Annotated in this window: 45 protein-coding genes and 3 pseudogenes; 34 read left to right on the top strand and 14 right to left on the bottom strand. The window is 60.7% G+C overall.

From position 1 onward, the window contains the following. Window positions 1–309: 309 nt before the first annotated feature. The 3 genes from AC2TC0_RS14120 to AC2TC0_RS14110 all read right to left on the bottom strand — a co-directional run bounded on the left by AC2TC0_RS14120 (window position 310) and on the right by AC2TC0_RS14110 (window position 7,766). A complete protein-coding gene (locus tag AC2TC0_RS14120) occupies window positions 310–1,254 on the bottom strand; it encodes an ArdC family protein (RefSeq protein ID WP_484718156.1) in 945 nt (314 codons plus the stop codon). A 76-nt stretch (window positions 1,255–1,330) separates the two neighbouring features. Continuing rightward, window positions 1,331–3,409 carry a ParB/RepB/Spo0J family partition protein gene (locus AC2TC0_RS14115; RefSeq protein WP_484718172.1) on the bottom strand — a complete coding sequence of 693 codons (2,079 nt, stop codon included), beginning with the start codon at window positions 3,407–3,409 and terminating at the stop codon, window positions 1,331–1,333. 142 nt (window positions 3,410–3,551) lie between these two features. After that, window positions 3,552–7,766, bottom strand: a complete 4,215-nt coding sequence (locus AC2TC0_RS14110) for a strawberry notch-like NTP hydrolase domain-containing protein (protein ID WP_484718155.1) — start codon at window positions 7,764–7,766, stop codon at window positions 3,552–3,554. Between the two features lie 205 nt (window positions 7,767–7,971). On the opposite strand from AC2TC0_RS14110, the gene AC2TC0_RS14105 reads away from it, so the two are divergent. Together AC2TC0_RS14105 and AC2TC0_RS14100 are read left to right on the top strand one after the other, a co-directional pair. Further along, window positions 7,972–8,295 (top strand): helix-turn-helix domain-containing protein, encoded by a 324-nt coding sequence (locus tag AC2TC0_RS14105; protein WP_217373633.1) that lies wholly within the window; start codon window positions 7,972–7,974, stop codon window positions 8,293–8,295. Next, window positions 8,292–9,554 carry a type II toxin-antitoxin system HipA family toxin gene (locus tag AC2TC0_RS14100; protein WP_217373634.1) on the top strand — a complete coding sequence of 421 codons (1,263 nt, stop codon included), beginning with the start codon at window positions 8,292–8,294 and terminating at the stop codon, window positions 9,552–9,554. Before AC2TC0_RS14105 ends, AC2TC0_RS14100 begins: the two co-directional genes overlap by 4 nt. Window positions 9,555–9,728: 174 nt before the next feature. Here AC2TC0_RS14100 and AC2TC0_RS14095 read toward each other — a convergent pair whose 3' ends face one another. The 5 genes and pseudogenes from AC2TC0_RS14095 to AC2TC0_RS14075 all read right to left on the bottom strand — a co-directional run bounded on the left by AC2TC0_RS14095 (window position 9,729) and on the right by AC2TC0_RS14075 (window position 15,660). Next, window positions 9,729–13,358 carry a DEAD/DEAH box helicase gene (locus AC2TC0_RS14095; RefSeq protein ID WP_484718154.1) on the bottom strand — a complete coding sequence of 1,210 codons (3,630 nt, stop codon included), beginning with the start codon at window positions 13,356–13,358 and terminating at the stop codon, window positions 9,729–9,731. Next, window positions 13,351–14,289 (bottom strand): aminotransferase, encoded by a 939-nt coding sequence (locus AC2TC0_RS14090; protein WP_484718153.1) that lies wholly within the window; start codon window positions 14,287–14,289, stop codon window positions 13,351–13,353. Before AC2TC0_RS14090 ends, AC2TC0_RS14095 begins: the two co-directional genes overlap by 8 nt. Window positions 14,290–14,477: 188 nt before the next feature. Next, on the bottom strand, window positions 14,478–14,786 hold the full coding sequence (locus AC2TC0_RS14085) for a toprim domain-containing protein (protein ID WP_482758520.1): 309 nt from the start codon (window positions 14,784–14,786) through the stop codon (window positions 14,478–14,480). A 21-nt stretch (window positions 14,787–14,807) separates the two neighbouring features. Then, window positions 14,808–15,146, bottom strand: a pseudogene (locus AC2TC0_RS14080) (DUF7146 domain-containing protein); the annotation flags it as partial. Window positions 15,147–15,393: 247 nt separating this feature from the next. Continuing rightward, complete coding sequence (locus AC2TC0_RS14075) at window positions 15,394–15,660, bottom strand: WGR domain-containing protein (protein WP_217373636.1); 267 nt, start codon at window positions 15,658–15,660, stop codon at window positions 15,394–15,396. 645 nt (window positions 15,661–16,305) lie between these two features. On the opposite strand from AC2TC0_RS14075, the gene AC2TC0_RS14070 reads away from it, so the two are divergent. From AC2TC0_RS14070 to AC2TC0_RS14060, 3 genes are all read left to right on the top strand, one after another. Beyond that, complete coding sequence (locus AC2TC0_RS14070; protein WP_482758519.1) at window positions 16,306–17,391, top strand: RepB family plasmid replication initiator protein; 1,086 nt, start codon at window positions 16,306–16,308, stop codon at window positions 17,389–17,391. 165 nt (window positions 17,392–17,556) lie between these two features. After that, a complete protein-coding gene (locus AC2TC0_RS14065) occupies window positions 17,557–18,759 on the top strand; it encodes an AAA family ATPase (RefSeq protein ID WP_039330676.1) in 1,203 nt (400 codons plus the stop codon). Window positions 18,760–18,807: 48 nt separating this feature from the next. Further along, window positions 18,808–19,827, top strand: a complete 1,020-nt coding sequence (locus tag AC2TC0_RS14060; protein WP_484718152.1) for a ParB/RepB/Spo0J family partition protein — start codon at window positions 18,808–18,810, stop codon at window positions 19,825–19,827. Here the strand turns inward: AC2TC0_RS14060 and AC2TC0_RS14055 are convergent. Then, window positions 19,787–20,734 carry a MarR family transcriptional regulator gene (locus AC2TC0_RS14055; protein ID WP_484718151.1) on the bottom strand — a complete coding sequence of 316 codons (948 nt, stop codon included), beginning with the start codon at window positions 20,732–20,734 and terminating at the stop codon, window positions 19,787–19,789. The genes AC2TC0_RS14060 and AC2TC0_RS14055 overlap by 41 nt on opposite strands. A 193-nt stretch (window positions 20,735–20,927) precedes the next feature. On the opposite strand from AC2TC0_RS14055, the gene AC2TC0_RS14050 reads away from it, so the two are divergent. Next, entirely contained in the window at window positions 20,928–21,938 is a 1,011-nt protein-coding gene (locus AC2TC0_RS14050) for a site-specific integrase (RefSeq protein WP_484718150.1), read from the top strand. Window positions 21,939–22,997: 1,059 nt separating this feature from the next. Here the strand turns inward: AC2TC0_RS14050 and AC2TC0_RS14045 are convergent. Beyond that, window positions 22,998–23,387, bottom strand: a complete 390-nt coding sequence (locus AC2TC0_RS14045) for a MerR family transcriptional regulator (RefSeq protein ID WP_484718149.1) — start codon at window positions 23,385–23,387, stop codon at window positions 22,998–23,000. Between the two features lie 70 nt (window positions 23,388–23,457). Between AC2TC0_RS14045 and AC2TC0_RS14040 the strand changes: the two genes are divergently transcribed. The 17 genes and pseudogenes from AC2TC0_RS14040 to AC2TC0_RS13960 all read left to right on the top strand — a co-directional run. Beyond that, complete coding sequence (locus AC2TC0_RS14040; RefSeq protein ID WP_484718148.1) at window positions 23,458–24,255, top strand: glutaredoxin family protein; 798 nt, start codon at window positions 23,458–23,460, stop codon at window positions 24,253–24,255. A gap of 270 nt (window positions 24,256–24,525) precedes the next feature. Then, the gene (locus tag AC2TC0_RS14035) at window positions 24,526–24,651 is read left to right on the top strand and encodes a hypothetical protein (protein WP_484718147.1); all 126 of its coding nucleotides are present in this window, start codon (window positions 24,526–24,528) and stop codon (window positions 24,649–24,651) included. A 136-nt stretch (window positions 24,652–24,787) separates the two neighbouring features. Then, complete coding sequence (locus tag AC2TC0_RS14030; protein WP_484718171.1) at window positions 24,788–25,090, top strand: periplasmic heavy metal sensor; 303 nt, start codon at window positions 24,788–24,790, stop codon at window positions 25,088–25,090. Then, entirely contained in the window at window positions 25,087–25,659 is a 573-nt protein-coding gene (locus AC2TC0_RS14025; protein ID WP_484718146.1) for an RNA polymerase sigma factor, read from the top strand. Before AC2TC0_RS14030 ends, AC2TC0_RS14025 begins: the two co-directional genes overlap by 4 nt. Window positions 25,660–25,673: 14 nt before the next feature. Beyond that, the gene (locus tag AC2TC0_RS14020; RefSeq protein ID WP_484718145.1) at window positions 25,674–26,177 is read left to right on the top strand and encodes a YybH family protein; all 504 of its coding nucleotides are present in this window, start codon (window positions 25,674–25,676) and stop codon (window positions 26,175–26,177) included. A gap of 69 nt (window positions 26,178–26,246) precedes the next feature. Beyond that, window positions 26,247–27,470 (top strand): TolC family protein, encoded by a 1,224-nt coding sequence (locus tag AC2TC0_RS14015; protein WP_484718144.1) that lies wholly within the window; start codon window positions 26,247–26,249, stop codon window positions 27,468–27,470. Further along, window positions 27,467–29,098, top strand: a complete 1,632-nt coding sequence (locus AC2TC0_RS14010) for an efflux RND transporter periplasmic adaptor subunit (protein ID WP_073977762.1) — start codon at window positions 27,467–27,469, stop codon at window positions 29,096–29,098. Before AC2TC0_RS14015 ends, AC2TC0_RS14010 begins: the two co-directional genes overlap by 4 nt. Window positions 29,099–29,100: 2 nt before the next feature. After that, window positions 29,101–32,217 (top strand): efflux RND transporter permease subunit, encoded by a 3,117-nt coding sequence (locus AC2TC0_RS14005; RefSeq protein WP_484718143.1) that lies wholly within the window; start codon window positions 29,101–29,103, stop codon window positions 32,215–32,217. 24 nt (window positions 32,218–32,241) lie between these two features. Beyond that, window positions 32,242–33,138 (top strand): hypothetical protein, encoded by an 897-nt coding sequence (locus AC2TC0_RS14000; RefSeq protein ID WP_073977764.1) that lies wholly within the window; start codon window positions 32,242–32,244, stop codon window positions 33,136–33,138. A 136-nt stretch (window positions 33,139–33,274) separates the two neighbouring features. Further along, on the top strand, window positions 33,275–33,646 hold the full coding sequence (locus AC2TC0_RS13995) for a hypothetical protein (protein ID WP_155646347.1): 372 nt from the start codon (window positions 33,275–33,277) through the stop codon (window positions 33,644–33,646). Between the two features lie 68 nt (window positions 33,647–33,714). Further along, window positions 33,715–33,972, top strand: a complete 258-nt coding sequence (locus AC2TC0_RS13990; RefSeq protein ID WP_081095376.1) for a hypothetical protein — start codon at window positions 33,715–33,717, stop codon at window positions 33,970–33,972. Between the two features lie 72 nt (window positions 33,973–34,044). Next, window positions 34,045–35,274 carry a TolC family protein gene (locus AC2TC0_RS13985; RefSeq protein WP_484718142.1) on the top strand — a complete coding sequence of 410 codons (1,230 nt, stop codon included), beginning with the start codon at window positions 34,045–34,047 and terminating at the stop codon, window positions 35,272–35,274. Next, window positions 35,271–36,512, top strand: a complete 1,242-nt coding sequence (locus AC2TC0_RS13980) for an efflux RND transporter periplasmic adaptor subunit (protein WP_484718141.1) — start codon at window positions 35,271–35,273, stop codon at window positions 36,510–36,512. The genes AC2TC0_RS13985 and AC2TC0_RS13980 overlap by 4 nt, the downstream gene beginning before the upstream one ends. Continuing rightward, window positions 36,509–39,631: an efflux RND transporter permease subunit gene (locus AC2TC0_RS13975; protein ID WP_484718140.1), complete on the top strand. Its 3,123-nt coding sequence runs from the start codon at window positions 36,509–36,511 to the stop codon at window positions 39,629–39,631. The genes AC2TC0_RS13980 and AC2TC0_RS13975 overlap by 4 nt, the downstream gene beginning before the upstream one ends. A 1-nt stretch (window position 39,632) precedes the next feature. Beyond that, window positions 39,633–39,989 carry a copper-binding protein gene (locus tag AC2TC0_RS13970; RefSeq protein ID WP_484718139.1) on the top strand — a complete coding sequence of 119 codons (357 nt, stop codon included), beginning with the start codon at window positions 39,633–39,635 and terminating at the stop codon, window positions 39,987–39,989. Between the two features lie 274 nt (window positions 39,990–40,263). After that, window positions 40,264–40,482 (top strand): hypothetical protein, encoded by a 219-nt coding sequence (locus tag AC2TC0_RS13965; RefSeq protein ID WP_484718138.1) that lies wholly within the window; start codon window positions 40,264–40,266, stop codon window positions 40,480–40,482. Window positions 40,483–40,559: 77 nt separating this feature from the next. Next, a pseudogene (locus tag AC2TC0_RS13960) lies at window positions 40,560–41,210 on the top strand (lytic transglycosylase domain-containing protein); the annotation flags it as partial. A gap of 39 nt (window positions 41,211–41,249) precedes the next feature. Here the strand turns inward: AC2TC0_RS13960 and AC2TC0_RS13955 are convergent. The 3 genes from AC2TC0_RS13955 to AC2TC0_RS13945 all read right to left on the bottom strand — a co-directional run bounded on the left by AC2TC0_RS13955 (window position 41,250) and on the right by AC2TC0_RS13945 (window position 45,427). Further along, the gene (locus tag AC2TC0_RS13955; protein WP_012449407.1) at window positions 41,250–44,228 is read right to left on the bottom strand and encodes a Tn3-like element ISMpo10 family transposase; all 2,979 of its coding nucleotides are present in this window, start codon (window positions 44,226–44,228) and stop codon (window positions 41,250–41,252) included. A 4-nt stretch (window positions 44,229–44,232) separates the two neighbouring features. Then, entirely contained in the window at window positions 44,233–44,817 is a 585-nt protein-coding gene (locus tag AC2TC0_RS13950) for a recombinase family protein (RefSeq protein ID WP_010339849.1), read from the bottom strand. A gap of 133 nt (window positions 44,818–44,950) precedes the next feature. Then, a complete protein-coding gene (locus AC2TC0_RS13945; protein WP_010339850.1) occupies window positions 44,951–45,427 on the bottom strand; it encodes a YkgB family protein in 477 nt (158 codons plus the stop codon). Window positions 45,428–45,531: 104 nt separating this feature from the next. On the opposite strand from AC2TC0_RS13945, the gene AC2TC0_RS13940 reads away from it, so the two are divergent. Beyond that, a complete protein-coding gene (locus AC2TC0_RS13940; RefSeq protein ID WP_010339851.1) occupies window positions 45,532–46,074 on the top strand; it encodes a MarR family winged helix-turn-helix transcriptional regulator in 543 nt (180 codons plus the stop codon). Between the two features lie 53 nt (window positions 46,075–46,127). Here AC2TC0_RS13940 and AC2TC0_RS13935 read toward each other — a convergent pair. Then, a pseudogene (locus AC2TC0_RS13935) lies at window positions 46,128–46,901 on the bottom strand (DUF4158 domain-containing protein); the annotation flags it as partial. A gap of 140 nt (window positions 46,902–47,041) precedes the next feature. On the opposite strand from AC2TC0_RS13935, the gene AC2TC0_RS13930 reads away from it, so the two are divergent. The 10 genes from AC2TC0_RS13930 to AC2TC0_RS13885 all read left to right on the top strand — a co-directional run bounded on the left by AC2TC0_RS13930 (window position 47,042) and on the right by AC2TC0_RS13885 (window position 57,667). Continuing rightward, a complete protein-coding gene (locus tag AC2TC0_RS13930; RefSeq protein WP_007015735.1) occupies window positions 47,042–47,611 on the top strand; it encodes a recombinase family protein in 570 nt (189 codons plus the stop codon). After that, window positions 47,612–48,985: a DUF7986 domain-containing protein gene (locus AC2TC0_RS13925; RefSeq protein ID WP_007015736.1), complete on the top strand. Its 1,374-nt coding sequence runs from the start codon at window positions 47,612–47,614 to the stop codon at window positions 48,983–48,985. A gap of 43 nt (window positions 48,986–49,028) precedes the next feature. Beyond that, entirely contained in the window at window positions 49,029–49,697 is a 669-nt protein-coding gene (locus AC2TC0_RS13920) for a hypothetical protein (RefSeq protein WP_007015737.1), read from the top strand. 60 nt (window positions 49,698–49,757) lie between these two features. Continuing rightward, window positions 49,758–50,387 carry a hypothetical protein gene (locus AC2TC0_RS13915; RefSeq protein ID WP_007015738.1) on the top strand — a complete coding sequence of 210 codons (630 nt, stop codon included), beginning with the start codon at window positions 49,758–49,760 and terminating at the stop codon, window positions 50,385–50,387. Between the two features lie 154 nt (window positions 50,388–50,541). Next, window positions 50,542–51,039, top strand: a complete 498-nt coding sequence (locus tag AC2TC0_RS13910) for a hypothetical protein (RefSeq protein ID WP_039330979.1) — start codon at window positions 50,542–50,544, stop codon at window positions 51,037–51,039. 177 nt (window positions 51,040–51,216) lie between these two features. Beyond that, window positions 51,217–52,482, top strand: a complete 1,266-nt coding sequence (locus AC2TC0_RS13905; protein WP_007015740.1) for a DUF3422 family protein — start codon at window positions 51,217–51,219, stop codon at window positions 52,480–52,482. A 149-nt stretch (window positions 52,483–52,631) separates the two neighbouring features. Continuing rightward, window positions 52,632–54,080 (top strand): sigma-54 dependent transcriptional regulator, encoded by a 1,449-nt coding sequence (locus AC2TC0_RS13900; protein WP_039330884.1) that lies wholly within the window; start codon window positions 52,632–52,634, stop codon window positions 54,078–54,080. A 497-nt stretch (window positions 54,081–54,577) separates the two neighbouring features. After that, window positions 54,578–55,540: an NADH-quinone oxidoreductase subunit B family protein gene (locus AC2TC0_RS13895; RefSeq protein ID WP_011536524.1), complete on the top strand. Its 963-nt coding sequence runs from the start codon at window positions 54,578–54,580 to the stop codon at window positions 55,538–55,540. A 13-nt stretch (window positions 55,541–55,553) separates the two neighbouring features. Then, window positions 55,554–57,197, top strand: a complete 1,644-nt coding sequence (locus AC2TC0_RS13890; protein WP_007015744.1) for a nickel-dependent hydrogenase large subunit — start codon at window positions 55,554–55,556, stop codon at window positions 57,195–57,197. Window positions 57,198–57,286: 89 nt separating this feature from the next. Further along, window positions 57,287–57,667, top strand: a complete 381-nt coding sequence (locus AC2TC0_RS13885) for a hypothetical protein (RefSeq protein ID WP_007015745.1) — start codon at window positions 57,287–57,289, stop codon at window positions 57,665–57,667. Window positions 57,668–57,671: the final 4 nt, after the last annotated feature.

Below are 57,671 nucleotides of genomic sequence, written 5' to 3'. Positions count from 1 at the left end.
TAGATCATCGGCCGTAAGAGAGCCCCGGGAGCGACCTGTTCGAGGATTCTCGCAATTGCCGAGACCGCAGCGCCAGCCTCGGTTGTCTGGATGACCAAGGAGCCGCCCTGCCCCGGATCGGACACCAGTGACCAACCGGGTTCTCCTTTGCCGAGGAGGCTCTCCAGGACCGCATGACGGTTCCGCCCGGGGAACAGCGCCCCAACATGGCCGCCGAGCGCTGCGCCAATGTCCGCAGAACCTCCGCTCGCAAGGTCGCTGGCATAGCGGCTCAGCTGCGCAAGCCGCACCGCGTCGTCTGCGGTTGGCTCAAGCGTAAGCCGGAACTGGCGCCTCTTCATGGGCTTCCTCCGCAGGTTCACTCTCATAGCCCGAATAGGCTGCAAGCAGGTTGAAAGCCTGATCGGCCTTGGCGGCAGCCGTGATGATCGCGGTCTTGTCGGATTTCAGGATATCGAGCCAATGGGCGATGTAGCTGGCGTGGCTTTCATGGAGGTCTGCGGGGAGGCCCAGCTCATAGCAGATCCGGGCACTGACCTGCTCCGCGACCAGTTCCTCGAAGGCGTAGGCCTTGTCGCCGAACCGCTTGCCGAATGTGCGCGCGAGCCGCGAGGGGTGCCCGCTCCAATGGCCGAGTGCGTGCGCTTTGGTGGCGACATATCCGTCCTCGGTGCGGAAGGCGCCGCGTTCTGGAAGCTGGATATAGTCTCCGCCCGGAGAGAAGAATGCACGGTCACCGCCATGGCGGATATCAGCAGGTATCGGAGCAAAGAAGGCCTGGATGGCCGCTGCCTTCACGGAGGGTTGCGGCGGTGCTTCGGGGACCGGGCTGGGATAGAAATGCGGCGGCAGGCCTTCGATCTGCGAGGCATTGAAAACGCTGTAGGATCGCATGAACCGGATGGTTTTCGACGTCTCCTCGCCAGTCGCCTGATCTACGTCGGTCTTGCTCGTGCTGTTGAAATAGATGCTCGGCTCGGCCGTCTCACCCTTGCGCACTTGCCCGCCCAGTTCCTGAGCCTGACGATAGGTCATCCAGTAGCGCGAGGCGTAGCCGAAGCAGTCGGCGACAGCCCAGAGATAGAGGCGATTGATCCCGGTGTAGGGCAGTCCGCCTGCACGCAAGGGCGCGCCCCCTGCCCGGGTCTTTTTCCAGGGCCGCCGCCAGGGCATTGTGCCGGCCTCGATCCGTGCAATGATGAGATTGGTAATTTCCTGCGCGACATCGCGCTTTGGTCCGCGGCGCATCGGCATTTCCCTTCGTGGAAGAAGAAGGCCCGGCCACTCGAGTGAGCGACCGGGCCAGGACATCAGGAGGAGGGTGAGGCGTTCAGGCAGCCACTGCCGTGTCTGTGGCGGCGCCTTCGGGTTCCTCTTCGGCATCCGGCAGTGCGACCACCCCCTCGATCGCGTCGATGTCGGCCTTGCCGTCTTCGGAGGCATCAGGATCAGCGCTTTGTGCGCCCTCCGGCATGGCCGCACTGAACTTCATGGCCTCGGGCAGCCAGGCAAGGGCGGCTTCCTTGACCTCCTGCTCGATGATCGCCTTACCGGCGAAGATCGTCTCGCACGTCTTGGCGAGGTCCGCCTTCTTGGACGCCGCATAGCGCGCAGCGAGGTCACTTCCGCCAACCTCGGTCAGCGCGGCGAGGCAGGAAGTCTTGCTCACCCGGTCGAAGAAATTCTCGGCAGTCGGCCGCCACAGAGCCGCAACGTCGACATCGAGCATCGACCCAAGCACGGCATGAACCGGATGATACTCGGATCCATAGCCCTTCTTGGCCTCGAGCGAGAGCGCCACCGCATAGGCAAGCCAGGCCGCCTTGGCGTCATCTTCGAGGTCGCGGAAGGCGATGAAACGGGCCGCAACACTGCCCTGCTCCTGCCATGCCTTGTCGAGACCATCCTCGGCCTCGGCGAGAATGCCCTCGGCCGCTGATTGCGGAACCTCGCCGGTCGCAGGATCGCTCGGCCGTCCCGCCTTGATCGAGGTGCCCTTCCCCTCATAGCTGCAATTGTCTGCAAGCGCGAAGATGGCGAAATCGAGGGCAAGCCCCGGATCGCCGAGCAAGCAGGCCGACAGGATATTGCGGCGCTGAACGGCGAGTTCGTCGAACAGCCTCGCGCTGATCGGCTTCTCGCTTCCGGGTGCGATCGCCTCAGGCCGTGCGGGAGCACCGCTTGCGCGGCTCCCTGAGGTCGGTGCCTGCTCTTCTGCCGTCGCGGTCACATTGCCTTGGTCATCGGTCTCGAACGAAAGCCGCTTCTCGCTGTAGTAATCGGCCTCGAGAACCATCTCGCCGCGGGTGGTAAGCACGAGGAAGCGGCCGACTTCACCGCGCCATTCTTCGGGCAGCTCGCGAACCGGATTGCTGAGGTCGCTGCGTTCGGCATCAAGAGCCTCGTATTCGGCCTCGAGTTTTCCGAAATCGACGTCCTCTTGCTCTTCACCTTCATCGAAGATCGCGTTAATCTCATCGATGCGGGCATCGATCTCGTCGATGCGGGCGCGCGCCGTTTCCCATACGGGCACGGGCGGGAGCCGGACAGCGGAGACGCCCATCTCGCTGCGCGCCTGCCAGGAATTGCTGGCGGCCACCGGGCTGATCCAGGCGAGACCGGTCTCCGAGGTCAGGCGCTCGGCTTCCGCTTCCATCTTTTCGGAGGCGAGCCGGTGCGCGATCTCGATATCGATCCAGCGATCCTCGCCCGCATCGCTGAACAGATCCCGCTCGACCTTGCCGCCGGCAGCCACATAGGCATCTTCGCCGATCAGAAGCGCGATAGGGTCATTACCGCGCATCGAGCCGGTGGCGACCATGCGGCGAATGGCATCGGCGCTGGGGTTGTAGGCATGGCGCATCTGCTCGAAGACGCGCATCTGCACTTCGTGCTGGTCGGTCGCAGCATAGGCCTTGGCGATTTCGAGGGTGATGTCGCCGGCGGCGAGTGCCTCGAAGATCGGCACTGCCAGATTGGCAAGGCGCAGCCGGCCTTCGACGAACCGCTGGGTGAGTCCGAAACGCTTGGCCACGGCCGCGATATCGCTGCCTTCCTTGATGAAGTGCTGGAAGGCGCGGCATTCTTCAGCCGGAGACATGCCCACCCGCTGGAAGTTCTCGGCGAGCGAAGCTTCGCCTGCGGTATCTTCGCTACCCTCGAGCAGCTTGCATTCGACTTCGGCATCCGCAGCCCAAGCACCGCGATCGATGATCATGCCAATGGCGCGCAAGCGGCGGCCACCGGCGATCACCGCATACTGGCCGCGCTTCTTGCTCTTGGTCACCAGCAGGTTCTGCAAGAGCCCGCGGGCCTCGATGTCCGCAGAAAGCTGCGCATCTTCTTGGTCGTTGCGTGTTTTGCGCACGTTCGCATCGCTCAGATAGAGCTTGGAAAAGGGAATCAGCATCTCGGTCACTCCTGATCTGCTCCCGGCCATCACCGGGGCACAGATCCCCTCCCCCTCCCCTTGTTTGCCGGGTTCATGCATCCAAGATCCTGTGCACTTGTCGCACTCGACATGGGTTGAGCGCCTTCGGCGCTGCGTCCCATCACCGCATCAGGAGCGCCGCCAGCACGTCCTTTGCTGCCGTTGTCGGAATGAACACCCGTGTGCGGAATGAAATGATCTCGGTGAAACAGCCGATGCTCTTCAACCAAGGCAGCTGATCGAGAGGGGCGCCAACGATCTCGTAGCGCTGCTCGTTGGCGACCCGCGAGGACTTGATGGTGGCTTCGAACGGTTGCTTGATAGGGATCGTCCGATGCTCGCCGATTGCCTTGAGGATCGCTTGCTCCGAGAGTTCGACACTCGAGGTAATGTCGAACTTCTGCAAAAGGTTTGCGACGTCGAGCTCGTGAACGATGCGGCCGAGCCAGCTGCGTCCCTCCTCATCGACGATCCGCCGCACCTCCAGATATTCGATCGGAAGGCTCGACCATATCGGTAGAAGCAGTCCTGTGGCGAGGTAGACCTTCTCGGTTGTCAGCTTCTCGGCCAGCTCAGCAACTTCGGCACACCAGAGTTGCTCGAAGGTCTCCCGAGGACATTCCGCCCACGCAGACTCGGCAAGATCATCAAGGTGATGGTATTCGCGGCGCAGCGGTCGGTGGAGAATGACGCGGCGGATCAGTTCGCCCCGATCGGTCATGAAATGCCGGGACGGCTCAGCCAGCGCCGCCCTGCCGCTCTTGGTATTGTGCATCAGCACGCACCCGTCGGACAGGTCGAGGCGCTGCTTCACCCTTTCCAGCGTGATTGGCCGGGTACGCGTCCTGAGCGCGAGCTGGAGGAGGTGCGAGGTCGCCCCGGTCCGTACATCCGTCCGCAGCACAATATCTTCGATGACGTCGGCACTTTCGACCTGGATCGTTTCGACGCCCACATCGAGAGAACCGGCCTCACGCGCTGCGGAAACCCGGGCTTCAACGAGCCCGAGAAATTCATCGAAGATTGCGTTCTGCATACCGATCGGCAGGGCAAGAATCCGATTGAGCCACCGCTGGATAGGGGGAAGGTCTTCTTCGAGCACCCCATCCTGGGAGACGATCGTCAATCCACTGCGGCGCTCGAAGTCGGACAAGGTCACGCTCTTGAGCTTCCCGTCTGCCAGAAGGGCGAACCAGCTGGTGAGCGCGGCCTTGGCATAAGGGCTTTCGAGATTGTCCGCTGGATCGAACAGATTCTGACCACCGGTCTGGCGCTGGCCACGCGTCAGTGCGCCAAGGCTGTCGAGACGCCGCGCGATCGTGCTGGTAAAACGCAGCTCACCTTTGCAGTTGGTCGTGACCGGCCTGAATAGGGGGGTGTTCGCCTGATGGGTGCGATGGGTGCGGCCGAGGCCCTGGATGGCCCGGTCAGCGCGCCAGCCCGGCTCTAGAAGGAAATGCACCCGGCGCTTCTGGCAGGCTGCGTCGAGGCTGGCATGGTAGGAACGCCCCGTTCCGCCTGCATCGCTGAAGACGAGAATGGGTTTGCGGCCATCCATGAACTGGTCGGTCTCCGACTGGTTCGTTCGGGGGGAACGGGTCTCGAGGCGCTGGCTACCATCGGCCTGAGAAATGAGGCGCTTTGTGCGCCCGGTGACTTCTGCGACCTTATCCGTCCCGTAGTGTTCGATGATCCCGTCGAGGGCTGGCTTGATTGGCGGCATCGCGCAAAGATGCTCGATCAGCTCGGCGCGCCGGGCGATCGCAGCCTGGTTGTGCACGGGGCGGCCGTCCTCGTCGAACATCGGCGTCGAACGGGTAGCACCGGTGTCGTCGGTGTAGAACGTCATCTGCTGGGTGGGAAAAGCGCGCTCGAGGTATTCGATGACCGCATCAAGCGGGCTGAGATCAAGGTCGAGTTCGGCCCGCTCTTCGGGTGAAAGGCTGTCGAGCCTTCGGTCGAGGATGCTTTCGGCGGTCGAGACCAGCTGAACCACGACCACGTCATCCTGGTCCAGGTGCTTATTGATGGCGCTGATCAGAGTCGGGAGCTTCATCGAAAGCAGCAGCTGGTTGAAGAAGCGCTGCTTGGTGCTTTCGAAGCGACTGCGGGCTGCGGCCTTCGCGCCGCCGTTCAGCGTGCTGCCGTCGATCTCGTCGACCACACCGGTCAGCGCGAGCGCCTCCTCCATGTTCTGGTGAATAATCGCCCAAGCATCCGCATAGGTGTCGTAGACAGCGATCTGCTGGGCCGTCAGGTCGTGCTTGAGGATTTCGTACTCGACCCCGGCAAAGCTCAGCGCCCGTGCCTGGTAAAGCCCAAGGGCCTTAAGGTCGCGCGACACCAGCTCCATCGCAGCGATGCCACCTGCCCTGATCTGGCTGATGAAATCTTCGCGGTTGGCAAACGCCGTTCCTGGTCCCCAAAGGCCGAGCCGAACCGCATAGGCGAGATTGTTGACTTCAGAGGCCCCGGTCGCCGAGGCATAGAGCACGCGGGCCTTGGGCAGATGGTTCTGGAGCATGACGCCGGCGATGCCCTGCTGGGAACCTGATTTGCTCCCGCGGGCGCCCTCGCCTCCTGCCACCCCGCCCATTTCGTGGCTCTCATCAAAGGCGATGACACCTTCGAAATCCGCCCCGGCCCAGTCCAGCAATTGCTTCAGACGGGTCGCATCCTGCCTCTGACTGCGCAGCGTCGGGTACGTGACGAAGAGGATCCCCTCGCGGAACGGCACTGGCTGATCGATTTTCCAGCTGGAGAGCGGTTGAATGTCGGCAGTCATCCCGCCGATCGCGCTCCAATCCCGGCGCGCATCTTCGAGCAGGCTCTCGTTCTTGGATACCCAGATCGCCTTGCGGCGTCCGGCTAGCCAATTGTCTAGAATGCAGGCGGCAATCTGTCGGCCTTTGCCCGCGCCAGTGCCATCACCGAGGAAGTAGCCCTTGCGGTAGCTGTGTCCGTCTTCGGCCAGAGTGAGGACGACACCTTCGTCAGCCGGGACGAACAGGCCCGGCAGATACTGCTGCCAGGCATTGCCGGCATAGATCACCGTCTCGAGCTGCGCTTCCGAAAGCAGGCTTTCTTTGAGGATGCGGCCCTGCAGGCTGGGGCAATACTCCGGCACCGGCGCTGGTATGGAGCCCATGGCCACACTTTCCACCAGCGGGGTCGGGTGCGCCTTTGCACCATCGATGTCGATCCGGCTCGGGCGGTAGGGCAGATAGACACCGGCCTGCTCGCCCAGAGGGCGCGGCGTTGCCAGGCTGCGAAAAACAAGCGGCGATATCGATGGCGCTTCGATTACGCGCGGCTTAGCCGCAGGCGGCTTTGCACTTGTGCGCATCGCCTTGAAAAGCGTGCCGGGCTTGGTCTGCTGCCGTGCGTAAATTGGTGAAGCCTCGAAAGGACCGACTGCCCGCTTCACCACTGCAACCGCCGCGGCAATCTCGGCGACATTCGATCTAGCGAGGATCGCAGGACGGATGTTTCCGGGAACCTTGTCGATCACGTAGAGGCGAACCGGCACGCTGGTCCCCTGCTTGTGGTAGCACCTGGCAAGGCGGCAAGCTGTTTGCACCGTGCAGTTCTCGAATGTCTGGTCATAGATTTTCGAGAGCCTAGCGCTGGTGGTGAACCAGTCCGGCATGATAGCGACAAGTCTGCCGCCAGGAGCCAATCGACCGAGCGCGGCGCGCAGATGGCGGACAGCAGCGAATTGATCGACGCCCCTTCCCTCCGAACGGGAGAACGGGGGGTTCATGAGAATCAGGCTGGGGCGCAGCGAAGGATCCAGCGCGGAAGCCAGCATCGCACCGTCGATCCCGGTAAGCTTGGCATGTTTGAACAGCAGAGCGAGTTTCTCACGGCGTTTGGGATCAAGCTCATTGAGGTGTAGCTGTCTGACTGTCGTCAGGCTGGCCACGAGCGCACCATGTCCCGCACTCGGCTCCAGCACGATGTCGTCTGGCCGGGGCTGCGCAAGGACAGTCGCGAGTGCCGCAAGATCGGCGGGCGTGGAGAACTGTTGAAACCGAATCTGGTCTTCGCTCCTGACCGTATGGGTTGGCAGTTGCTCAACCAGAAGGCTCAGGGCGGTGATGTCGTCTAGGCGCACCGGACGGGATAAGCCTAGCAGATGGCAGGTCATCCCTGCTTCGAGGAGGTCATAAGCATCGCGCTGTGCCCAGCGACCTTCAGCCGAACTTCCACCGTAGAGGCGCTTCATTGCGTCGAAGAGCGACATCTTGGTCAGCGATCCACTGGCAAGCTCCTGCGCGATTTCATCGATGGCCTGATCAAGGCGGGTGTTGAACTGGGTGAAGAGATCGGTCATGCGCTGCTCCTGATGCTGATGCGCATCAGAGCATCCCCCTCCCCTTCTGCCCCGACAGCGTGGGTGCTTGGAATTCCGCTAAAGGCGCAGACCAAGGTCCAGCTAGGAAAAGCGGCCGAGATTTCAGCCTCACGGCAAGAGAGATTCGTAGGCCAAATATGGCCATTAATTTGACCACAGGAAGCATATCGGCCATATATGGCCAATGCTATTCACCCTACAAGATCAGCTGACGCACCTCGGTATGCGGATCAAGGCCCGCCGCCTGGCCCTCGATCTTACCCAGCAAGCGGCAGCTGCCAAAGCAGGCGTGGCCCATAGAACATGGCGGCGGATGGAGACCGAAGGCAGGGCGTCCATCGAAGACCTTGTTCGCGCTGCCATTGCACTGCGCTGCGATGAGGGCATCGTCGCGCTGTTTCCGCACGTTCCGGCGACCAGCATGGATGAACTGCTTGCACAGCAGCGCCAGGCAGCCAAGCGGCAGCGCCAGCGTGCCAGCGGGCGCTCAGGCGGAATTGGGTCATGAAGCTGGCTCCGGGAACGCCTTTGGCGGTTGGACTGCTGACCGACGAGACTGCACCGCCGCGTTCTGTCGGCAGGCTGGCGATGGATGGGGGCCTAGCTCAGCTCGAATGGTCGGCAGAGGTCATCGCTGCGCGCCTTCGGATATCTCCGCTTCACTATCCAGCTGAGCCCGGCCTGCACCCTGCCCGCAGCCGAATGTTCGAGGGCCTCCACGGTTTCCTGTCGGACTGCCTGCCCGACGCCTGGGGCATGCTGCTGTTGAAGCGGCGCCTTCAAAGGATGGGTCACCGGTTCGAAGACCTTGATGCGGTCGACCGGCTCGCCCTCGTGGGCACAAGGGGTCGAGGTGCCCTCGTCTTCCAGCCCGAAACGCTTGGGTTCGAAGCTTCATTTACCATCGACCTTGATGCTCTGGCTGATGAATCCCGCCAGGTTCTGCTCGGCGAGGAGACAGAGCTCGAAGCGCTGCTGGCACGCCTAGGCGGCGGCTCAGGCGGAGCACGGCCGAAAGTTCACGTGGCGATCGACGCGGACGGCAAGCTTTCCGCCGGAGACGAGCTCGCTGCAGCGGGAAGCAAGAACGCGGGTGAGGAATGGATCGTCAAGTTTGCAGCGACCAATGACCCTGCAGATATCGGGCCGTTGGAAGAGGCCTACGCCCGGATGGCCCGCGCCGCAGGCATCGATATGGCGGAGACGCGATTGATCCCGGCGGCGAGCGGTCCGGGTCATTTCGCGACAAGGCGCTTCGATCGACCGGCACCGGGCAAGCGGCTACACATGGTCAGCCTCGGCGGAGCGCTTGAAGCGTCGCCGCATATGCCCAGCGTCGACTACGACGGGTTCCTGAAGGCGACCTTGGCCATCACCCATAGCATGGCAGACGTCGAGCAGGCCTTCCGGCGCATGGTCTTCAACGTGCTTGCGCGAAACCGTGACGACCATGTTCGCCAGCACGCCTACCTGATGGACGACCAAGGGAACTGGCGGCTCGCGCCGGCCTTCGACCTCACCTTCTCGAACGGTCCCGGCGGCGAGCACTACATGGCTGTGTTGGGCGAAGGCCGCACCATAACCCGCGAGCATGTCGAGAAGCTCGCAAAGGTCCATGGGGTTTCGCCGAAGCGCACGGCTTCCATCGTAGACGACGTGCGTGCAGCGCTTTCCGACTGGACGTCATATGCGCGTGACGCGGGGGTCGGGATATCTATGGCTCCGGTGTCAGAGGGTTTAGGTCTGGTGGCGCAAGAGTATGGTTGAGGGTGGCTTGGCTAACCGAAAGCCGACAGTGCCCCGCTGAGGCAGGTTCCGACCCAGACCCGGTCATTCACCACTGGCAGGTTGATGACCCATTCTGTCTTCAAAGCCGTCGTTCGCGGCAGCCGACGCAATTCTCGAGCCGTGCGTCATGATCGCAATACGAAAGTGGCGATTTTACCTGCCCGCCGAGAAGATCCGGTGCACATATGCTTCAGCGCCATCGGTGCGAAGCTCGAAATCGCTATGAATTGCACTAGGACCGAATTCGTCAAAGATGTCGTCGGATTGCGCCAGTTCGAACCCAGCTGGATCGATCCAGCGCACGCGCCCGTCGCGCCGCGCTGGAATAACATTATACCGATGGCGTCGGCCATCAGTGCCGGTTAGTTCCACTAGCTCGGGAAGGTCGTCGAATTTGTCGCGAACTTCTCGTCCTAGGCTTAACTGCCAGCGCAGGAAATGTTGCGGGTCGATCAAGTCTTCTGATGCGACTTCGTCGAGTTCGTCCTCAAGCCACGCTTCGAACTCGCCGCGTCGTGCCGTTGCTGCCTCTCGCGTTTGTGCCATGCCCTGAGACAAGGCAAAGGCCACGAAGGGATCGTGTGTGCCCCAGCGCAACAACTCTCGCGCCCAAAAGCCGAACCACGGCATCCCAGTGGTCTCCTTCCACTCGGCGAGCGTCGGCACGGCGAAAGCGTCGGCCGCCCCCTCGGACCACGCCTGGGCGACGACGGCGCCGATTGCGACGCCAAGCCGGAATTCGAGATTGTCAGCAACGAACCGTTGCCAGCTTCGCAGCGCATCGGCATCGGGTTCAACGCTGTCGGGTTCGTCCATCCACCATCCGAGCACGTCCGCCCAACGATCGAGCAGCGCCTGGTCCGTGTCGGTGCTGCGCACCCGGAAGCCAAAGCCGCGGTCGGCGGCGAGCAGATGGCCGATCGCTTCGAACACATCAACACGCGCCGTCGCCTCGTCCTCGCCAAAGCTATCGGCCCGTTCGATAAGGGCGCGGATCTGCGGCGCGACCGCTTCGAAGCGCCTTCCGACTAGAGGGGTGAAGCCGTATTGATAGAGGCGGCGGCGTTCGGCGGCGTCGGGATAGACGGTTTCGACAATCCCGCGCCCACGCTGGACGAAAGCCTCCTCAAGCCACGCTTCCTGTTCGGCCGCAACCGCGCTGAAGGTGGTGCTCCAGAGTTGCGCCAGATGCTCTTCGGCGCGGGCCGGCGACATCTCCTGTTGCTCGGCTTTGGCGACCTCCTCGATCGCGGTCAGCAAGATGCCGTCAAGTTCGTCGACCGCGTCTGCCAGGCGAGAGCGGCGATCGGCGGCATCTTCACCGGCTTCCTCGCTGATATCTGTCGGCACCGTGCTTTCGAGCCAGTCGAGAAAATCATCGGGATCGATACCAAGGACTCGGATGGCCCGCTCGCGGATCGTCCACAGCAGCAGAGCCAGCGGGCTTTCCACTTCGCCGGCATCGGCTTCTTCGATCAGGAGCGCTTCGCGCATGCGATCGTAGTCGCGCTGCAGCTCGACTCGCTGGCGGCGCTGGACCGGAATCGTGTTCGGCGCCGTCGCCGCCTCGCGCGTCGGGATGGCGACGAGCGTCATGCCTTCAATGCCCTTGGCGGCGCCAGGACGACCCGCGCGACCGGCAAGGTTGCGGATTTCGGACGTAGGCAGAGGGGTCACGACCTGCTGCTCGGCGACCTGATCCCAAGACCGCCGCTTGAGCGATGTCAGGAAGATGAGATCGAAGGGCAAGTTGACGCCTTCGGTCAGAGTCGCCGTCGCGACCGTGATTGGACAAATCCGCCGTTCGATCATCTCGGTCATCAGCCGCCGCAGGCGCTGGGGCATCTGACCGTGGCTCGAGGCAATGCCGCGTTCGAGCAGGAACATCTCGAACGAATCCTCGCCGCAGTAGTCGCGACACGCGGCCCGGGCTTCGTCGAATCGGTCCCGCAGAAAGCCATCGGGCGGCTGAAACTGCGGCGCGTTCGCCCAAGCCGGAAGCAGCAGAGCTTCCTTGAACCAGCGCATGGTCTGCTCGGGCTCCTGCGCCACGGAGATCAGGATCCGCTGATCCTCTTCAACGAGATGGAGCGCGGTCCACAGGACGCTCAGGCAGTTGAAGCGATTGAGGCTGTTGCGCATGCGCGCAGGAAGGTTCGGCATCGCCGGCATCCGTAGCGGCAAATAGACGGGTTGCTCCTGACCGCGGACGTAGAGAGTCCGTCCGTTCATGATATCGAGCAGGATTCGCCCTTGCGCGCCCGGCGCCGTCTCCAGCACGCCGATGACCTGCCGCGTGCTGCGGTAACGCACGCCCACGGCAGTAGCGTCAGCGCGGCCCTCGATCCATTTGGCGACCGGGCCAGCGGCGCCGCCGGCAACGGCGGTAAGCGCGATCCGCACGACATCGGGACGCTGGACGAGCACGCGGGAGACCAGCTGCTCGAGCCGGATGGCGCGATTGCTATGTTCAGAGAAGCTGATGCGGGTGTTCTCGTTGGCTTCGGGGACGACCTGATGGGCTTCATCGACGATAATTAACCGCAGCCGCGCCGCCAGAATTGGTCCGAGATAGCGCATCAGGGCATCGGCCTTCTCGACAGTCGCGATGAGCACGGTTGGCTGGTCGCCGGTCAGCCACGCGTCCGTAATACCCCAATCGGCGCCGCCGTAGAGCGCTGTCACCGTCATGTCGCTGCCGAGCTCTGAACGCAGCTTGGCTTCAACCTCGCCGGCCAGCGCGCGCGAGGGTACGAGATACATGGCGAGCGGCGCGAGCCCATCGGCTTCGCGCAGCAGCAGCTCTCGCACCAAGGCGAGATTTGCGATGAGGGTCTTGCCCGAGCCGGTGGGTGTGCAGAGCGCGAAGGACGATTCCTGCCGGAGGCGCTCGATCCCCTGGAGCTGCGATGTCCAGAGGACGCCGCGACCGCGGCTAAACTGATCGCGCGCGTAGGCGAGTAAGCGGCCTTGCCGTTCGGGGTTGAGGTCGGCAAGCGCGCGCACGGCGCCGTAGATGCTTGCCGCCTTGTAACTCTCGGCCACGTGGTAAAGTAGCGATATGATCAGCGAGGCATCGTCGCTGAGGATACGCATCGCCATCATCTCGAGCGCCTCGAGCTTTTCCATCGCCCGGCCGAGCCGGGCATCGTCTCCCCGACGAAGGCTGTCGGCGACGAGCCCGAGACTGCGGATCAGTTCGACCGTGAAATAGCGGCCGACCCGGTCGATCTCCTCCCGGTCATCGACGGCGGCGAGGAGCCGGCCAGCGGCTGGAACCGTCAGATCGGGATTGGCGCTCCAATAGTGCGCCGAGCGCTGCAGCACGCCATCGAAGTCCGAACGCAGGAAGGCGCCGTATAGCGCAATCCCCTCATGTTCGGCACGAATTTGCGCGAGCAGGCCCGAGGCCATCGCAGGCAGCCCACCGAGTTGGTAGGCGCCGGCGGCGAGAAGCTCGATCGGAACCTCCTGTCGGGTGCCGTCGGCAGCCCGCGCCAGCCATTCCAGAATTTCGCCGGCGCGGCGGTAGCAATCGAGCGCGCGCCGGGACCCGGTGCCCTCGATCTCGCGAAACACGTGGGCGGCGTGAAGCAGGCGCCGGGCGTCCGTGAGTTGTCCATTGGAATCGCGCTCGGTCCACTGGATCGTCTGGACTTGCCAGCTTGTCTGGAGGCAGCGGACAAAGGCCCTCGCTTGCGGCCGCGAAAGTTCGTTCTCGATAGCGAGCTGACGGCGCAGCCCTTCAGCGATTTCAAGCCGCTCGGGATCATATTCAGGCATCGACACGGGCCTGCCAAAGGCTTGAGTAGATCTGCTCAATCAGATCGGCGCCCTCCTCGAGGACCAGCTCAATGACCTGAAGGTCGTGCGGGGCAGTGTATTCCTCGGGACATTTCTCCCAGGGGATCAAGTAGTCACCCTTTTCGCGGCGCCGCCCTCCATTGCCGGAAATCAGGATCAGGTTGGTCCGCGGCAGCGGCGGTCCGTTCAAAGCGATGGCGCGATCAATCGACAGGATGGCGGCGGCATAGTCATCCGGCGCGCGCAGCTCAAGCAGCCGTTGCAATTGGCGCAGGCCGTGCGGGACCGGCGTGTCGCGATTGATCTCGAACCACACGCCCCGGCCGTTGCGCACCCGTTCGCCGTCCTCATCCTCCTCGTCTTCCTCATAGTCGCCGAGCATCAGCGTATCGACCGAGGATTGGGTCAGGCGGTTGCGCCATTTGGCCTCCCCCGCGATCAGCCGGACAACTTTGCCATCGTCGTCGAGCGACAGCCCGATGAAGTCGGAGCCGAAACGTCCAAAGATCTGCCGCTCGCGATCGGCATCACGCGCGAGCGTCCAGAGATAGCTTTCGACGTCGGCATGGAAGCGGAACAGGAAGATCGGCACGGTCCAGATGTGGCCGCCGACGAAATCCTCCTGATAGACCTCGGTCATGAGGCCCGCCATGACCTCGCCGAACAGGCCGTGGCGCGCCGCCGGCGGGAGGCAGTTGGGATAGCAGGAATGTGCGCCAGGGGCACCGGCGTCGGGATGGAGATCGATAGCGATCTGCGCGTGGAAATGTTCGCGGGCATCGAGATGAGCGGATTCGAAATAGGGGCGGAGGCCCTCGACGAGTTCGGGGCTGAGAGCAATCTTCTGCTCGAGCAGCAGATGACCGTAGTTGCCCTCGACGCTCGGATAGGATTTGAGCCACGCCTCCATTGTTGCGAATGGAGGCTCACAAGTGTGCATTCATCCCCCCGGCGTTGGTCGTTCCTCGATAGGTAACGCGAATTGCTTGAAAACAGAAACATTCTAAAGGAACCGATGAATTTACCGCGGCGACTGCTTTCTACCGAACCCGCCATTCGTCGGTAGACCCTTGAATGGCAGTTTTGTCCCAGCTTTCGTCATTCGCCGATGCTGCTGCTCCGACGGTTCATCCGTTCGTTGAAGTCCGCCCAGTCGATGCCCCAGCTTGGAGACCTTCGCAAAATTCGGAGGCCTGGTCTGGCGTAGGTCTTGCTCGCTTGATGCGCAGCATTCTGTCCAGGTGCATCGTTGTCCTCGGCAATGATTAGCGTATGGATCCCCTTCGGAAGATGGAGGAGTGACAAGCGAGCAGCGCCCATGGCCGCCCAGCAGGTCACGCCGGTCAGACTTGTGAAGGCGGCCGCGTCTTCGAAGCCTTCCGCAATTGCCAACACCCCATCAGACAATGTTGGTTGCCATGCCCCCTGCCCGCAGCTCCCCAGCAAGAACTTGCCGCGATGCCGGCCTGATCGAGGGTCCAGGATGATCCTTTGAACCGCTACAAGCCGGCCTCGGTCACGCACGGCCACAAGCAGGGCTTGATGAAACGCAGTGTTTGGTTTTCGGCCAAAAGGGCACCGCGGATGGAACCGGATGTCTGGGATCTCAGGGAGCAGACATCTGCCAACCAGATAGCGCTCTCCGAGGGTCCCATGTAAGTTGATCGCATCATCCCACAGGCGCTGAGCCTGTCGCCTAGAGTCTACACTTCGAGCTGGACGGGGTTCGGTGCCTTGAACTCGATCTGCACTCCGCAAGGCACGCATGATGTCCCTTGGATTGCAGCCGGCAAAGCAATGCACGAGGACCCCGGATAGTCCTTGGCGGATCGATAATGAGGGCGCCCTGTCGTCATGAGCAGGGCATCGGCACATAGCGTAGGAGCCGTGCCATGTGCCGCGCAGAGCTGTGACAAGGTTGATCGTGTCCTGAGTTGGTCGGAGTGCTGTTAGGGCCATGAGCTTCACTCCCCCCTCCCCCCTTCCCTCCCTTTCAGATGCGCGTGTCAGGCAGTCATTCTACCTCGCGGTAACGTACTCCTATTCGTTTGAAGGCACTCTTGCGTCTTTCACGGACCTGCCGGGCGATGATTTCGGCTTGTGCCCTGTCAGGAAAACTCAGGGTTACCCCCTGCCCTTTTGAGCCGATCCTCCCCCAGCGACGTTCAATCGTCGTCCAACCGAACAGGTCGGTTTGGATCCAGAGGTGGTAGGCACGGGCAACATTGCGTGATGGGTCGATGGCCTGCCAATGCCAAGACTGGCTAATGGGTGTTCTCATGCTGGCTTGGTGACAGGGATATCGGCTGTGGGTCCAACCGGAAATTTGAATCACTACACCCGCTGTGATTCACGGAAGCGATTGTATCGAGGGCGCTGGCCCTTCTCCCTTAGAAACATCATTATAAAAACGCCGCTGCTTGCAGCGGAAGGATTCTTGATTCTAGAGATTCAGATTCGAGGCCAATTTTTGGTGTCACTCCAGCACTTTAAGCCGATCTTCCTGACCAGATGGGGGTGTTAGGCTGACCAGATGGGGGCTGAACCCTGACCGAGCGGGGGCATTCACCTGACCTGCTGGGGCCATCCTGACCGCGTGGGGGACGGACCTTCAGCGCGCTGCTTAGTGGCCTAACTTCGCCCGCAAACATCAAAATTGCCCCCTAATCAGCGCTCTGTCCGTAAGCTTGCCGACTCGCGGAATCTCCTAGGATTTTGCCTCCCGTTCACAGACCTTCATTCCTGACCTCTTGGGGGCTCCCAAAGGAATCCCATCCTGACCTGACTTGACGAACGAGGTCAGGTCAGGCAGCAATCAATCCTTCGAAGAATCAAGCTCTGATCGCACTATGGCATGGAAACTGATGACAGCCCAATAGTAGAAGCTTCCGAGGAGAAGCCTGAAGAAGGTTCCCCCGGACGTGCGATGCGCGTTGCTGCTGCATTGAAGGCAAAGGGTGGCGACGAGTTCGCCAAACCGGGCAACATCATTGAGATCAAATTCGTCAAAGGTGAGTCGCTTAGTCTGACGGCATCGCGGCTGTTGGCGCTCATGATCCTGACCGCAGGTGGAGACGCATGGGAAGATCGTCCTCATCGCATTCGCAAAGCCGATATACGCCGAGGCCACAAGGGTAACGAGCGGATCAGCGACATGCTTCAGGAGCTCCATCGCACCCTGTTTGCTGTGGATGATAAATCGTGGCGCGGAAAGAAGGCGACTCTCCTGTTCTCCCTGATCTCTCGGTCTAAAGAGGAAACCGACGAGGATGGCGGAGAGACGGGTTGGATCGAATGGGAGTTCACGCCCGATGCGCGTAAGCTGATCCAGGCTTCTGAGACCTATGCCGTGCTTAACCGGCAAGCGGTATTGGGTTTCCGCTCAAATTATGCGCTCAAGCTTTACGAGCTTGGAGCCCTTCGCCTCCATCGCCGCCAAGCAACCTGGCGAGGAGATATGCAGGCACTGCGTGCAGCGCTCGGGATCCCGCCTGATGTCTACACGGACTTCGCTCAGCTTCGGCGCAAGGTGCTTGAGAAGGCAAAGTCTGAAATTGACCAGCTCGCTCACTTCCGTGTCGAATGGCGTGAAATTCGGCAGGGGCGTACGGTCACCGAGCTTGAGTTCCGGTTTGAACCGAAGGGCGCCCCGGAGGTCTTGGAAACGGTAGATGAACTCGACCGGCATTCGGCGGGACGGCAGGCGAGGCGGACCGGTTCCGTCGAGACCGTAACGACAGGGCAGGGGGAAATAGCATCTACTCCCGGTGCGGCGCCTGCGATCAAGCAGTCAGAGTCCACGTTCCCGTCGTCTGGCTCGATCCGTTTCGGGCACGCCGATTTGCTTGAAGTCGCCCGAAAGCATGGCGGTGGATGGGATGTTGATCTTATCGCGAGCGGTTTCCGCGACCACATGGGCAATCGGTTGGAGAAGCTTCGTGGCGCTAAGCTGATTGCGGCGTGGAAGGGCTTTTGTGAGGGGTGGGTAAACCGGCGTGGGCGGCCCTCATAGGGAAAATTGCACGCGTGCAATTCGCCGCGCCCCCACCGAGTCAGGATGGGGCGCCGCCTCCCCAAATCTAGGCTGACAAGGCAGTTCAACTTTCGAAATTTCCGAAGTTCTTGACCGAAAAGCGCAAGTGGGTGTAGCACACCCTCAATTGCGAAAGGACGGCATGTGTCTAACGGACTTCAGATCGAAGAAGCCGAGCGTTTAGTCTCGGTTGCAACGCTCGCCAGTCGAACATCGTCGGTGCTCGAAAAGCTGCGCGACTCCGCACGAAGCGCTCGGGCAGATGCGCGCCGCGAGCCTACCTTTACGATCGGGAAGGCGGCCGAGCTCGTTGGGCGGACGCCGGCGGCTATCCGTGACGCCGAGAAAGATGGAAGGCTGCCCGAGCCGGCGAGGACAGATAGCAATCGACGCGAGAGGTACACTCTTGCCCAGCTTAACGACATGCGCGGCGTGTTCGGCACCAGGCCGTATCGTGCTCCGACCGATCCGTGTTGCGTGGTTGCGGTTCAGAATTTCAAAGGCGGCGTCGGCAAATCGACGCTGTCTGTTCATCTAGCGCAATATCTCGCGATCAAGGGCTATCGTGTTGCATTGATCGACTGCGACAGCCAGGCCTCTGCGACGACGCTGTTTGGCTATGTGCCAGATCTCGATCTGACAGAGGACGATACCCTCTACCCATTCCTTCGTGAGGGTGAGCGGTCATCGCTCGACTACGCCCTCCGCAAGACACATTTTGATGGCCTTGAATTGATCCCCGCCAACCTTCGCCTGTTCAACTCCGAGTATGAGCTTGCGGCGCGAATGGCCCAGGGGAACGGGGCCCTGCTTGACCGTCTCAAGGAGGGCATCGAGAGCATTTCGGATCGGTTCGATGTCATCGTCATGGATCCTCCCCCGGCCCTCGGAGCAATCTCCCTGTCAGTTTTGCGCGCGGCAAACGCGCTGGTGGTTCCTGTCCCCCCAACCGTAATGGACTTCTCCTCGACCGCGGCATTTCTCTCGATGCTTGATGAAACGATCGAGCAGCTTGCTGATCGGGGGCTTGCCCCGGAACTGACGTTTCTCCGCTTCGTCGCCTCGAAGGTCGATGAGAACAAGTCGATGCAGAAGGAGCTTCTGCAGTTGATGCGGACGCTGTTTGGCCACGCCATGGTTCGAACGCCGCTCAAGGACTCTGCCGAGATCGACAATGCGACTGCGCGGCTGATGACCGTCTATGAACTCGACGGACCTGCTACGAGCTCGGCGGTACGCAATCGCTGCCTTAATTATCTTGATGGCGTGAACTCAGAAATCGAAGTCGACATTCGATCGATGTGGCCAAGCCATCAAAAGCGCCTCCGGCAGGAGGCCTTGGTATGAGCCGCTGGGAAAATTGCACGCGTGCAATTCTGCTAATGGGAGGCTTGCATGAGTAGGAAGAACAGCGGTTTTGCCGCCGACTTGGCAGCCGGGATCGATCTGACCGAGGATTCCGCCGCGCCGCGTCGATCGAGCATCGCGTCGAATGTGCTTACGGGGCGCTCAAACCGTCTAGCCGACCTAGCATCGGGCGCGATTGTTTCGCGCACTCATGAGCTCGTTGACCCGGCAAGATGCCGAATGTGGGCTGGCCACAATCGCGACTACGCGCTCCTCAATGAGGAACGCTGCGCAGACTTGATCGAGAGCATCAAGGCCCAAGGGCGGCAAGAGATCCCGGCTATTGTCCGTCGCCTGTCGGGCGAAGATGGCTATGATTTCGAGGTCATCTGCGGGGCGAGGCGACACTGGTCGGTCAGCTGGCTGCGGACGCACAACTACCCAGACTTCAAGTTCCTCGTCGACGTGCGCGAGATTGGCGATGAGGAGGCTTTCAGGCTCGCAGATCTCGAGAACCGCGCACGGGACGACCTAACCGATTTCGAGCGCGCGAAGGACTATCTCCGGGCATTGTCGGCCTACTACGAGGGTCGTCAGAAGACGATGGCCGAACGGCTCAAAGTGTCCGAAAGCTGGCTCACACGCTATCTCGATCTGGCCCGCCTGCCCGAGGAGTTGACCAGAGCCTTTGCTAATCCGCAGGAGCTCGGAATTCGCAATGCGATCGCACTCAAGGCGCTCATGAAGCCCGAGGACCGGAGGGAGAGGGCCTTCCGGGAAGCAGCGCGGCTTGCCGCAGAACGGGAACGGACGAACCATTCGCCATCTGTCCTCGAGGTGATCAAGGCGCTTTCACTCGCGGCTGATCCCCCCAAGAAGTCAGGAACCCCCAAGAAGTCAGGAAAGGCCGAGACCGTCGCGAATGCGGTTGGCCAGCCTGTACTTCGGATTGAGGGTGCTGATCGCAAGGGTGTCCGCATTACCTTGCTGAACAAGGGTGGTGCGACGCGGCAGGAAGCCGAAGAGGCTATTCGCGCGGTACTAGATCAGCATTGGCCGGTACAATAGCACTATCGGTCTCGCGCAAGCGCACCATGCCTGCCTCCTGCAATGAGGACACCGATTGCGAAGCGGTTCGCTTTGTCACGGCTAGGCATCTGGCAAGCTCCGCTCTGGTAAGGGGACCAAGGCTGACGATCATGCGCCACGCCTGCGGAGCGGTTGAGGAGGCATACAGCCGACCGGCCAGCTGCTTGTCGGCCAAAGTGACAGCCTCTCGCATCACCCGCAAATCGGCCGCGGCATTGTCAGTGGCCGTCTGAAGCGCTGAACGGAGAAGGGCGAGCAGGGGTTCTTCGTGGAATTCGCGGAACAGGGCCCGCGGCATGATGCCGGCAAGCGCCAGCGGGGCCGAGCCCAATCCAAAAAGATGGGGCCTAATGGCCACAGCCAACGAGGCGGCCCAGGCAGCGCCTCGCGGTGCCGAGCGCGTGATTGCGAACCCGCCGACCTGGACCATTTCGCTGCCGCCTTCGAAAAAGTCGAATTCCTCGGTTCGCAGTTCCTCAAGCCACTCGAGCAGGGTGCCCTGAGTATCCCTGCTAGGGAGTAGGGCGTCGAGCCGCGCGAGCGCATTGTCTGCGGGTGTGTAGGCCTCGGTGAAGCCTTCGGTCTGGCATTTGGCTGCCAGCACCTGCCTGGCAGCCTTGGCGAGGGCAGGGGGCGCACGTCGGCCGATCCATGACAGAAATTGCCGCCGCTCCTCCGCGTGCCATGATCGGACAAGTTCGCTCGCGTTCACGCCCGGATTGTGAGCGACTCCCAGATTATCAAAAGGATAGTCGCGAACATGCACGCGCCAAAGGCGCCGCAACGAGGCCAGCGCCAGACACTCGGCGAGCTCCGGCGAGAGGAAAGGGAGGGCGCCTTCGATCCGTGCAAGGGTCAGTTGCCAGGGGGAAGGGGAAAGCGCCATCGGGCAAATAGTATATGAACGACCTAAAAAGTATACCCAGCTTGTACGGTTGATTTGCTGTCCGATAAATGCCCTTCACGGACAATGGCGTATTCTATATAGAGTGCCTCAAATCCGCTGCGACGCCGCCGCTCTTTCAAGGGCAGAATGCCGGAGATGCCAGCGGCACGATCGAGCTTCGAGGAGACGCGCTTTGGCTGACGACATCGGATTCATCGTCGAGACGTCGAACGATGAGGGCCTCGTCCCGCTCGGACAGACAATCCCGCCGCAGCTTGCCGCCGAAATCGAGGCCGCCCGCTCCTACAGAGCGCGTTCCAAGGCTGCGAACACCGTGCGGGCCTATGACAGCGACTGGCGTCAGTTCGAGGAATGGTGCTGGACGCGCGACCTTGAGCCAATGCCGGCGATGCCCGAGGTGGTTGCAACCTGGCTGGCGTCACTGGCTCGGGCGGGGAGGGCGGACAGCACCATCGGACGAAACCTTGCCGCTATCGCGTGGCATCACCGGCAGGCGGGGCACGTGGCTCCACAGCACCGTGATCCCCGCGATGTGATCGCCGATACGCTCGCTGGCATTCGGCGTGAGCAGCGCGCCCGACCGACGCGCAAGAAGAGCGCCATTCTGGCGGCCGATCTGGCGCGGATGATTGCAGCTGCAGAAGGATCGAGTCCGCGGGCGATCCGTGACCGTGCGGTCATGGCGTTAGGCCTCGCAGCGGCGCTTCGGCGCTCTGAGCTGGTCGCCCTGCAGCTCGCCGATCTCGAGCTCGTGCGCGAAGGGCTCAAGCTGACGATAAGGCATTCCAAGACCGACCAAGAGGGGGCAGGGAAGATCATTGCGGTCCCGTCGGGTAAGGTGCTCAAGCCCGGCTCCCGCCTCAACGAATGGCTGAGCGTAAGAGGAGGGGAAGTGGGCCCCCTATTCTACCGGACCGATGCTCAGGGCTTGATGACGAAGGAGCCTATGTCCGATCGCTCGGTAGCGCGCTTGATCCAGCGATATGCGGACAAGGTCGGGCTCGATCCTGCTGCTGTCGGTGCTCACTCGCTTCGATCGGGGTTCCTGACCGAAGCGGCGAGGGCAGGGGCCTCCTTGCCCAAGATGCAGGAGGTCTCGCGGCAGAAGAAGGTCGAGGTGCTCTTAGGCTATGTTCGCGATGCGGCATTGTTTGAAAACCATGCCGGCGAGAGCTTCTTGTGATAGGCAAAGCGGTAACTCGTGGGAAAGCGGAGCCCCTCACCACAGACAGTTTGGGACCTGCCCGCGCGACGGATTCAGCGGCAGGTCAATCGCTAGGCCCTACGTGCAGCGAAGGCTTTAGTGAGCAGGAACTGTAGCCGAAGTGGGGCCGGATGTGGACTAGCAGCCAATAGGACCCGGACCATAAATGGAGGCATCCTCTGATGGAGGTTGCTCGAGCGATTTTCGTTCGTCGACTGCAGGCAGCTTTTATGACTGAACCGCCTGAACCGAAACATATTTCCCGGCTGAGCGGGCGGAAATTGACCACCCACTTCAGTTGACGCGCGACCCACAGCTGTAGTTTATCATGTTCCCAACTTGCAGACTGATTGGCGGGCGTATGCTGCGGAGATTTCGCTCAGCTCCATTGACGGCTAATTTGTTGATTACTCGCTGCTTTTTGTGGAGTGAAAGTGGCTCACGTAATTCTTGTATTTGTGCTTCCAAAGCTCTGTCCTGCCCCGGATGAAATCAGATAGCTTGCCGGCAATGACGAGACGGGCGCAATCTTCACCCTGTGTGAAGTAGCGGACTACGCTACAGACTTGGTGGGCCACATCACGGATGAAGCGGAGAGAAGCTGACCTGTGGAAGAATTCGAAGAGATCGCCGCTCCGCCCGCGCCAAAGACCTTGCCATCCGCATCTCTGCTGCAAGCGGGGCCGCCTATCGAACCCATCTCTCGCCTATGGTTTATACCCCCGACCAATTATATCGGACACTTGGAAGTGTTTGATACAATTGATAAAAATAGGCCGTTTTCGACCTGTGCAGGAACTGCGTAGATTTTTTTTGCGATTTGCCGGGAATGGCAGCAACGCGAAACTGCGGCTTTCTCATTTTTTTGCTCAATTGCCGAACAAGATTAGAACGCCGACAGGTGGATTGAATTGTTCCGATTTCCGGGCAATTTTTGGCGCATCGCGTCTAGGGACGCCTATGCAGGCAGCGAGCTGGGTGCTTGCGAGGCGCTGATGTTCGCAGGACCGGTTTTGGCCTAGGGTTTTGAGCGGCGTTTTAGGTAGGTTCAAAGGCAAGAATGATGGGGCATGGACCATTTTCGCCAGATGCGCACTCGTGAGCAAGCTTAGCTAAGGCTGATTTTGCTGCCTGTAATTCCGCAATTTTCTGATCGAGCGCAACGATCCGCGCTTCGGCCATCGCCCGCGCTGTGGCGCGGTCGTCTGTAGCGTCGAGCGCCAGCAACTTCCCGATCTCATCGAGAGTGAAGCCTGCGGTCTGTGCTTGCCGGACAAAGCGCAGCCGGTAGATGTCATCGGCATCGTATCGCCTGACGCCGCCATTGCGATCCGGCTCCACGAGCAGCCCCCGCCGCTGATAGTAGCGGACTGTCTCAACCCCTACACCACCAGCCTTCGCCAGCTTTCCGATGGTCATCGCATTCATCGCTTGACTCCGTACTATAGTCCGGAACCTTTATAGGATGGGTGACGTTATCCGCCAAGAAGGAACACCCATGACTCAAGCCGCAATGTCAACGCCAGCGAAGGCGAGCGCCGCCGCCAAAACTGCAACGATCTACCGCATGGTGATGCCGAACCATATCTGTCCTTACGGGCTGAAGGCGCTCGATCTCATGAAGCGCAAAGGTTTCACGGTCGAGGATCGCTGGCTCACCACGCGCGAGGAAACCGATGCGTTCAAGGCCAAGCACAATGTCCAGACGACGCCGCAAATCTTCATCGGCGGAGAGCGGATTGGCGGGCATGACGATCTGCGCCGCTATCTCGGTCTGTCGGTCGCTGATCCGAAAGCCACCACTTACCAGCCGGTGATTGCGCTGTTTTCAATTGCCGCACTGATGGCGCTGGCCGCAAGTTTCGCGGTGTATGGTTCGCCCTTCACAATCCGGGCGGGCGAATGGTTCATCGCGTTCAGCATGTGTATCCTTGCGATGCTCAAGCTCCAGAACGTCGACAAGTTCGCGACGATGTTCCTGAATTACGATCTGCTCGCGAAACGCTGGGTGCCGTATTCGCGCATCTATCCGTTCGGCGAAGGATTGGCGGGCGTATTGATGGCGGCGGGCGCTCTCAATTGGCTGTCGATCCCGGTCGCGCTCACGATCGGCACCATCGGCGCGGTCTCGGTGTTCAAAGCGGTCTATATCGACAAGCGCGAACTCAAATGCGCATGCGTCGGTGGCGACAGCAACGTCCCGCTCGGCTTCGTCTCGCTGACCGAAAATGTGATGATGGTCGCGATGGCCATGTGGATGCTTTTCGGTGGACACATGATGAGCTCCACAATGTGAACACTCGGCAGAGGGGTATAATCCCTTCCCAATGCCTCGCGATACGGATGTGCATCTCAAACGCGCAAATATGGGGGCTTATGGCTCGGCCAACGTATAGCTAGACAGGATAATGAGGTAAACATCATGGATATTGAGAACGCACTGGCGCGATTGGCGAAAGCGCCTTTGGATCAGATTGATTTATCGCAAATCGAAGAGGGGGTCATGCGTAGCCTGGCCCAAACTTCAGCGGTCATCAAATCGCAGACGTCGATAAGGGTTGGAGCTATGACGGCGGCTCTGATCGTCGGCGTTGGCCTTGGCGGTGTCGCCGCTGCGGCCAGCCAAAGTCGCGAGACTTTGGTTTCGGGCGCACATTTGGCGCCGTCGGCGTTGCTGGCGCTACCCTCATGAGTCCAGCACGTCGCGCGATCATATTGACGGTGATCTTGGCATTTCTGGCTGGCCTGAGCGGTGCTTTCGTAGGCATGAAGCTGCTCGCTCCAAGAGAAACGCCCGACAATGCGCTCCACGCGATGCTGCATAGCAAATTGAACCTGTCAGCAGCCCAAGACAAAAATATTGCCGCAGAAGAGAGGCGTTTTGCCCTCGTTCGTGGGAGCTTGAGGCCGATGCCCATAGCGCCAATGTAGAATTGGCCAAGGCAATCCAGACCAGCAAGCGCGACGGCCCCGAAGTGCAGATGGCAATCGAACACGTTCATAGGACTTTGGGAAATTACCAGAAGCAAACGGTCAGCCATATTTTTAGAATGCGGGCAGTTCTTACGCCAGAACAGGCGGAAATCTTTGATCGCTCCGTAGTGCAAGCGTTGATGCAAGAAGCCCAGTGACGTCGCCTGAAGCGCTCACTGATCGCGAGATTTGCGAGCGGGCCGCCGCTAACGACGACCAAGCCTTCGCCGTTATCATTAGCCGTTACAAGAGCCCTGTCTTTGCCTTCATCAGGCGTTATATCGGCGCTGACGAGGAAGCGCACGATCTGCTTCAGCAGGTTTTTGTGGCCGCGTGGCAGGGGTTTGGACGGTATGATTTAGACCGGCCTCTTGGGCCGTGGCTCACCACAATCGCACTCAACAAATGTCGCGATCACAGCCGTAAGGTCAGGGTTCGCAGATTTTTTCAGCTCACATGGCCAACCGATGCACCTGATATTCGAGACGCCGCGCCAACAGCCGATACGTTGATAAGCGCCAATCAGGAACTGCATTTGCTCGAAAAAGCGATCGCGCTGTTGCCACGCGGCCTCAAGGAGCCTTTGTTGCTGACCGTTTTTGAAGGCTTCAGCCACGAGCAAGCAGGCGTTCAGTTGGGGTTGAGCGCCAAAGCCATCGAAGGCCGAACACGCCGCGCGCGGCAAGAGCTGGAACGCCAAATCAGCGCGTGGACCGATAATTTTTGAGTGAGGAACTGACTATGAAGCATTTTATTATTTTTGGGTTGGCATCGGCGTCGCTGGCAGGCTGTGGGCCTACGGCACCAGATGCAAACGTAGCAAAAACATCCCAAGCACAAAGCGATGCCGCCGCAAAGCCTGTAACGGATGCGGTGGACGCATTTCATAAGGCACTGGCCGACGGCGATTCCAAGCAAGCACTGGCGCTCTTGGCTGACAATGTTCTGATCTATGAGGGCGGCGGGGCGGAAACGAGCAAAGCTGAATATGCTTCGGACCATCTGGACGCCGACATGGCATTTTTGAAGGGTGTAAAGCAGAGCGTGTCTGCACGCTCCGCACAAGCCAGTGGCGATGTTGCGTGGGTGACGAGCCAGGGTGAAACAACCGGCACCTACAAGGACAAAACCATCGACAGTGCTTCCACTGAAACGATGGTGCTGCGGCGAAGCAACGGGCAATGGAAGATCGTCCATATACACTGGTCGTCTGCCGACAAAAAGCCGAAGGTGCCCGCATCCTGAAAAATGCGCATGTTTTGAGGGTAGTCCCAATTGCGTGCGTATTATCGGTATGATCAGAAAAACCGTTCGATGAACCAGAAGTCGGTTCGCCGCCATTTGGGCGTCGCAGTGGCGACGCTTAGCGCAGTTTTGCTGTCGGTCGCACCATCCCAGGCGCAAGACGCAGCTTCCGTCATATCGCTGCATGAAGCCTTTGAACGAGCAGCCGCGCAACTACCCGAAGCGGCGGCCAGTCCGGCTTTGAAGGCTCAAGCTGACGCCCAAAGTCGTGCCGCGAGCGGGCCGTTTGTTGGACCACCCGTGGCGCGCGGCGATGTCCTGACCCGCTCTGGCGGGACGATTGAGCAAGAAGCCAGCGTTTCAGCCGCCATAAAATGGCCGGGGGAAGCGCGCGCTGGTGTTAATGCCGCGACGCTGAGCGGTGATGCGGCAAATGCCGGGCTAGCGGCTGCCCAACTGGCCTTGGCAGGAGACATTCGCACCGTATATTGGCGGCTCGCCGGTGCAAGACGTGCGGTTGATATAGAGCAACAGCATGTCGCAACGGCACGAACTGAAACCGATCAGGTTGAGCGACTGGTTCAAGCCGGTGTGCAGGCACGGCGCGATCTTTTGGTATCACAAGCAGAGCTTGGCGTAGCATTGGCGAGGCTTTCGGCTGCCGAAACCGATCTTGCGGAAACGACCGCGGCGGTCGAGGCGCTTATCGGCACTGCCCCTACGAGCTTTGCCGATGAAGCCCTGTCATCCGGCACCGATATTGAAAGCCATCCCGCACTCCTTGCTGCCGAAGCCAAAGCGAAGGCTGCCGACGCGAAAGCCGGTTATGCGCGTTACAGCCTGCGACCAAGGGTGGAGGGTAGTATAGGCGTACGCCGCCAGCGAAACGATCCCCGTGGTTCTTATGAAGATGCTTTGCTTGTGGGTATCGCGGTCCCGCTAGGCCGCGATTCGCGTGCCGGTGCTGATGCAGCCGGCGCGCGGGCAGAGGCCTTGTCGGCAGGCGCAGAGGCTGCACGACTTCGCGCGCGGTTATTAGCTGACCAGCGCGCTGCGCTTGTGCGCCTGTCGGTCGCCGAACGCGCGCTCCGTGATGCCGAGGCGCGGCAAGCGGCACTGCGCGAGGCGCTGATGTTGACGCAGCGCGGTCGGGTCGAAGGCGAAATCGGCTACATCGAATATCTGCGAGCGCGGCAGGCGCTGTTCGATGCCGAGCGCGCGCTTGGTGCAGCCGAGGTCGCTAAGTCCGCCGCAATTTCTGATGTCAATCAAACGATGGGTGTGTTGCCATGATATTCCGATCTTTCATGGCGATCATTGCCGCAGCAGTTTTCCTATCCACGCCGTCAACATCATTCGCGCACGGCGATGAGGATCACGGTGCTGCGGCCGTCGCCAGCGCGCCGACGGGTGCGAAGCCCCGCATCGAGGCCCGCACGGCGACCCTTGAACTTGTCGCAGCGGTTGACGGCGACGACATGACAATCTGGATCGACGGCTGGGCCGATAATGCGCCGATCACCAATGCCAATGTGAACGTGACAATTGATGGCAAAAGCCAAGCCGCGAAATCGGCGGGCGACGTATATACTGTGTCCGACGCCAAACTTGAAACCGCTGGCGCGCATCAATTGGCCTTCCTGATCACACGCGCGGGAGCGGTCGAATCGCTGTCCGCCGAACTCATCATACCCGATGCGCAAGTGACAACCGCCAGCGGTGGGTGGGCATATTGGATGGTTGCCGCAGGCATCGCTGTTCTGGCCATCGGCGGCTTGATCTTTTGGCGCTCGCGTAGGGCAGGCGCTGCGGTTGCTGTGGTCGCGCTTGGGCTATTGTTGTTGCAACCACGCCCGATTCAGGCGCACGGCGATGAGGATCACAGCGCAGCGGCCACACCCGCCACGACGGTCACAGGCGGCGGCGATGCGGCGGCCCGGCTTCCAAGTGGCGACGTGTTTGCGCCCAAAGGTGTTCAGCGGATCATTGGTCTGCGCACAATCGTAGCAGCGGATGGCTATACCACCCCGTCTGCCAATTTAACCGGCCAAATTATTACTGATCCGCGTCGCGGCGGGCTGGTTCAAAGTGCCACGGGCGGCCGCGTTAGTGCGGGCGCTTCGGGGATTGCAGTCATTGGGCAATCGGTTCGCGCCGGACAGATATTAGCGATCATTGAGCCACCTTTACAGGCGATAGACCGTGCCTCCTTATCGCGTGAGTTGGGCGATCTCGATCAACAAATCGCACTTGCGGCCAACCGTGCAGCACGGCTTCGCCGACTTGAAGGTGTGGTTCCGCGCCGTGAAATTGAAGAGGCTGCGATTACCCTGCGCGGCCTGCAATCGCGGCGCGCAGGGCTTGGCCAAGCGACATCGGCTCGTGAAGTGCTGCGTGCGCCGATCAGCGGCGTCATTTCGGTAAGCGGGGTCCGCGTCGGCCAAGTGGTCGCTGCTCAAACGACGCTGTTCGAGATTGTCGATCCGTCACGCCTCTATGTGGAAGCCAATCTGTTCGACCGCCGCCCTATAACCACAGGAGCAAGTGCGGTCGGCAAGACGAGCGACGGCGCGACATTCGATCTGGTGTTTGAAGGCGCGGGTCTTGCTGACCGGGGCCGCGCGGCACAAGGGCTGTTCCGCATCGTCGGTGCTCCGCCGCGACTGCGTATCGGCGAAAGCGTTACCCTATCAGCGCCGCTGGGCGAGCCGGTTGCCGGGGTCATTGTTCCCCGCGCTGCCTTGATCAGCGGTGCCAACGGCTTGACCTCGGTGTTCGTCAAGACACGGGCCGAAACATTTGCTTTACGCAATGTGACCACCGCACCAGTGGACGCTGACAATGTGGCGATACTGACGGGCGTCAAAGCGGAAGAGCGCGTGGTAACAATAGGTGCAACTCTACTCGGTCAGGTGCGCTAGGCATGTTTGACGCCATCGTCGCCTTTTCGCTGCGCAACCGGATTCTCGTCCTATTTGCGGCGATCGCGCTTGTTGGGCTCGGCCTGTTATCGGCAAGCCGCTTGCCGGTGGATGTTCTGCCCAACCTCAATCGCCCGGTCGTTACGATCCTGACCGAGTCTCCCGGGCTCGCCCCGCCCGAGGTTGAAACGCTCGTAACGCGCCCGATTGAAACCTCAATGAGTGGCGTTCCCGGTGTTGAGCGTGTGCGTTCGGTATCTGGCATCGGGCTGTCGGTCGTCTATGTCGAGTTCGGCTGGAATGAGGATGTTTACCGCGCGCGCCAGCAAGTCGCCGAACGGCTAACCCTTGTTCGCGAACAAATTCCACCGAACACAGTGCCGCAAATGGGGCCGGTCACGTCCATCATGGGTGAGATCATGCTCGTCGCGATACCCTACGGCAAAGCCAGCCCGATGGAAGCGCGTGAAATTGCAGACTTTCAAGTGCGCCCACGCTTGCTCACAATTCCTGGCGTTGCGCAGGTGATCCCGATTGGCGGCGAAGTTCGGCAATACCGGGTTTCGCCCGATCCGGCAGCGATGGCAGCGCTTGGCATCACACTTGATCAGATTGACGGCGCGGTTCGCGAATTTGGCACCAACAGCGGTGGCGGGTTTGTCGACCAGTTTCAAAAGGAATATCTGATCCGGGGTGTTGCTCGGACAACGCGGATTGACGATTTGCGCGCGCTCGTCGTTGGCGAAAGCGGGGGCAATCCAGTGCGGCTTTCGCAGGTCGCAAGTGCCGATTTTGGTGCAGGCTTCCGGCGGGGGGATGCTGGCTATGGTGGCGCACCAGCAGTGGTTATCGCGGTGCAGAAACAGCCAACTGCTGATACGGTCGCTGTGACAACGCAAGTCGAGGCTGCGCTCAAGGAAATCAGCGCGACACTGCCAAACGGCATTCGCGCTGATAAGGTTCAATTTCGCCAAGCCAATTTTATTGAAACGTCGATTGGCACGCTCCAGCGGGTCTTGATTGAAGCCGCCGTCGTTGTCGCAATCATATTGTTTCTGTTTCTGCTCAACGTCCGCACGACGGCCATATCACTGATGTCGCTGCCAACATCGATCCTGATCACGACGATCATTTTTGAAGCATTCGGGCTTTCAATCAACACGATGACGCTGGGTGGACTTGCCATTGCCATAGGTGAATTGGTCGATGACGCGGTGGTTGACGTTGAGAATGTATATCGGCGATTGCGCGAAAATTCTGCGCTGGCTGAGCCCAAATCACCAATCGGAGTCATCGCTCATGCGACGGGTGAGGTGCGGTCGGGCATCGTCTATGCGACTGCAATCATCATCCTTGTATTCTTACCATTGTTTTTCCTTGGCGGCGTCGAAGGCCGCCTGTTTGCACCGCTTGGGCAAGCCTATATCGTTTCGATCCTCGCGAGCTTTGTCACTGCTGTAACGCTGACGCCAGTGCTTTGCTATTACCTACTGCCGAAGTTTGCGGCGCTCCATGAGACAAGTGAATCCGGGCTCGTTACTCGCCTCAAGAGAGTGAATGCAAAGGCGCTTGAATGGGGATTTGCACGCGTTCGGGGCGTGTTGGTTACCGCCGCGATTGTCAGTGTGCTGGCGATTGGCGGCGCGCTGCTATTGCCGCGTGCTTTCCTGCCGACGTTTAACGAAGGGAGCTTTGTCGTTGGCTATCAGCTTGAGCCAGGCATCTCGCTTGAGGCCTCAAGCCAATTGGCGGCAACTGCTGAAAAACTCCTGCTTCAGATACCACAGGTCGAGAGCGTCAGTCGCAGGACAGGCCGTGCCGAACTCGATGAACATGCCGAGGGCGTTCATTCAAGCGAGATTGATGTCGCGCTCAAGCCCGATGCTGAGGATCGGACTGCGGTTGCCGAGGCAATCCGGAGGAAGCTCGCTGTGCTTCCCGGCTCGGTATCGGTCGGTGCGCCGATTGGTCACCGGATCGATCACCTGCTTTCGGGGGTGCAAGCACAAATCGTTATCAAGATATTTGCTGAGGATCTGGACGGCGCACGCGGCAGTGCCGAGCAGCTTCGCGCGGCGATATCCGCAATTCCCGGCATCGTCGATTTGCGGATCGAAAAGCAGGTCCGCGTGCCGCAGCTTGATTTGCGGATAGATTACGATCGTGCGGGCAGCTACGGCATCACGCCGGCTGCGGTGTCCGATGCGATTGCGACGTTGTCCAATGGCAAGATCGTCAGCCGCGTGATCGACGGGCTAAAACGCTATGATGTTGTGCTGCGGTTGCCCGATGAAACACGCACAACGGCGGCGTTGGCCGATCTGCTCATTGAAACACCTAAAGGCCCGGTTCCTTTACGCAACTTGGCGGAAATCGTAGAGACCGACGGCCCCAATCAAATTCTGCGCGAAGGCGGCAAGCGCCGGATCGTCATATCGGCGAACGCGGCACCGGGCGCGAATTTAGGTAACATCGTCGCAGCCATCGAGGCAGAAACTGCAAAACTCAAGCTGCCTGCGGGCGGGTTTGTTCGCGTCGAAGGGCAGTTCGAGGCGCAGCGCGAAGCATCTTTGACAATCGGCGGTTTGTCGCTCGTGTCGTTCGGCATGATTTTCGTACTGCTCTTTACGCGATACCGCTCGGTCAAATTGGCTCTCATTATCATGGCAGGCGTCCCGATGGCGCTGGTGGGGTCGGTGATTGCACTTGGCCTTGCCGGGTTGCCGCTCTCGGTTGCCAGCATGATCGGATTTGTCACGCTCACCGGGATCGCATCGCGCAACGGCATTTTGAAGGTCAGCCACTATATAAACCTCGTTCTCCACGAAGGCGAAACATGGGGCGATGCGATGATCGTGCGCGGCACGCTGGAACGGCTGACGCCGGTGTTGATGACGGCGCTTGCGGCGGGTCTCGCGCTCACGCCGCTGCTGATCGGCGCGGACGAACCGGGTAAGGAAATCCTTCATCCGGTTGCGGTGACGATCTTTGGCGGGTTGCTGTCGGCGACACTGCTGGATGCCCTGATTACGCCGATCCTGTTTCGCTTGTTTGGCCGCGCTCCGCTCGAAAACATCATCGCCGAAGCCCGTCAATCGGGCAATTTGCAAGCCTATTAAGCCCAGCACAAAGGATATTTCTCCATGAAAAAGACATTGTTCCTGATCGCAGTCTCTGTCCTCGCACTCAGCGGTTGTGGCGAAAAGAAGCATGAGGATGGTCATACCGACGCCGATCACGCCGCAATTGCCGCCAAGGAAGGCGCTGGCGGTGATGAACATGCCGGAATGGAAATGGGAGGAGCCAGCCATCATCACGGTGCCGCAACGCTCAAGGTAGCATTGACTCCTGCTGGCACTTTCACGCCGGGTGAGCCGCAATCGGTGACGCTGACGTTGACCGACATCAAGACCGGGGCACCGATAGGCCCCGATCAACTGGCACTGGCCCACACCAAGAAGCTGCATTTGCTCATCATTGACGAAAGCCTGACCGACTACCAGCATATCCATCCGGTGGCTGGTCCCAAGGCTGGTGATTGGACGTTCAGCTTCACGCCGAAATTTGGTCGGACATACCGTGTATGGACTGATACAACGCGGGCGGACGGTGATCAGGAATACGTGTTTTCCGACATGGCTGCCGGGTCAGAAAAAGCGCCTGCGCCTGACCCAAAGCCGGTTGCAACCGCAGAAATGGGCGGGCTCAAATTCGCACTCTCGTTTGCTGGCCCGGTAAAGGCGGGTCAAGGCGTGATGGGTAGTGTTGCGATTGTCGAGGCGAAATCCGGCAAGCCTTTCACGCAGCTTCAACCGATCATGGGAGCATTCGGTCATGTCGTCGCGTTTTCGCGCGACTGGAGTTCAATCGAACACGTCCACCCGCAAGGCACCGAGCCTAAATCTGACAGCGAGCGTAGCGGGCCTGTTGTCGGCTTTCATATGGAACCCAAAAACAGCGGCGTTATGAAGATTTTCGTTCAGATCATGGCGAATGGCCGCGAGATAATTGTGCCATTCACGGTCAATGTCGGCGCGTGAGGGAGCAAAGGGCCGCAGAGAGCCATTTTTCAGGGTCGTGATGGCCGCGCGACGGCTGTATGATTAAAGGCCGTAACGAAAGACAGTTGCTCAGCGAATTGACCTTTGACGCTTCCAAGTTCAAATTAGGTTTCTGATGAAAACGCTGTTTCGCCATTTTCTGCTGCTGGGGGCCATATTCGGCCTCTTGTGGCAGGGCGTGGCTTATGCGTCGCCGCCTTGTGCGGATATGCAGCACGAACAAAGTGCAGCAACATCGCCAATGGCAGGCATGGCCGATTGCATGGATGCGATGAAGCAATCCCACAATAACACGCCGCCTTGCAAGGATATGAAGGCCGGCTGCTTCGCTATGGTGGGCTGTGCGTCCTTGGCGGCACTTGGCGTGGTTCCAATTACCGTCGCGCCCGCAATTAGCGGCTCTTTTTCTTATACATGGGCAACAAGTCCAGTTCTGAGCGGGCGCAACATAGCCCCGATACCCGACCCTCCCTCGATCCTTGGCTGAACCAACCGGCGTTCGGCGGCTTTGATGCTGTCGTGCGCGCAAAATTGATTCAACCAAGGATATTCAACATGAAAATTTTACTGACACTTGCTGCGACGCTTGCAGCGTTCACCTCTGTATCTGCTGCGTCGGCAGCCGAACGATCGGGCGGCCATTATGAATGGCAAAACCGTCCGGTTTACGGCCCCAACAAGGCCAATCTGCCTTCGCGCGTCCGCGTGTGGGTCAAGGACGCTTCCACCGTCGCTAATTGCGATTGTGCGATGATGCACGACGAGGCGACGAAGGCTGCGTGCATGGACATGCCGGGCCACGCCAAAGGCTGACAATGGATGTCCCTGGCTGGCGCGAAGCGCTGGTCGGGGACGACCTTGTTATCGTTCCGTTTGGGGGGGTGCATGAAATACTTGATCACTTTAATGGCTTTGCTCGTGCTGCCTGCGCAGCTTGCCGCCGAGCCGCTGACATTTGACGCGGCGCTTGAACGCGCAAAGAGCGCCGCGCCGAGTCTGAAAGGGCGTGCTGCCGGTGTGCAAGCCGCGCAATCGGCGGCGATAGCGGCCGACCGGCTGCCTGACCCAACGCTCGATCTTGGTATCCGCGACTTTCCGGTGACCGGGCCGGATGCGGGTAGCTTCAACCGCGATAATTTTACGATGACAACGATTGGCGTCAGCCAGCAATTTATCAATCCCGCCAAACGTCACGCTCGCGCCGCGCGGGCAGGCGCTGACATTGGCATCGCGGAAGCCGAAGTTGAAGTTGAGGCGCGCAATGTCATGCTCGAAACCGCGCTCGCATGGATTGATCTCTATTATGGCGAGCGGCGTCTGGCGCAATTGAAGCTACTCGATGAAAGCTTGGGCAGTCTTCAGGCAACCGTGACAGCACGGTTGGCATCTGGCAGCGCGCGGCCTTCGCAGGCATTCGAGCCTGAACAGTTGCAGGCGCAAGTGAGCGACCGCCGCAGCGCCCTGATGGCTGAGATTGCAAAAGCCCGCGCAAGACTGGCGCGCTTTACCGGCGATCCCGACGTCTCGGTTGCAGGCAACCCGCCAGAGTTCGCAATAAACCGGGCGCAATTACTGGCGAACGTCGGCAGTCTTCCCAGCCTGAGGGCGCTCGATGCGCAAACGGCGGCGATGGATGCCGAAACCCGGCTTGCCCGTGCCGACAAGCAACCCGACTGGAAGGTGACCGCTTCCTACGGACGGCGCGAACCGCGTTTTGGCGATCTCGTCTCGGTCGGCGTCTCGATTGACCTGCCATTATTCGGAGGCAAGCGCCAGAACCCCAAAATTGAGGCGCGCGCGAGCGAGGCCGAACGCGCGCGGTTGGAGCGCATGGCAGGCGAGCGCGAAGTTCTCGCCGCTCTGGAAAGCGACCTGGCCGAACATACGATGCACCAGGCAAGGCTCGAAAATGCGCGCGAGAATTTGGTGCCGCTGGCACGGCGGCGGGCGAAACTCGATTTTGACAGCTACGGCGCCGGCACGGTCGATCTTGGCACTGCGTTGCTGGCGACGCTCAGTGTTGCAGAAGCCGAAGTCGATTTGCTCGACCGCGAAGCCGAGGTCGCGCGCGATGCCGTCCGTATCAACATGATTTATTCAGGAGGGCAGCCATGACGGATGCAACACAGAATGCGGCTCGCTGGCGTGCCGGAATATTGGCTGCGACAATGATTGCAGGCGGCGGCGGATATTATCTCGGGCAAAGCGGTGGGGATAAAGCACCCGCAACCGCTACAAGCGCCGATGGCCGCAAAGTCCTCTATTATTACGACCCGATGTTTCCGCAGCAGAAATTCGACAAGCCCGGCAAATCGCCGTTCATGGATATGCAGCTTGAACCCAAATATGCCGATGGTGGCGGCGGCGCATCCGGCGCTGTGGCAGGAGTCAGCATCGACCCGTCCGCAATGCAGAATCTGGGCATCCGGGTGGTCGAGGCCAAAATGGGCAACTTGGCTGCGACGCTCAACGTCACCGGCAGCGTCGATTTCAACCAGCGCGACGTGGCGATCATTCAGACCCGTTCGGGCGGGTTCGTAAGCCGCGTCTATGCGCGCGCTCCCGGCGATGTCGTGCGTGCCGGTGCGCCAATTGCTGACGTCCAGCTCCCCGAATGGGGCGGCGCGCAGACCGAGTTTTTGAGCGTCAAGCGTCTGGGGCGACCAGACCTGACCGCCGCCGCACGTCAGCGGCTGCGGCTGATGGGCATGTCCAACGGCCTGATTGCGAGTGTCGAGCGAAGCGGCAAGACCAACGGCACGATTACCATCACTTCGCCGATTTCAGGCGCCATCCAGACTCTCGATGCGCGCGCTGGTGTGACGCTGGCGATGGGGCAAACGCTCGCGCAGGTAACAGGGCTTGGCACGGTCTGGCTCAACGCCGCTGTTCCTGAAGCACAGGCTGGCGCGGTGCGGATCGGGCAAAGTGCGAGCGCAACGCTCACCGCTTTTCCGGGCGAGACATTTGGCGGACGGATCATTGCTATCCTGCCAACCGCGCAAGCCGATAGCCGCACCCTCACCGTGCGGATCGAATTGGCCAATCGTGGTGGTCGGTTGCGCCCCGGCATGTTTGCCCAAGTTGCACTTGGCGGCGATACCCGCGCGGCGTTGCTGGTCCCCAGCGAAGCGGTGATCCGCACAGGCACGCGGACGATTGTGATGCTGGCAATGGGTGATGGCCGCTATCATCCCGCAGAAGTGCGCGCGGGCCGCGAAGGCGGCGGGCAGACCGAGATGCTGGAAGGCTTGTCTGCCGGGGAAAAAGTCGTCGCATCGGGGCAATTCCTGCTCGATTCCGAAGCCAGCCTGACCGGCATTGCCGTCCGTTCACTCGGCGGTGGCAAATGATCGAAGCCATCATTCGCTGGTCGGTCAAGGCGCGCGGGCTGGTCGTGGTCGCGGCGCTGGTGCTGACCATCATCGGCATCGGCGCAATCCGCACGACTCCGGTGGATGCCTTGCCCGATCTCTCCGATGTGCAGGTCATCATCCGCACGACCTATCCGGGCCAAGCACCGCAGATTGTCGAGAACCAGGTCACTTACCCGCTAACGACGACGATGCTGTCCGTTCCCGGCGCGCGCGTCGTGCGCGGCTATTCGTTCGTGGGCGACAGTTTCGTCTATGTGCTGTTCGACGATGGCACCGATCTTTATTGGGCGCGCAGCCGGGTGCTGGAATATCTCAGTCAGGTTCAAGGCCGTCTGCCAGCGGGTGCCACTGCTTCACTCGGCCCCGATGCAACTGGCGTCGGCTGGATTTACGAATATGCGCTGGTGGACAAGACCGGGCGGCACGATCTGGCGCAGCTCCGCAGCATTCAGGATTGGTTCCTGCGCTACGAACTCAAATCCGTCCCCGGCGTGGCCGAAGTCGCCAGCATCGGCGGCATGGTCAAACAGTATCAGGTCGTGGTCGATCCGCAGAAGCTCGCCTCTTACGGCGTGACGGCAGGCGACGTCTCGGACGCCCTCAAGCGGGCCAATCAGGAAACCGGCGGTGCGGTCGTCGAAATGGCCGAAGCAGAATATGTCGTGCGCGCCACCGGCTATCTGAAAACGCTCGATGACTTTCGCGCGGTTCCGGTGCGGAGTGCAGCGGGCGGCGTTCCCGTCACCGTGGGCGATGTAGCTACCGTTCAAATTGGCCCCGATATGCGGCGCGGCATTGCCGAACTCAACGGTCAGGGCGAAGTCGCAGGCGGTGTCATCGTCATGCGGCAGGGCAAGAATGCCCGCGAGGTGATCGAAGGCGTCCGCACCAAGCTGGCCGAACTGAAAGCGGGGCTACCCAGGGGTGTCGAGATTGTGACGGCCTATGACCGTTCGGGCCTGATCGACCGTGCGGTCGAAAACCTCACCTCCAAGCTGCTCGAAGAATTTGCGATTGTAGCCCTCGTCTGCGGATTGTTCCTCTGGCACGCACGCTCGGCGTTGGTCGCGATCCTGACGCTGCCGCTCGGTATCCTGATCGCCTTCATCGTCATGCGCGTTCAGGGCCTTAACGCCAATATCCTCTCATTGGGCGGCATCGCCATCGCCATCGGTGCGATGGTCGATGCGGCGGTGGTGATGATCGAGAATGCCCACAAGCATCTCGAACGCTGGGCGCACGATAACCCCGATCTGGAACTGAAAGGCGAAGTGCGTTGGCGGGTCATAACCGATGCTGCCGCAGAGGTCGGCCCGGCGCTGTTCCTCAGCCTGCTCATCATCACTTTTTCGTTCATCCCGATCTTTTCGCTGCAAGGGCAGGAAGGGCGGCTGTTCGCACCGCTCGCTTTCACCAAGACTTATGCGATGGCCGCCGCCGCGCTGCTGTCGATTACCCTGGTGCCGGTGCTAATGGGCTGGCTGATCCGGGGAAAAATCCCCGCCGAAGGCAGCAACCCGATCAATCGTTTCCTTACCCGCATCTACCGTCCCGCGCTCGATTGGGTGTTGGCCAAGCCCAAGCAAGCCTTGCTCATCGCCGGGCTGGTCTTCGCATCGAGCCTGTGGCCGATCAGCCAGAGCGGCGGCGAGTTCATGCCGCAGATGAACGAAGGCGATTTGCTCTACATGCCCTCGGCCCTGCCGGGAATTTCCACGGCCAAGGCGTCGATGCTGCTCCAGCAAACCGACCGCCTCATTAAGACCGTGCCAGAGGTCGAAAGCGTGTTCGGCAAGGCGGGCCGCGCCGATACCGCGACCGACCCGGCTCCGCTCGAAATGTTCGAGACCACTATCCGGTTCAAGCCAAAGAGCGAATGGCGCAGCGGAATGACCCAGGACAAGCTGATCGAAGAACTTGATCGCACAGTCAAAGTCCCCGGCCTCGCCAATTTCTGGATTCCGCCGATCCGCAACCGCATCGACATGCTGGCGACGGGAATCAAAAGCCCGATCGGGGTGAAGGTATCGGGCGCGAATCTCGACGAGATCGACCGCGTGGCGCGCGAAATCGAGGGCGTGGCAAAGACCGTTCCCGGAATCAGCTCCGCGCTCGCCGAACGGCTGACGGGTGGGCGCTATATCGACGTCAGTATCAACCGGGCCGCCGCCGCGCGCTACGGCATGAATGTCGATGATGTGCAGGCCGTGGTGTCAGGCGCGATTGGGGGTGAGGCCATCGGTCAAACGGTTGAAGGGCTGGCGCGCTATCCGATCAACGTCCGCTACCCCCGAGAAATCCGCGACAGTCTGGATGAACTTGTCAACCTGCCGGTGCTGACCCCTTCGCGCGCGCAAATTACGCTGGGAACGGTCGCCGATGTCCGCATCGCCAATGGCCCGCCGATGCTGCGTAGCGAGAATGGCCGCCCTGCCACATGGGTCTATGTCGATGGCCGGGGACGCGCCCTGACCGAAATCGTTGGCGATCTGCAACGCGCCGTTGCTGAAAAGGTCAAACTGCCGCCCGGCATCAGCGTGGCTTACACCGGCCAGTTCGAGTTCCTCGAACGCGCGACGCAGCGGTTGAAAATCGTCGTGCCTGCCACGCTGCTGATAATCTTCGCGCTGCTCTATGCGACGTTCCGACGCTGGGACGAAGCCGCGCTCATCATGGCGACACTGCCGTTCGCGCTGACTGGTGGGGTGTGGCTGCTCTACCTGCTCGGTTACAACCAGTCGGTCGCAACCGGCGTTGGATTTATCGCGCTTGCGGGGGTTGCCGCTGAATTTGGCGTCGTCATGCTGATCTACCTCAAACATGCGCTGGCGGAACACGAACCCGAAGATGTCGAAGCCGCCGTCCGCGAAGGCGCGCTGCTGCGCGTCCGCCCCAAGGCGATGACGGTCGCGGTGATTCTCGCGGGGTTATTTCCAATCCTGATCGGCACCGGCACCGGCTCTGAAGTGATGAGCCGGATTGCTGCACCCATGATCGGCGGGATGCTCACTGCGCCCTTGCTCTCGATGCTCATCATTCCCGCCGCCTATCTGCTGATGCGGCGGCACAACCAAGTTCAACCTAAGGAGACGTGAAATGAAGAAGACAGCTTTGATGGCCGCGATGATTATCTTACCGCTGGGTCTGGCAGCCTGCGAAAAGAAAACCGAGGTGCCCAAAGCGGAGGCATCTGGCGATTCAATGGGCGGTATGACGATGCCCGCTGACGCGAAGATGGGCAAAGGCACCGGAACCGTCACTGCAATCGACGCAGCCGCCGGGAAAATCACGCTCGATCACGAAGCGATCTCCTCTGTCGGTTGGCCCGCCATGAAAATGGGCTTTTCGGCAAAGCCCGATTTGCTAAAGGGCTTAGCAATCGGCGACAAGGTGGATTTCGACCTGACCGTGACCGGCAGCGCCGGGGAAGTGACGGCCATCCGGAAGCGCTGATTTCTAGCGCAGAATCAGGCCGTCGTCCGAAGCAAATGCCTATAATTTGGGAAGCCGCCGGACGACGGTTGAGGATTGGATGATGGCTGTATCGGTCGATGCGAATGGCACGAAGCGATCAACCACAGTTTCAAGTGCTTGCACGTCGCAAGCCACCATTTTCGCCAGAAAGCAGTCTTCGCCGGTAACGTGATCCGCTGAGCGCGAGTGGCGTCTGATTGGGCCGCGTGGCGAGCAGAATTCTCCTTTGGAACTTGAGGAAATCGTATTTGGTATGCGTTGCCCGCCGACGGTGATGTACGCGGTGATCCAGACGCTCGAAAAGCGCGACCGCCCAGTGCGCTTCTTCGAGATCAGAGAGCAATGGGGCCGTTTCCTGCTTGCGAAGCGCTCGGTTGATGTGAACGAGTTGCAGGCAACGCTGCCACGCCGACAGCGTTCGCTCGATGGTGCCTTTGACGAACTTGATGATCTCGACGCCGATCGGCCATAGGCTAACGTTGCCAATATTGGGGCGGCTATTGCACCATGGTAGCGTTCGAGATACTTTGACTGCGCGGTTCCCAAGCCATGCCGAAAGGTGTGGTTATGAAATTCTACCTCAGCGCAGCGCTCATCGCGCTTAGCACCCAAGCGGCAGGCCAAGAGGCCAAGCTTGAAGACTTCTCTAGCAGCACACACTCCGAATTCTCGCTCCTGGTGCCCGGAGTGGCTGTCAAACCCCCGGCTGGGCAGCCGGAGGCCAAGCAGTCCGTTCCCGGGAGTGAAGCGACTGCCTTTGCGGAGGAGACGATCACCCCTGTCAGTTCGACGCCCCCATTGTTCTACATCCCGTCCTGGATGAAACACGGAAGCTCTTCCTTCATTCCCGTGCCGGCGAATGCATCGAGACTCGGGCTAGATCCCGATTGCGTCTCTGGAGGATACTTCCCGCGCTATGACCTGTCCGAGGTGGCACAATCGCGGCGCCGTCTCTATTTCCGCTACGTCGCTGCAGCCGCTTGCGAAGCCGGCGTTCCTGTGCGGCTGTTTGACGCGCTCGTTGCTCATGAAAGCCGCTACCAGCCCTTTGCGCGCAGTCCTGCCGGGGCGATGGGCATGGCACAGCTGATGCCGGGGACCGCAAGCTATCTTGGCGTTTCAGATCCTTGGGACCCTGTCGAAAACCTCCGCGGGGGAGCGCGTTACCTGCGTGAGCAGCTCGATCGCTATGGCTCGTGGCATCTTGGGGTCGGTACACAGAACGGACCCAGATATACGCTAAGGTTTTGCCGTGCCTTCGACGGCGCGCATCTGGCGAAGCGGTCTGAGCGCGGTGGATGGCGCATCGGGATCGGTCCAGAGGTAATCGCCGGTGAGATTGATATGCTGCCAACCGAGCGGTGATAGGTGTTGCAGCAGGTCCGGCGGGACCGGCCGGCCGAGGTTGGCGAGATGCATCCGGGCGGCTTGCAGGTAGGTCGTGTTCCACAGGACGATGGCACCGGCGACGAGGTTCAGCGCGCTCGCCCGATGGCTTTGGGCTTGCAGCGCATGATCGCGGATACGGCCGATGCGATGGAAGAAGATGGCGCGTTTCAGGGCATTTTCCGCTTCTCCCTTGTTGAGTTCGCGGGTGGCGCGGCGACGCTGTTCGGGCTGCTCGATCCAGTCGAGCGTGAACAGGGTACGCTCGACGCGACCGATCTCGCGCAACGCCAGTGCCAGGCCGTTGGCGCGTGGATAGGAGCCGAGCCGTTCCAGCATGATCGAGGCGCTGACGACGCCTGTGCGGATCGAGGTTCCCAGTCGCAGCACGTCGTCCCAGTGTGCCTCGATCAGACCTTCGTCGATGCGGCCCGCGACCAGCGGCGCAATATCGGGGCCGGGTTCGATGCCGTTAAACAGGTGCAAACGGCGTGCGGCGATATTCGGGATACGCGGCGCGAACCGGAACCCAAGCAGATGACATAGCGCGAACACATGGTCGGAGACGCCCCCGCCATCGACGTGATGCTCTTCGATGTGCAGATCGGCGCCGTGGTGGAGCAGCCCGTCGAGCACCTGTGCCGCCTCGCTCGCCGAAGCGGAGATAACTGTGGAATGGAACGGCGCGTAGCGATCCGAGACGTGGCTGTAAAAGGAGACAGCCGGCTCTGTCCCCTTGTGCGGATTGACTGCGCCGGTTGCCTGGGCGCGGCGGTCGAGCGGAAAGTTCTGACCGTCTGAGCTGGACGAGGTGCCGGACCCGAACAGCGCGGCCAGCGGCGCGGTGTGTTGGGCGTCGACAAGCCGGGCGAGCGCGCGACCGTAGGTTTCCTCGCGCAGATGCCACGAGGCGAGCCAACCGAGTTGGCGCTGGGTCACGAGATTGCAGGCTTCCGCCATGCGCGTATGGCCCAGATTGGTGGCATCGGCGAGCACCGCCGTGAGGATCGCACGTGGTTCATCCGCGGCACGGCCACTTTGCAGATGCGTGAAGCACTGGCTGAACCCGGTCCATCGATCGACTTCGGCAAGAAGGTCGGTGATGCGGATCGCGGGCAGATGCGCATAGAGCGGCGCAAGGGCGGTATCGGATTCCTCGGGAGTAATCGCCTTCAAGGGCGAAATCCGCAGCCTGCCCAAGCTGAGCTGCACGTCTTCCAGCGCGTCCGTCTCCGCCTTTCGCTCGACCTCGGCCAATCGACGGGCGAGGCGGGCGCGTCGTTCGGCCAGCCAGATATCGGCCGTATCCGGTGCCGGTATCGGCAAGGGGCCGGCCGCGCGCATGTTGGCGAATACGGGGGCAGGAATGAGTTGCTGCTCGACAGCACGATAGCGTCGGCTTCCCTCGACCCACATGTCGCCGGCGCGAAGCCGGTCGCGAAGCTCGACCAGCACGCACAATTCATAGATCCTGCGATCGGGAATGCCGGTGCCGATCGCCCGACGCCAAGCTTGCCGGATGAAGCCGACTGGCGTGCCTGCAGGCAATTTGCGCAGATGACCAAAATGAAGGTCGCGCATGATCGCGACCGCTCGCGCGAGCGCATGGCAGGCTGGCACCGCCCCGAATGTGAACGAGGCGATGAACGAGGGACCGACCTGTCGGAGGACGGGGTAATTGGTCGCGGCGACCGCGACGGGATCGACCGAATCGGGGCGGATCAGCTTGCGGGCTTCATCGACCTCGCGGCCGAGATCATTCCATCCGATCGCTGCCTCGACCGCAGCGCCGATATCGCCACCTGATATCTTGGCGGCGAGCAAGGCAGCGCCGAGTTGGGCAAGCAGCCGGATTTTGCCGTTGATGGTGCGCCGGTTGCGCTTGAGTGTCGTGTCCGCGCTGTTCTGTTCGCGCCGGAACATCTGCCCAAGCAGGCGATCGAACATCAGCACCGCATCGTCGGTGAGGGTAACGATGGTTTCGAGGATGGTCGCCACCAATGTGGCGCGACGCCGCGTCGCTTGCAGCGTCCGAACATGTTGCGCGGTCAGCCGCACGCCTTCCTGGCACAGGCGTCGGAGGCGCTCGGGATGGACGCCTACGGCGATATCCGGATCGATCCCGATGGCCCGAAGCAGTGTCAGTCGCTCGATGATGGCGGCGAATGTCTTTCGGCCGGGCTTGCCGGGTGACTGCCGCACCCAGGCCAGATCGCTCAAGTTCGTGCCTGTGTGGGGCAGGAGAAGCGCATCGAGCAGCCGGCGCTGTCGAGCATCGAGTCCTCGGGTCAGATGCTCGGCGACATGGCGTTCGGCATCGAGCAACGCCTGTGCGACCATCCGCTCGACCGAACTGATGCCCGGCACAATGATGCGCCGTCGCCGGCACTCATCCAGCATCACGCGCGCCAGCCTAGCCCCGCTGGTCGTCGTCAGCGCGATCGGCAGGAGCCATTCCTGCAACGTCGTTCGCAGCGGCCGACTGAGCGGCATGAAGCCGAATGCATCGCGCAGTGCATCGAGCTGTTCGTACCGGGTCGGGCCGCGCGTCGCGTAGTCGGCCAGCACCTCGGGTCCGACCTGCAATTGCTCTGCGACGAACGCGAGCGGCGTATCAGGGATCAGTTCACCGGGTCGCAGGAAACGGCCAGGATAGCGCAGCGCGCAAAGCTGGATCGCGAAACCCAGCCGGTTATGCGGTCGCCTCCGGCGGACGATGATGGCCAAGTCGTCCCGGCTCAATGTCCAGTGCTGGACGAGCAGGGTTTCGTCGTCGGGAAGCGCGAGCAACGCCGCGCGTTGCTCGTCCGACAGGACGGCGCGACGCGGCATCGGCTTAGACCTTGGCCGGTGCGGTCCAGCCGATCCGGGCAAGCGTGCCGAGAAGGGTCGAACGCGGCACCTTGAAGGTCCGGCAGACGGACGCCTTGCTGGCCCCGCCATCCAGCGCGGCGGTGATCCGCTCGAGCGTTTCGGCGTCGATCATCGGCGGGCGGCCACCTTGGCGTCCCCGGCGTTTGGCAGCAGCCAGTCCCGCCATCACCCGTTCGCGCGTGAGCGCACGCTCATATTGTGCCAATGCACCGAACAGCGAGAACAGCAATTCGCCGTGCGGCGTGGTCGTATCCATCTGCTCGGTCAGCGACCGGAACGCGATGCCGCGCGCCTTCAGATCGGTGACGATCGTCAGCAGGTGCGGCAGCGAGCGTCCGAGCCGGTCGAGCTTCCACACGATCAGTGTGTCGCCCGCGTTCAGATAGTCGAGGCAGGCTTTCAGGCCTGGTCGGTCGTCGCGCGCGCCGGATGCCTTGTCGGTATGGAGATGCCGATGATCGACCCCGGTTGCGACGAGCGCGTCCCGCTGGAGATCGACCGTTTGGCGGTCATCGGTCGTTGACACCCGCATATATCCGACCAGCATGTACGACAAACCCTCGAAAGCATGTTTTCGAACACCCTATCAAAGCGACAGGGTTTGTCGATCGTTATGGGCTGAGGCGGGTATGGTTCGGCAAAAGCGCAGGTCCGGAGCGTCGCCTATCACCTGTTTGCCGTCACGCGTCTGCTGTCCGTATGGACGCAAGTAGAAGGCACGCTGATGCCGCAAGAAGCACCAGGTCCTTCAACAGGAACTGTCCGGTTCCGGCCGAAATCGCCGGGAACCCGCCAGCGGTCGGCTCGGCGACGCCAGGCGTGCTCAGGAAAAACGTCAGTGTCACGGCATAAGTCAGGCATGACATCGCCGCGCCGAGAGCGGAGGCCGTCTTGTTGAAAGCACCGATAATCAGCGCAGCGGCCGTCGCGAGCTCGACGGTGCCTATAAAATAGCTTCCACCCTGCACCCCAAAAACGGCCGGAATCCAGCTCATGATCGGACTGTTCTTCATCAATGGCGCGATGCCCATCGCTTCATAGCTCGTGAATTTCATGCAACCGAACCAGAGAAAGATGACCACCAGCGCCCAGCGCAGCAACGCGAGAGACCCGCGAGAGCCGGTCGTCTTTTCAGCTATGTGTAATGTCGAAAACATGGTGCCTCGCTTTCATCATGGCGCATGACCTGCCTTCATGCTTAGACAGGCGTGATATATGCGCTGCGCATACACTATACGCCGTCAATGAATGAGGCAACCCTTTGAACGTACTCTCGGACCGGCTCGTCAATCTGTTCGGCGCCCTCGCAGTGGGCATCACCGATCGAATTAAGAAGGCGGCATTCGACCCGACGATACCCGGCGGTGGCGAAACCACCGCGGCGATCGTCGTCATCGGTCACGCGACCGGTCTTTCGATCGACGAATTAGGACGGGTGCTAGGCTTGTCCCACGCGGGGACGGTGCGGCTTGTCGATCGATTGGTTGCAGCCGGGTTCGCCGTTCGATCCAAAGCGCTACGGGACCGTCGTGCAGTAGCGCTGATGCTCACTGAGGCAGGCGAGACTCGCCTATCTGCGATCCTGCAACGAAGAAACGAGACTTTATCCGAAATCCTTAGCCATGTCTCGAATGCTGACCGCCTCGTGCTGGAACGTATTGCCGAGACAATACTTGCGCAGATGTCTGACGACGCTGTCTCGGCGCTGACGATATGCCGGCTCTGCGACGAGAGGCGATGCTACAACTGTCCGATGGATGCCTTTGGAATGCTGGAGTCGTCGACGCATAGAGTCGACCCATAAGTGCGCGCAGAGACGCTTAGCGTATATCTGTGCCCGTTCTATGTCCTGACCCCATATTGCCGGAAGCGGTCCGCGTGGATGCGGCCAGCCACGTCCGGGGAGATGCCGATCTTCCGCACTTGCCGCAGGCGGTCGAGAATCTGGCGGATATGATCGGGCCTTGCCGCGATGGGAATGGTCTTGAGCGAAGCGAGCTGGCTCATGCCCCCGGCGTCGTCAAAGAGCTGGTCGAGGGCGTGGACCTGTTCAGCGCTGAGATCGTCGATCAGGGCATAGGCGGCTTGCTTGCGGGCACGCGCGCGCCCCGCGCTGCTGGCACGCTCGATGGTGGAGATGGACGGCAGCAGAATCCGGGCCTCACGAAGGGCGGTGACAACACCGGTCGCTATCGTCATCCCCTTGTCGGTCGCCCATGCCGTTTTCGTGGCCGCTTCGATCATGAACGGAATATCGGCACGCGTCGGCCCTCGCAGTCCCAAGCGCGCGGCTAGCTCGCGAGCATGGTCCGTCATGGTCTGGTCCCTCGCCGCATAGTCAGCCAGATCCGTGACGCGCAGGCCAAGCTGTTCTGCGACGAAGGCGGCGAGATCATGGGGCATCGCTCCCCTGTTCTGTATCAACTGCGCCAGTGTGATGCCCGGGTGGCGCAAGAGCGCGAGTTGCAGCGCGACGCCCAACTGGTTCCGTCGTTCCCGTCGCGCGCCGATGATCTCGATGTCCGCAGGCTCGAAGGTGTAGAGCCGAGCCAAGTGGTCGCGATCGGTCGGGATGGCAAGGATCTGATTGCGCTCGCTCTCGGTCAGGAGTTGATGCTTGCGCTTCGTCATGCCGATTCCCGTCCACAAAAGGTCAACTGCGCCTATGGACAGCCATGAGTAAAGAGACATAGTATGTGGACGGCTATGGGCGGGGTGAAGCGGTCGCCCTTCAGAGCGTCCACAGAACGACCGTTTGGGAGACACGATAGATGGGCGGCATTCTGGGCTACGCCCGCGTCAGCACCGGCGATCAGGATGTGGCGGGCCAGACCATGCGACTGGAGAATGCCGGCGCCATCAAGGTGTTCACCGATGTAATATCGGGAAAAAGCATGGAGCGGCCTGGACTGGCCGAACTGATCGCCTATGCCCGCAAGGGTGACACGCTCGCCGTGGTCCGCCTCGATCGGCTTGGGCGTTCGCTGACTGAACTGCTCGCCACAGTCGAAACTTTGCGCAGCCAAGGCATCGCCCTCCTGAGTCTTGAGGAAAAAATCGACACCTCGTCGGCCGCCGGCGAACTCATCTTCCATGTGTTCGGAGCTATCGCCCATTTCGAGCGGCGGCTAATCTCTGAGCGGACCCGCGATGGGATCGCCGCTGCACGCGCCAAGGGCAAGCAGCCTGGCCGTCAGCCGCTCGACATGTCCAAGGTGGATGCGGCCATCAAACTGGTCGAAGCCCGTATCTCGCCGACAGAGGCAGCACGGCAACTCGGCATCGGCAGATCCACCATCTATCGCGAAATGCGCCGCCTTGGCGTGGAAAGGCCTGCCTGAATGTCCAGATTGAAATCTGCTCACGATCTGTCCGGGCTGATGAAATATGCGGATCGTGCTCCGTGGGACGAGGCGATGGATGAAATGCTGTCCGCGCATCTCGGTCCGGCATGTGAAGCGACCGGCCTCGAACCCGACGCCATATTCGAGATCATCGGTGATCATTGGCAAGGGCCGCTATGGGGCTGCGCCTTTGAAGATCTGCTGACACAGGAACTGGAACCTGACGGTCGCAATCTGGTCGATGACTATCTCAAGCGCCGAGGCTGGAACGAGAAGGCGCCGAACAAGGCCTATATGCGCGCGCTGCGGGATACGATGATGTCGCTCTATGAGGTTAGCGAGGTCGTCCCCGGTCAGTCGATGACCTTGCGTGATCTGTTGCGGGATGTTGCGCCAGTCACGGTCCGCGAACACGGCGCGACACAGACCCTCGTCAACTGGGACAAGATCGCTGCACGGGTTGTCGATGTGAACGGTCGCCATGGCATCTCGGGCGCGCTGTTGCCGTTCAGCGCTGATGGCGCCCTACAACTGATCGACGCGTTTGGCCGGCTTGCGGACGATGCAAAGGACACCTCCGAACTAAACCAGACCGACCGGGATGCTATTTTACGGGCATCAGGCCCGATGTTCACGAACATGTGGCTGCTCGATTGTCTGGGCAAAGCCATGCCTGGCACCATGCCGGATATGGTCAACGCCGATGGCGATGATCTTGTGTTCCACCGCATCGTCTTCCCCCTGGCCAAGGGCGTGATCGGCAAGAGCGTGGTTCGCAGGCTGAACGCGGCACAATGGCTGGAGCCTGCCAGCGACACATTCTGGAACTGGCTGGTGCCGGTGACGAAGGAGAGAAAACCACGAACGGCCAAAGGCGGGCAGGCTTTTGTGACGACCATGGAGGACGGCACACCCGTCTTCGCCAATGTCGAGTTGGCGGGACGCAAACTGATCGTTGAGGTCAATAGTGCCGCCCGTGCGGAGAAAGCGATTGCGCAAATGGGCGAATGGCTTGGTGATTGCGTGAGCACACCTATGACCGAAATCCGGACTCTGGCCCAGTTCATGGCTGATGACGCCGCCCGCGCTCCGCAGGAAGAGCCGCTCGATATCCCGCCGGACGAAATGGAGCGCATCGTTCATGATATGCTGACACGCGAATATACCAAAACGCTTGATGAAGCGGTGCCTGCCCTTGGCAACAAGACGCCGCGCGCTCTGGCCCGCACGAAGGCTGGCCGGGCGAAAGTGGCCGACTGGCTCAAATATATAGAGAATGGCGCAGCAAAATCCGGGGTCGGCGAGCCAATGGCTACCTATGATTTTACGTGGATGTGGCAAGAGCTGGGCATCATCGGCCTCCGCAGGTGATGCCCTTGCACGCCGTTCCGGTATTGTTCGTCCTTAGCGTTGCTTGGCGTACCTCCCACGCTATGCCCTCTTCAAGGAGCGCGGCAATACCGACGCCATGATTGTCACGCGCCGTAGCCAGCAGGTCTTCTCAGAAAGTTGCGAGGCTCACGGTGGCACCATCGTCCCGGCCGATGACCTGCGGACCGGGATGTTCCGCAACCGCGTCATTGCCCACCTGACCCGACCCACCGGGTATCGTCATCAATGGCGCGGTGAAGTGGCGATCTGCGACGGCAGCGGAGGCGAGCCGCTGGTGGGGTTCGTGTCTCTCCTGATGGATAATTCGGAGATTTCACGGTCCGGCGATATCGGGAGCCAGGTGATGGGGCGTTTGTTCGGCGGCCTGTCCAACACCACGGCGATTTACCTGTTTCACCCGGATCGACTGCCGACCGTTGCCGATGCCGCTGCGGTCGTCGACGAGGAAGAGCGCCGGATTGCCGCGGTCGAAGAGCGGTTCGAGGCAGCGAGCGAGCGGATCGCGGAGTTCCAGCGGAACCTGGCGATCGGCGACGAAAGCAACTGCGGCACGGTGATCGAGGTTCGCGGCCCCATGGCAGAGATTGCGGTGCCGACCAACCGGCGTGCGCCCAATGGGGAAAGCACCTTCTGGTCGCGGATCGAGCGCCTCGCGCCGCCCGGCTACGCGATCTGCACTTTCGGCCTCTGACGCCCACAGACCCACAATTACACATCCCCACAAGTCCACATTCACGAGGAGGATCAACAAATGCGCATAATCTCAGTCCAGAGCATTGCCGGCGGCACCGGTGTTACCAGCGTTGCCACCGAAATCATCGCCGACAAGCTGCGTGCAAAGGAGGCAATTCTGGCCATCGATCTGGGCAACACCCAAATGCTCGGCCGCAAGAATCTCGGTCGTGGTTTCGAGACGCTGGGTGACGCATCGCTGATCTTCGGCGCATGGCCCGCTGGAGTATGGCTACGGCAGGAAGCCCTTCCGCGACTCTGCCTGTTGGACCTGCGGGAACAGCGGCACCCCTATGATGCATGCGAAGAAGAGGTGCTGCTGGCGCTCACCTGCTATGACAGCGTCGGCGATATTCTCGACAGGTTGCGCGACCAGATGGCCAGTTTCGCCACCCGCTTCGACAGCTGCGTGGTGGACCTGTCCCAGGCGCCCGACCTGCTCAGGCGCCTGTTCATCGCCGTCAGCGACGAGGTGCATTTCTGCGAACGCCTGATGTCAGAATCGCAGACCTGGGAGGCCTTCCGCGAGAAATTCCTCGATGGCGAGGAGTACAAGCCCGACCAGATCTGGATCAAGCACCCCGATCGCGGCGAATGGCGGCCGCAGGTGATCGAGGACTGCCCGGGAATGCGGCTTGTCGATGCCTGATCCTTCATCGGCGTGCGCTGCGGCGGGAGGTCGAGCAAACGGTGTCCACCAAAGGGCCGCCCTCCCCTCGCTTCGGACTGCATCGAAGACCCCTTCGATCGCTCATTGACCTTGGTCCGGCACATACGCAGTCGGAGTGTCGAAGGAGAAAGCGATGCGTACCTCATTCGATCTTGGCAAATTCGATCCCGAGGTCACCTTGATGGATGCCGCCGTCGAAGAGGAGATCTTGCCGACCATGCGAATGGTGGCAAATGCCAGCCTGGGCGTCGAGCCCTTCGACGCCTACTACGCGGCGCAGGAACTGCTCGAGGTGCTGGAGGCGGTCCAGAGAAAGACACCCGGGGCAAAGGTAAGGCTGGCAGGCATTCTTTCGGCGGACTGCGACGATTACCAGCGTTGCCTCTATTACTGCCTCGCTGGGCGAGGAGCTGGCGTTATGCTCCTGTCCCTGTCGTGGCTGGTCCGCATTCTCCGCGGAAGGGCGGGTGCAATGGGCGAAGTCCTGCGAACGAAGGCAGAGGTGGAGCCGCCCTGCCCTCCTTATGTCGCCTCCCAACCTGATGGCCCGGTACCGTCGGCAAGCGAAGATTTCCACCTCGGTCCATCCTGGACCAGGGACCCGTTGACATATGGGCCGATCAAAGATTGAAGCGGCAACTTTGTTGGACGGTCCGGAACGGCAGGTTTTGGGGAGTGAACGAGGGATAGCTGCCCATTGTTGCGGCCATGTCCGATGGCAGCTAGCCGAGATCGATTTTACCGGCATTGCGGCTTCGCGCTTGTTTGAATAGGTCTGGCCCGGAATCCACTGGCGGGGAATGAGGCTATGCGAGAACATGAGTTGCGGCGGCAAGTTGTCAGCGAAATGCATTTGCGTCGCTGGCCGCTGTTGCAACTGCCGGTCGCAGTGTTCCAGTGGGTGCTTGAGGTTGGGCCTGGCGAGCGTGAGGCGGAGCGCTCAGTCTTGTCCGCTCTGTGCGGAAGCCAATCGGATGAAGAGAATCCGCGCCACCTGTCAGGTGCACTCTTTGGCGACGTCTCCTTTACATGGGAGCGACAGAGCGAAGGTTCGACGCTGACAGTGTTTTGTCCGGAACGCGCCATCGAAGTTTTGCTCGACCCCGGACTGGACTCTTCGGTGGGCGAGGCCATTGACTGGGCGGAAACCCTGCCGGGCGCAATCATTCGCGCGACATCGATCTGGGTTGGTGGCGACGAAGCCGAAGTCGAGAGGGCATTGCCGGCGGTTGATTTCAATCGCAGCGAGCTTGTGTCATGCGGCCTCTCCGGGGGAGTGCGTATCTGGTCGGATTTTCGCATTCACCCCGATGGCCGGGGGCGCCTTGTGGTGTCAGCCGGGGAAGTCGACCGGAGTGATCTCACCCGGCAACTGCAGCAATTGCAGGAGCTTGGGAATTACCGCAACAAGGCGCTCTTGGGGCTGCCGGTGGCACAAGAGGCCTGGCCAAGGCTGGACGCGGCCGAACGCGAATTGGCCGCACTTGCCAAGGCCGTAACGTCCTCGGTGGCCTCTGACGATGATTTGCTGGCGCAATTGTCTGACCTCAGCCTGGAACTTTCGACCATTGCCACGTCAATCGGCTATCGCATGAACGCTACCGCAGCCTATTCGCGTCTGGTGGAAGAGAGGCTCGCACAACTTGCTCCGGAACCGATCCGTGGGTTCGCTTCGCTCGTCGACTTCACTGAACGCCGCTTCCTGCCAGCAGCGCGCACCTGCGCCGCCTTGACTGAGCGCGAACGCCAGCTGACACGGCGTGCGCGCCAAATCTCCGAACTGCTGCGCGCCCGCATCGAGACGCGAATCGAGAACCAGAACGCGAAGCTGCTTCGATCGATGGAGCGCAGCACGACGATGCAAGTGCGCTTGCAGCAGATCGTCGAGGGCCTCTCAGTAGTGGCCGTGAGTTATTATGCCATCGGCCTGCTAGGGTATGCCATAAAGGGTGCGTCCCATCACTTTGACTGGGTTGATCCGGAAGTTGCGATCGCTTTGCTGGTGCTGCCGGTCCTGGGATCCGTGTGGTTTGCGCTCCATTCGCTCAAGAAGCGGGTTCTGGGCGGCCATTAACTGCATCCACGCGGAAATTGCGCAAGCGACAGCGCCTGTTACCAGCCTCCAAGCACATTTCATTGTTAAGTTAGCAGGCGAAATGCAAACTTTCCTTGCACATCGGTCGCGACTGGCAGTAGCAGTTGCGGTCCGCTGCATGTTGGGAGGTGCATTTGGCCGGGGAATTGACGATCCTTGTTGTTTCGCGCGACGATGCGCTGATCAGCGCGGCGCGAGCTGGGCTGAAGGAGCGAGCAGATTACCGGCTGGTCATAGCTGAGGACGGCAAGGCCGCGCAGGAGCGGCTCAACGACATCGAAGTACACCTCTTGCTTTGCGATCTCGACACGGTGGACGATGCCCAGGACAACATACTGACACGCGCGCGCGTGTCACATCCGGGGGTTTGTCGAATTGCGGTCTCTTCGCAGAATCGCGACGAAGCTGACAGCGAGGCAGTCCGTCGCTCTGCCGCCTATCTCTATCTGTTCAAGCCGCTAACACCTCATCAGATTGCGCTCATGGTAAAGCGCAGCCTGGAAATGAACGAACTTTCGCGACGCCATCGCCTTCTTTCGCGTGAACTGAAGATTTCGGTCGATGACCAGATCTTCGAGGAACGCGTGGATATGTCAGTCAAGGGCGGTTACTCGCAATTCGAGAAGCTCGTTTATGCCAGCGCCAAGATGGCTGATTTGATCGTTGAAGCGCGCAAGGCGGCGGTTACCGATCTGCCAGTCCTCATCGAGGGCGACACCGGGACGGGCAAGGAACTGCTGGCGCGAGCGATCCATTTCAACTCTACACGTGTCGATTCTCCGATCCATGTACAGAATTGCGGCGGTATGCTGGATTCCACGCTCCATTCCGAATTGTTCGGACATGTGCGGGGGGCTTACACCGGAGCCACCGCAGACCGGCTTGGGCTGTTCCGTGCCGCAGATGGCGGAACGGTGTTCCTTGACGAAATTTCAGATGTTTCGCCGAGTTTCCAGGTCAGCCTGCTGCGCTTCCTTCAGAATGGCGAGGTTAAACCGCTAGGGTCGGACAAGTTGTTGCATGCCAATGTCCGGATCATTGCGGCGTCGAACCGGCCGCTTCTGGAAATGGTCGAAAAAGGCGAATTTCGGCGTGACCTGTATTATCGTCTCAAAGGCTTTTCGCTGAGCATCCCGGCGCTGCGAGACAGGCGGGAGGATATTCCTGTTCTTACAGATTTCTTCATCGAGAAATATGCCGGAGTAGTCGGCCGCAGGGTAATTGGCATTACGCAGAGTGCGCTCGACAGGCTGCAGGCTCATCAATATCCAGGCAATGTCCGGGAACTGGAAAGCGAGATCAGGCGCGCGGTGGCGCTGGCTGAAAATGGTGGTTACATTACAGAGCGTAACCTTTCGGCCGTGTTTGATAATCTCGTTGTTGCCCCGGATGTCGGCCAGCAGGCGGAAATGGAAGGCGGCACACTCAAGGAGATGGTCGAGCGTCTGGAGCAACGGGTCGTGGTAGGTGCACTCACCCGTTTTCGCTGGAACCAGAGCAAGACTGCCGACGCGCTGGGGCTATCCCGCGTGGGCCTGGCCAACAAGATCAAGCGCTACGGTCTGCATGATGGCTGACGTTGGTCTCATGCAGGAGCAGGAGCAGGAGCAGGAACGGGAGTGGCAGTGAAATGGCAGACCGGGACAATGTTGTTCGCTTGCGTTTTTCCCGCATGCCCTATCCGGGGCAAGAGGCGCCACAAGACCTCGGCTCGACAAAACTGACGCGAACAGCGGGTGCAGGACTTTCTGGTGCGCATGGCCATTGGTGCGGGCGCTGCAAAGGCATCTGGTATTCGGCGTTCGGCGAAGTTGAATGCCCGGTCTGCGGCAACCGGCACGGCTAGCCTGAACGGTTGGCATACGCACCTCCTGCGGCTCCGACTGCAAAGAATGTTTCAAGGAGTGCGTGCAAAGTTTCTTTGCATTTTCTTCGCCGAAAATATGAGCTTCATCATAAAATACTGAAAATGCTTTATTATTTTTCTGGCACGAATCATGCTTAATGTCCTCCCATAGCCCGCAGGGGCATTTGGCCGGTCGGGCACTCCGCCGGGAAGTTGGGAGACTGAGAAATGGCGAATCTGTTGTGGCTTCAAGGCGGTGCGTGCTCTGGCAACACCATGTCCTTCCTTAATGCCGAGGAGCCCAGCGCATGCGATCTGGTGACGGATTTTGGCATCAATGTCCTTTGGCATCCCTCGCTTGGCCTCGAGCTGGGTGAGAATGTCAAAGTCATGATGGAAAAGTGCCTTTCCGGCGAAATCCCGCTCGACATTTTCGTGTTCGAAGGCAGCGTCATCAATGCGCCCAACGGTACCGGCGAATGGAATCGCTTCTGTGGCCGCCCGATGAAAGACTGGGTGGCAGATCTTTCTGCCAAGGCGCAATTTGTTGTGGCAATCGGCGATTGCGCCACCTGGGGCGGCATCCCGGCAACGGCGCCGAACCCGTCTGAAAGCGAAGGCTTGCAGTTCCTCAAGCGGGCCAAGGGTGGAGCGCTGGGCGAAGGCTTCACGTCTCAGGCTGGCCTTCCGGTCATCAATATTCCCGGCTGCCCCGCTCACCCTGACTGGGTAACGCAGATCCTTGTCGCCGTTGCCACGGGCCGCGCGGGCGACCTGACGCTGGACGAATTCCATCGGCCAAAGACCTTCTTCTCCAGCTTCACGCAGACGGGCTGCACCCGCAACATGCACTTCGCCTACAAGGTCTCGACCACGGCCTTCGGTCAGCGCAAGGGCTGCCTCTATTACGATCTGGGGTGCCGCGGCCCGATGACTCACAGCCCCTGCAACCGCATTCTGTGGAACCGCGTTTCGTCCAAGACCCGTGCTGGCATGCCCTGCCTTGGCTGTACGGAACCGGAATTCCCCTTCTTCGATCTCGCCCCAGGAACTGTCTTCAAGACCCAGACTGTGATGGGCGTGCCGAAGGATCTGCCGCTAGGGGTTGATCGTACCGGCTACGTCAAGCTCACAGCTGCCGCCAAGGGTGCGGCTCCGGCGTGGGCCGAAGAGGATATCTTCGTCGTCTGATTCATGAGGGTTCATGGCGCGCAGCGAAGCGCGCCGCACACAGAATTTCGGGAGAATTACAATGGCAGCTACACAAACCCTCGACATTTCGCCCGTTGGCCGGGTGGAGGGCGACCTTGATGTCCGCGTCGACATCGAGAACGGGATCGTCACCAATGCATGGACGCAAGCGGAAATGTTCCGCGGCTTCGAAGTCATCCTCAAGAACAAGGATCCACAGGCCGGGCTTGTCGTTACGCCTCGTGCTTGCGGCATCTGCGGTGCCTCGCACCTGTCCTGTGCTGCCTGGGCACTCGATTCCGCCTGGGGTACCACCGTTCCGCGTAACGCGATCCTTGCCCGCAATCTCGGGCAAATCGTCGAAACACTCCAGTCAATCCCGCGACATCACTATGGTCTGTTCATGATCGACTACACCAACCAGAACTATGCGAAGTCCAAGTTCTACGAAGAAGCGGTGAAGCGCTATGCGCCCTTCACAGGGACCTCCTATGAAGCGGGTGTGACCATTTCGGGCCGCCCGGTAGAAATCTATGCCCTGCTTGGCGGGCAGTGGCCGCATTCTTCCTTCATGGTTCCTGGCGGCGTGATGTGCGCCCCGACCCTGACCGACGTGACCCGCGCCTGGTCGATCCTGGAGCACTTCCGCCGCAACTGGATCGAACCGTTGTTCCTTGGTTGCTCGATGGAGCGCTATGAGGAAATCACCACGTACGATCAACTGATGGCGTGGCTTGATGAGCGGCCGGAACACGCGAATTCCGATCTCGGCATGTTTATCCGCATGTCGCTCGACATCGGACTGGAGAAATATGGCACTGGCCACGGCAAGTTCATCTCGTGGGGCTATCTCCCGCATGAAGACCGTTACAACAACCCCACGATTGAAGGCCGCAACAGCGCCGTGATCATGAAATCGGGGACGTTCGACGGTGCCAGCGGCGCGTTCAAGCTGATGGATCAGGGCAATGTCCGCGAGGACATGCAGCGCGCGTGGTACAACGAAGGGGACGATATCCACCCATTCGACCGGACGACGATGCCAATCGCGAAAAACGACATCGATACTGATGGCAAATACAGCTGGTCGACTGCCGTTCGCCACGCCGAACATGGTCGTCTTGAGGCCGGCCCGCTCGCGCGGCAGCTGATCGCTGGTGGCGATCATGGCGAGGCCTGGCAACACAGTGATGGACTGGTGCTCGACATGTATCGCAAGCTTGGCGGCGCTTCGACCTACCTGCGCCACTTCGCCCGCCTGCATGAGCTGTGCAAGCTATACCGCGAAGCCGAACGCATCCTGCGCGAGTTCCGTCTCAACGATGAATGGTACATCAAGCCTACTGAGCGCGATGGCCAGGGATGGGGCGCGACCGAGGCTGCGCGTGGCGCCTTGTGCCACTGGATCGACGTGCGCGATGGCAAGATCCACAATTACCAGATCATCGCTCCGACCACATGGAATGTCGGCCCGCGTGCGAGCAATGGCGAGTTGGGACCGATCGAGGAGGCACTCATCGGCACCCCGATTACAAATACTGCCGATCCGGTTGAAGTCGGACATGTCTGCCGTTCCTACGACAGCTGCCTGGTTTGTACGGTCCACGCACACGATGCGAAAACGGGCGAGGAACTGGCGCGCTTCCGCACAGCTTGATATCGGGCCGCCGGGTGGGAGGACGCTGTGAGGTGTCTCCCACCCGAGGCTGCGAATAGAATAACAACCCGTTGGGAGAATGCGCCGGAATGACTGGCGACAACACCGAATTGCAGCGCCAGCGCGAATGGCTCCTGTCCCGGTATGGCGTGGTGCCTTCAGAGGCCGATCATGCGACACTTCTGCGCATGATCGAGGATTATCTCAACGAAGGGCTGGAAACGCAGGTTGAGCCATTTCCCGAAACCGACCGCGAGTTTTCAGGCATTCTTGACGAGTTAAGGGCGCTCGACCCGGATGATCTAAGGGCCAAGCTCGACATTTCCGGCTGGTTGCTTCGCCCGTACGGGGCAGACGAGATGCGCTGTCAGGAATGCATGTATTATCTGGTCCACAGGCGCTGGTGTGACCTGCCGGAGCTAAGCTTGCCCGCCGAGCCCGAATGGTGGTGTCGCCTCTGGCGCATTTGAAGGA

The sequence above is a fragment of the Sphingopyxis sp. sgz302558 genome, assembly GCF_057220455.1.
Note: the sequence above shows the minus strand (reverse complement) of the source record. Positions and strands in the feature narration are given on the sequence as shown.

What these genes read in the sequence shown, in the direction of transcription:
- AC2TC0_RS13895 (WP_011536524.1), top strand. Translation starts at nt 54,578, where the DNA reads ATGGCGAATCTGTTGTGGCTTCAAGGCGGTGCGTGCTCTGGCAACACC.
- AC2TC0_RS14000 (WP_073977764.1), top strand. Translation starts at nt 32,242, where the DNA reads ATGAAAAAGACATTGTTCCTGATCGCAGTCTCTGTCCTCGCACTCAGC.
- AC2TC0_RS14100 (WP_217373634.1), top strand. Translation starts at nt 8,292, where the DNA reads ATGAAGCTGGCTCCGGGAACGCCTTTGGCGGTTGGACTGCTGACCGAC.
- AC2TC0_RS14045 (WP_484718149.1), bottom strand. Translation starts at nt 23,387, where the DNA reads ATGAATGCGATGACCATCGGAAAGCTGGCGAAGGCTGGTGGTGTAGGG.
- AC2TC0_RS14075 (WP_217373636.1), bottom strand. Translation starts at nt 15,660, where the DNA reads ATGAGAACACCCATTAGCCAGTCTTGGCATTGGCAGGCCATCGACCCA.
- AC2TC0_RS13945 (WP_010339850.1), bottom strand. Translation starts at nt 45,427, where the DNA reads ATGTTTTCGACATTACACATAGCTGAAAAGACGACCGGCTCTCGCGGG.
- AC2TC0_RS13985 (WP_484718142.1), top strand. Translation starts at nt 34,045, where the DNA reads ATGAAATACTTGATCACTTTAATGGCTTTGCTCGTGCTGCCTGCGCAG.
- AC2TC0_RS13950 (WP_010339849.1), bottom strand. Translation starts at nt 44,817, where the DNA reads ATGCTGGTCGGATATATGCGGGTGTCAACGACCGATGACCGCCAAACG.
- AC2TC0_RS13965 (WP_484718138.1), top strand. Translation starts at nt 40,264, where the DNA reads ATGCGTTGCCCGCCGACGGTGATGTACGCGGTGATCCAGACGCTCGAA.
- AC2TC0_RS14060 (WP_484718152.1), top strand. Translation starts at nt 18,808, where the DNA reads ATGAGTAGGAAGAACAGCGGTTTTGCCGCCGACTTGGCAGCCGGGATC.
- AC2TC0_RS14115 (WP_484718172.1), bottom strand. Translation starts at nt 3,409, where the DNA reads ATGCTGATTCCCTTTTCCAAGCTCTATCTGAGCGATGCGAACGTGCGC.
- AC2TC0_RS14110 (WP_484718155.1), bottom strand. Translation starts at nt 7,766, where the DNA reads ATGACCGATCTCTTCACCCAGTTCAACACCCGCCTTGATCAGGCCATC.
- AC2TC0_RS14040 (WP_484718148.1), top strand. Translation starts at nt 23,458, where the DNA reads ATGACTCAAGCCGCAATGTCAACGCCAGCGAAGGCGAGCGCCGCCGCC.
- AC2TC0_RS13885 (WP_007015745.1), top strand. Translation starts at nt 57,287, where the DNA reads ATGACTGGCGACAACACCGAATTGCAGCGCCAGCGCGAATGGCTCCTG.
- AC2TC0_RS13975 (WP_484718140.1), top strand. Translation starts at nt 36,509, where the DNA reads ATGATCGAAGCCATCATTCGCTGGTCGGTCAAGGCGCGCGGGCTGGTC.
- AC2TC0_RS13970 (WP_484718139.1), top strand. Translation starts at nt 39,633, where the DNA reads ATGAAGAAGACAGCTTTGATGGCCGCGATGATTATCTTACCGCTGGGT.
- AC2TC0_RS14070 (WP_482758519.1), top strand. Translation starts at nt 16,306, where the DNA reads ATGCGCGTTGCTGCTGCATTGAAGGCAAAGGGTGGCGACGAGTTCGCC.
- AC2TC0_RS13980 (WP_484718141.1), top strand. Translation starts at nt 35,271, where the DNA reads ATGACGGATGCAACACAGAATGCGGCTCGCTGGCGTGCCGGAATATTG.
- AC2TC0_RS14015 (WP_484718144.1), top strand. Translation starts at nt 26,247, where the DNA reads ATGAACCAGAAGTCGGTTCGCCGCCATTTGGGCGTCGCAGTGGCGACG.
- AC2TC0_RS14005 (WP_484718143.1), top strand. Translation starts at nt 29,101, where the DNA reads ATGTTTGACGCCATCGTCGCCTTTTCGCTGCGCAACCGGATTCTCGTC.
- AC2TC0_RS13915 (WP_007015738.1), top strand. Translation starts at nt 49,758, where the DNA reads ATGCGCATAATCTCAGTCCAGAGCATTGCCGGCGGCACCGGTGTTACC.
- AC2TC0_RS14035 (WP_484718147.1), top strand. Translation starts at nt 24,526, where the DNA reads ATGACGGCGGCTCTGATCGTCGGCGTTGGCCTTGGCGGTGTCGCCGCT.
- AC2TC0_RS14020 (WP_484718145.1), top strand. Translation starts at nt 25,674, where the DNA reads ATGAAGCATTTTATTATTTTTGGGTTGGCATCGGCGTCGCTGGCAGGC.
- AC2TC0_RS13905 (WP_007015740.1), top strand. Translation starts at nt 51,217, where the DNA reads ATGCGAGAACATGAGTTGCGGCGGCAAGTTGTCAGCGAAATGCATTTG.
- AC2TC0_RS13890 (WP_007015744.1), top strand. Translation starts at nt 55,554, where the DNA reads ATGGCGCGCAGCGAAGCGCGCCGCACACAGAATTTCGGGAGAATTACA.
- AC2TC0_RS14010 (WP_073977762.1), top strand. Translation starts at nt 27,467, where the DNA reads ATGATATTCCGATCTTTCATGGCGATCATTGCCGCAGCAGTTTTCCTA.
- AC2TC0_RS14120 (WP_484718156.1), bottom strand. Translation starts at nt 1,254, where the DNA reads ATGCCGATGCGCCGCGGACCAAAGCGCGATGTCGCGCAGGAAATTACC.
- AC2TC0_RS13925 (WP_007015736.1), top strand. Translation starts at nt 47,612, where the DNA reads ATGTCCAGATTGAAATCTGCTCACGATCTGTCCGGGCTGATGAAATAT.
- AC2TC0_RS14090 (WP_484718153.1), bottom strand. Translation starts at nt 14,289, where the DNA reads ATGGAGGCGTGGCTCAAATCCTATCCGAGCGTCGAGGGCAACTACGGT.
- AC2TC0_RS14055 (WP_484718151.1), bottom strand. Translation starts at nt 20,734, where the DNA reads ATGGCGCTTTCCCCTTCCCCCTGGCAACTGACCCTTGCACGGATCGAA.
- AC2TC0_RS13955 (WP_012449407.1), bottom strand. Translation starts at nt 44,228, where the DNA reads ATGCCGCGTCGCGCCGTCCTGTCGGACGAGCAACGCGCGGCGTTGCTC.
- AC2TC0_RS13910 (WP_039330979.1), top strand. Translation starts at nt 50,542, where the DNA reads ATGCGTACCTCATTCGATCTTGGCAAATTCGATCCCGAGGTCACCTTG.
- AC2TC0_RS14105 (WP_217373633.1), top strand. Translation starts at nt 7,972, where the DNA reads ATGCTATTCACCCTACAAGATCAGCTGACGCACCTCGGTATGCGGATC.
- AC2TC0_RS13995 (WP_155646347.1), top strand. Translation starts at nt 33,275, where the DNA reads ATGAAAACGCTGTTTCGCCATTTTCTGCTGCTGGGGGCCATATTCGGC.
- AC2TC0_RS13990 (WP_081095376.1), top strand. Translation starts at nt 33,715, where the DNA reads ATGAAAATTTTACTGACACTTGCTGCGACGCTTGCAGCGTTCACCTCT.
- AC2TC0_RS13930 (WP_007015735.1), top strand. Translation starts at nt 47,042, where the DNA reads ATGGGCGGCATTCTGGGCTACGCCCGCGTCAGCACCGGCGATCAGGAT.
- AC2TC0_RS14095 (WP_484718154.1), bottom strand. Translation starts at nt 13,358, where the DNA reads ATGCCTGAATATGATCCCGAGCGGCTTGAAATCGCTGAAGGGCTGCGC.